Source organism: Winogradskyella sp. (assembly GCF_025210595.1).
Taxonomy (GTDB): domain Bacteria; phylum Bacteroidota; class Bacteroidia; order Flavobacteriales; family Flavobacteriaceae; genus Winogradskyella.
In genome coordinates, this window is the sequence record NZ_JAOARH010000080.1 from 1 (window position 1) to 57671 (window position 57671).

Here is a 57671-nt window from a genome sequence, read left to right on the forward strand (position 1 = left end):
TAATTCTTATAGCATCCATTACGTATATTCTTAATAAATTAATTTGAGTTTATAACTCAAAAACAATGATTGCAAAACTAAAACAATTCTTGCAGCATCAAGCAAGACCTTAAACAAAATTAATATTAGCTCTCTAACTTAATTTTTTGTAACGCATTATTTGTTTACAAACATGTTTTGAGTTATCCATTTTAATTAACATATAATCATCCTAAGTATACCGATTAAGATGCCTTAACAGACATTAAAATATCAAAAAAAGTGACTTTAATCTTAAGCATGCGTCTTATTATCTATGTTAACCGTTTGTTAACATCTAAATTATTTCTGTACCTTTAGTTTTATTATATTTGACTTCCATTTCTTACACAAAACCTCCTACTTTTTTGATAATTTTTTATTTAATCTAAACATGAAGAATTTTTACACGCTTTTGATTGTATTCCTTTTTTCTGCGTTTACATTTGCGCAGACTACAATAGCAATACAAGATTTTGAAACTTCACCTCAGACACCAGTATTGAACTTTTCAAATTCTGGTGGCTCAAACTCGACTGGTAGTGGACCATACCCTACAGGCGATGATAATTTTGTTTCTGGCAGCAGAGGTTGGGAAGCCAACAACACTACATCTACCCTAACATTTAACTCACTAGATGTTAGCGGTTTTTCCAATATTGAACTTAACTTTAGGCTTGCATCTTTCGCAGGATCTAGCGGGAATGGAAATGATGGCTCTGATGAAGTTTTAATAGAAATTAGCACAGATGGAGGGTCTACATTTTCTAATGAGCTTGAAATCGAAGGAAACAGTAATGCAAAATGGTCATTTGACACAGGAACAGGAAATGCAACAACAGCTTATGATGGTGATGACAATCAAACCATTTTTGAACCAGCAGGCGGAGGGTTCAGAACTAGCGATGGATATTCGTTCATTTCAATTACTGGTATACCTAGCACTACACAACTCGTTGTACGCATTACTATGAATAATAATAGTAGCAATGAATATTGGACAATTGATGATGTAACTATTTCTGGAATAGCATCTTCTGGCCCAGACAATCCAGATGCATTTTCTGCTTCTGCAGTTTCTTCAACTCAAATAGATTTAACTTATGACGACAACACCTCAGGTGATAATATTGTTATAGTATTTAATACAGATAACAATTTCACAACACCTACAGGTGCACCAGCAAGTGTTGGTAATGCTTTTGCAGGCGGCACTGTTTTATTTAACAGTAATGGGGCTGGGACATACAACCATACTGGCTTAAGTGAAAACACAACCTATTATTATGAAGCTTATTCTTATGATGGATCTGAATATTCTCTAGGCTTAAATGCAAATGCTAGTACACCATGCGCAACACCAACAGATGTAACTTCCTTTATGATTACTGCTGGCAATACCACGTTAGACTTATCTTGGACTAATGAAAATTGCTTTGATGAAATCTTAATAATTGCTAAGGAAACTTCTTCGGTCACTAACACCCCATCAGGAGATGGCACTTCTTATACAGCTAACACTACTTTTGGCTCTGGTACAGACCTAGGCAGTAATGAATATGTTGTATATAAAGGCACAGGAGAATCTGAAACCATTAATGGATTAACCAACAATACTGTATATCATTTTACTGTATTTGCAAGAAAAAACACTACATGGAGCACTGGTGTTTCAAGCAACGGCACACCTGTATTAAGTTGGTGTTCTCCATCACCATCATCTGTTGACGGAGATGGTATCACAAATGTTTCTTTTGGATCTATTAATAATCCTACAAGTACTGAAACAAACAATTACGGAGACTATTCCGCTCAATCAACCGATGTAGAGCAAGGCGGTATTGTAAATCTAGATATTACTTACGAAACTGGTTACACCTACAATACTAAAATATGGATAGACTATAACAGTGATGGTGATTTTGAAGATTCTGGTGAAGAAGTTTATTCTGGTGAATCTTTAAACGACAATCCTACAACACTTAGTACCAACTTTACTGTTCCAATGAGTGCAACGTTAGGCCAACATCGTTTACGAATTGGAGGTGCAGATTTAGCCACACCTACACCTTGCTACACTGGTACTTTTGCTAGTTACGAAGATTACACCATTAACATCATTCCAGCAAGTACAGATACCGAAGTAGAGTTTACATCAGCTTCAGCATCAGTTTCAGAAGGTGTAACTACAACCGACTTAACGTTTTCGATAATAAATGCTGATGCTACAAATGCTACTTCTTTTGATGTGGTTTTAACCTCTGGAAACAATGCAGATATTGATGGCTACACCACACAAACTGTTACATTTCCTGCAAATTCTTCTACCGATGAAACTTTAACTATTACAGTTACTGATGATATGGTATATGAAGGTGATGAAACTTTAACCTTCACAATTCAGAATATTACTGGTGGCAATAATGCTGCTGTTGGCTCTCAATCTACTTTTGATTTGACCATTACAGAAAATGATCCTAGCCCTGATTTTGCATTTTGGCATGAACCTTTTAATAACAGTAATTTATACACTGTTACCTTAGGTGGTGAAGGTAATGATGGTCCTCAAGACTATTTTCAAATCACTAATGGTTCTAATATAAACGAATCTTATTCTAATACTAATGGCACTTTCTTTGCTGGTCAAGATCTTGATGATGGTGGATGGACAGGTAGTGCAAATCCTAGCCAGTTAACATGGACTGGAATTGGCATTAGTGACTATACCAGTTTATCATTTATAGGTTCTTTTGCATCTAATGGTGGTGGTATTGATTCTTCAGATTTTGTACTTATTGAATACCAAATTGATTCTGGCGGATGGACAAATTTATTAGCTTTTGAAAATAGTGGAGGAACTAACACCTCTTTCCTTGAAGATACTGATTTTAATGGTACTGGAGACGGCACCTCTTTAACAACATCATTTTCTGAATTTTCAAAATCTATAGGCTCAACAGGCTCCTTATTAGATATAAGAATTACAGTTTCTATGAATTCTGGAAATGAAGATTTAGCTTTTGATGATTTTAAAATAAAAGGGATATACAGTGGCCACAGCTATTCTAGTGGCGCTTGGTATCCAAGTAATCCTGATGGTACTACAGGTGCATCAAACGCAATTATTGTTGATGGTGTAGCTGTATTAAGCTCAGATGCTAGCCTTAATAATGTTGTTGTTAATCCTGGAGCAGCATTAGACGTAGAAGCTGGCAATACACTAACTGCTAACAGCGTAACACTTCAATCTACATCAACTTCTTACTCTAGTTTAGTTTTAGATGGATCCATTACAGGCACTGTAACCTATAACCGTTATGTCAACACCAACAATGCTGTTAATGGCAATGATTTAATTAGCGCTCCTTTAACAGGACAAGCTTTTAATACTTTTATTGGAAACAACTCAAATATCCTTTCCAACCAAAGCGGTCCTGAAGTATTATTTGGTGGTTTTGATAATGATAATGGCACCACACCTTACGAACTTTGGAATGACACCGATACTACACCTCTAACCGCTGGTGTTGGCTACCGTACAGGTATTACAGTTGGATCACCTTCTAACCTCGTGTCTTTTGAAGGTACTGTAAATAACAGTTTAGTAGAGGTTGCTATAGACCAAGGTACTGCAAGTATTTTAAATTTAGTTGGTAACCCATTCCCTTCTTATTTAGATGCTCAAGCTTTTTTAACGCAAAATTCTGCATTATTAGACCCTAGTGCTCAAGTTATTTATGGCTATAATGATAGTACAAACGGAACTTCTACTGATGATTACACTATTATTAGCGCATTAGAGAACACTAGTTTAAATATTGCACCAGGTCAAGGTTTCTTTGTAGCCTCTAATGCTAGTGGAGGTAATATTCAATTTACAACTACAACTCCAGATATGCGTATAACCTCAACCGCTGATGATTTTATAGCAGGCAGAACAGCTTCTGAAACCACTAATATAAATCTTAACTTGAGTAATGCTACTGATAGCTTTATTACTAAGGTTTATTTTACAGCTTCTTCTGGGTTAGGCTTAGATCCAGGATATGACGCTAGTTTATTAGGTGGTATTGCACCAGCATTTTCTATCTATTCTCATTTAGTTGCAGACAACAACAATGTTCCGTTTGCAACCCAAGCTATTGGCAAAACAGATTATAATGACATCACCATAGCTTTAGGTGTTAATGCTAATATGGGAGAGCAATTAACATTTAGTATTACAGAGAGTTCTTTGCCTTCTTCAATAGATGTATATCTAGATGATAGCTTAACAGGCTCATCTACATTGATTAGCGCTAGTGATTATATTATAACTCCAACTGAAGATTTAAATGGTGTTGGGCGTTTTTATCTTAGATTTACTAATAGTGCTTTATCGATCTCTGATAACATTTTTGATGGCATTAGCATTTACACCAACCCGATTAATCGTACAATTAACATTGCAGGTGAATTAACAAAAAACACTACTGCTAATGTATATGACATACAGGGACGTTTAGTGATTTCTAAACCACTAAACAATAACTCGAGACTACAAGTATTAAACACTAACTCTTTAAACACAGGAGTCTATATTGTAAAACTTGTAGATGGAAATAACGTTAAAACTGAAAAAATTATCTTAAAATAGATAAAGCTTATTTTATGATGCTTATAAAGTATCTACAGATTGTAAGGCTTTTTAATTTAGCATAAAAGTTGAAAAGCCTTACTTTTAAAATTAGCTTTAAAAAGGGAAGTATTATACCTTTCCTACAGATAAATAAATTATTTTATTATTTTTAAACCAAACTTAGGCAAACGCCATGAAGAAAGACAATAATCTAGAAAAAATCACTCGTAAAGATGCCATTAAAAAAATGGGGAAGTATGCGGCATTAACAGCTGTAGGTACTTTTGTGATTTTAAATCCCCTTAAAGCACAATCATCTTCTCCACCAGATCCAGGTGGAAATCCTTTTGATTAATTTCATAAGTTTTGAATAACAATTTAGCGCCAACATATCAACGCTTGTTTGGTTCTTACTGGGTGCTTTGGTATAAAAACTCTAATGTATATAGCATTGTAGAATTAGATTTTAAAGATCTATTAGACGATTATTTTGAATCTAATTCTATAGATGCTTTTGGCAAAAAACTAGCTTTAGTAGATTCTAATGTTGATTATATCAACATAGCCAAGACCTTGAACTCCTATTTAGAACAATGTCATCTAGAAAAAGATTCTTTTGACAAAAAAACATTGCACTTTGAAAGCGACGACTGTGCTATTTCAAAGCATTATTGTGCAAACGGCAGGTATTTTCAAGTTAATTATGACACCGACTTAGTACAAAAAACTATACATCCTGCAATTGCTCATCTTGAAGTAGAAGCTCTTCATGCCTCTAAAATTGTTTTTGATATTTTCCTTGAAGGAAATCAATTAGTTTTATTAAAAAACAATACAATCATTACCTCTGTACAAAAAAGAAATTACCATCTCTTACAAGGTAAATTTATTATGGAAATGCTCTCGTATATTCATAATAAAAAAGAATCTGATTGGTTAGGCACTTTTCATGGCTCTACTATTACTGATGGTAATAATTCTATTTTATTTATAGGCGAATCTGGCAAAGGCAAAAGCACTTTAAGCGCACTATTAGTTGCTCATGGTTTTGCGTTGTTAGCAGATGATGTTTCTCCTATTTCATCAGAAAACTCACATATTTATTACAATCCATCAGCCATATCAATTAAAAAAGGAGCCTTTAATACTTTACGTCCTTTGATTGATGATTTTGATGATATTCCTAATACTTTCTTCAACAAAACTAAAGGATTACTAAAATATGTTCCGTGTAAAACACCTAAAAAAGACAGCTACCCTTGTAAATCTATTATTATGGTTAACTACAAAAGTAGTGCTGAAACAACCTTAGAGAATGTTTCTATAAAAAAGGCCTTAGAAACTCTTATACCAGACTCTTGGTTATCTCCAAACCCTACGCATGCTAAACAGATACTAGACTGGCTTACACAAGTAAATATTTACGAATTAACCTATAGCAACACCAATAATGCTATTGAAGAAATAACTACTTTGTTTAGAAAAATGAAAAACAATTGATTTATATTTAGCACAACATTTGTAATCCAATGGCTAATCTAGCTATTACATACCAACATATAGCTGATATTCTTAGCTTTAAGACGGCTAACTCAGAATTAGAAAAGGTCTTTAGTAATCCTTTATTTGATTGGGATGGCATTGTTATAACAGGAAGTAAACATCTTGTTTTACCAGCTATTTATTGTCGTTTAAAATCTAGGCAACTTACTCACTTATTGCCTGATGAATTAAATACTTACCTGAAGGAAATTACATTATTAAACAGTACTAGAAACAAATCTATACTTGAGCAGATACATCATATTTCTGAACTATTTAGAACTCACAATATAGACCATGTTTTTTTAAAAGGCTCAGCTTTAATAGCAGCTGGTTTTTACAACGATTTTGCTGAACGTATGCTAGGTGATATTGATATTTTGGTTGCAGAGCACCAACTTGATTTAGCCTTTTCTATTTTAAAAAAAGACTCCTATTATCCCATTAAACAAACTCTAGGCCATGATTTCTTTGAACATAAACACCTTCCTAGATTAAAAACAGATAAATACATTTGCGCTGTAGAATTGCACCGAAAATTATTTGTAAATTATAAAGATAAAGCACTAACTAATTCTAATATCCTATTATTAAAACAAGAAAACAACGGCATCTATATACCTGCATTACAACACTTAACAAAACACAACATCTTAAATTATCAGGTTAATGACAAAGGCCGTTTATATAATAGCATAAGCTTTAGATCTGCTTATGATTGCATTACCTTAATGAGGTATTACAATCATCATTCAGAGTTAAAACAAAACAAAATAATTAAACGCTACTATAACACACTAAATCTTTTTTTTAATGACATATCATTTAACAAGCAAAAAAAAATTAATCTCTACACCTCTTTTTATCTCTTTAAGTTAAAGCATCTTAAATTTTATAAATATTGGAATAGGTTTTTAAAAGTTAGCGATTTCCTATACACCTTAGTGGGTAGAATCCCTCATTTCTTAACTAACAATGCCTACAGAAAAGCACTCATAAATGATAAAAAACGTGTTTTTAGCTATTTTAAACATGTCTTAAAAAACTCATAAATAAGTTTAGTTATACTTTACCCTAAATAATCTTTACGTCTTTATTTGTTTTATACGTCATAAAGTTTAACTTTGATTTTTATAATAAATATTCATTTCATGAGAAAATCACTTTTACTAACAGCACTTATAGCATTTACATTAAGCTCATTTGGCCAATCTTCAAGCTCTAATGAATGGTTTGGAAGTATCGGTTTAAATGCAATCAATAGCCAAGGCTCTCAATCTCCAGTAAACGGTATGGGCGATTGGGCTATTAACCTACCTGTTTCTCTTGCTGTTGAGGTGGGTTGGACTTCAGGATTATCTATAGAACAATCTTTTACACTTAATTCATTTGCTAAAGGTGATGAAATTGATGGCATAGAACTACAAGAAGATTATACGTACTTTTCTTTTGACACTCATGCAAAATATTATTTTGGTAAACATCTACTTCCTTCTGCAGACTGGATAGATTTTTACGGTAATGCTGGTGTTGGATTTTTTAATATTGACGAAACAAATATCTCTTTAAATTTAGGTGGAGGTATTTTATTTTGGCTAAATAGAAGACAAACTATTGGTATTAGAGCACAGGTTATAGGTAAATTTGCTATGGACCATGCTGAAAGCGGTATAGACAACAACCACTACCAAACACATATACAAGCTTTTTTCGCACTTTAGACAAAAGATTGTTAACTTACATAGAACAAAAAAAGTCCTTTTTAAAAAAAGGACTTTTTTTTATAAGCGACTTTGATTAATTATTCTCTGATTACCTTATCAAAGTAATTGATTGTGCTTTTTAAACCTTCTCGCAACTGTATTTTTGGTTCCCAACCTTCTAATTCTAGCTTTGCTAAACTAATATCTGGTTGACGTTGCATAGGATCGTCTTGAGGAAGTGGTAAAAAGGTTATTTTGGATTTTGAATTTGTTAATTCGATAATTTCATTTGCTAATTGTAACATTGTAAACTCTCTTGGGTTACCTATGTTTACAGGACCTGTAAAACCGTCTCTAGAATTCATCATCCTAATTGTTCCTTCTATAAGATCGTCTACATATTGAAAACTTCTAGTCTGTGTACCATCACCAAAAATTGTGATGTCTTCACCTTTTAGTGCTTGAACAATAAAATTAGACACAACCCTACCATCTTCTGGATGCATCCTAGGCCCATACGTATTAAATATTCTTATGATTTTAATTTTTACTTTGTTCTCTTTATGATAATCCATAAACAACGTTTCAGCACAACGTTTCCCTTCATCATAACACGAACGTAAACCTATAGGGTTTACATTTCCCCAATAACTTTCTAACTGAGGATGAACTGTTGGATCTCCATATACTTCGCTCGTCGATGCTTGTAATATCTTAGCTTTAACACGTTTAGCTAAACCTAACATATTAATGGCACCCATTACAGAAGTTTTCACAGTTTTGATTGGGTTATATTGATAATGAACAGGTGATGCTGGACATGCCAAGTTATAAATCTCATCTACTTCTACCATATAAGAATTCGTAATATCATGACGCACCAATTCAAAATAATGATGATCCATTAAATGTTCTATATTACGTTTAGAACCTGTAAAATAATTATCTAAACAAATGACTTCATTTCCTTCGTTTAAAAGTCGTTCGCAGAGGTGAGAACCTACAAATCCTGCCCCTCCAGTTACTAATATTCTTTTCATATACTATATTGTTGTTAACACTTAAAAATGATGTTTATTTCTTTTGCTTTAATAATTAGCAAAATTAAAATTTAACATTTGCTTCATATGCTTATAAAGTTCTGGAAAATTAGATTTAAACTCAATTGGAGTTTCAATAAAATTTTCTAAAAGAACAGCAAAAAACTCAAAATGATTGGTATAAGCGTATGCTCTAAAATATCGGGAGGTTATTAAATCCTCTCTCACTACTTTATGATGTTGTAAATAGTCTGTTAGTTGATTAAACCCACTTTTAAAAATCTCACTACTTATATCGTTATTACTGAATGCATTTAAATGAATGGCGTGACCAAACTCATGTATCCCCAAATTTAAGTTATCATCACCTATATGATAACCTTGTTTAAAATCTTCCCAAGAAAAAACAATAGCTCTTAATTGCGGATTAGTTTCACCCTTATGATATGTTTCATTGATTTTTGAATAATAACTTTCAGGATATATGATGATTTTATCAAATAAATCGAGATGGTAATTTCTAAAACCAAATGTTAGCATTACCGCTGTAGCGGATATGAGAGTTACCATCTTATCATCTACAAAAAGTCCATCTCTTCCAATAAATTCTTTTTGGTTTATAAATGTTGCTAGTCGATGTCTAAATACAGATTGCTCTTTCTCGTTGAGATTATTATAAAAACTAAACTCTTTTTTTAGAATTGATAATTGTTGTCTTGAAAGTTCTTTTTTAAACAGCACAACATTAAGGAAAAAAGGTTTTTTATTCTTTGAGGCATAAAGCTTTTCTATAACAAAATAAACCCTCGTTAAAACTACAGAACCTATTACAACACATAGAACAATTAAGAAAAACACCTTAGGCATTGCATTTATCTCTGGCGGTTGGGTTTCCTGTAGGTAAATCATGCTTAAATATATGGATAAAGCATAAAAGAAGAATGATTATATATACTTTATATTATGTACGAAATCATAATTACAAAGATTACTCACAATTTTGTTTTGATTGATTTGAAAATACTTCAAAAAAAAAAAAAAAGGCAGCAATCTAAAATTACCACCTTTGACTTATTAATTCTGTAACGTTATTAGGACGCTACACATTATTAGTGACCTCGAGAGGATTCGAACCTCCAACCCTCAGAGCCGAAATCTGATATTCTATCCAGTTGAACTACGAGGCCAGAACTACTTGTGAAAGCAGATTCTCTATTAAGACATCAACTTAGCCTTCACGATGCTAGATATCGTCTTTCCGTCTGCTCGCCCAGCTAATTCTTTATTTACAATCCCCATAACTTTGCCCATATCTTTCATACCTTCTGCGCCTATTTCATCTATAGTCATCACTACAATCTTTTCTATTTCTTCCTCACTTAATGCTTCTGGTAAAAATTGACCAATCACTTCAGCTTGTGCTAACTCTGGATCAGCTAAATCTTTACGATCTTGTTCTAAAAAAATGGCAGCACTATCTTTGCGTTGCTTTACCATTTTAGATAAGATTTTCAACTCTTGTTCTTCTGTTAAATCGTCTTCAGAATCTGCTGCTGTTTTAGCGAGCAATATTTCAGATTTCACTGCTCTTAATGCTGCTAAAGCTGTTTGGTCTTTTGCTTTCATGGCTGCCTTCATAGCAGTCATAATATCTTGTTGTAAGCTCATTTTTATCTTAATTGAATTGAATTGCGAAGATACTAAAAAACTTAGCTAAGTTGAGATTTATACAATTAACAAAAAAGCCCAAAATATTGAAAGATATTTCGGGCTTGACATGGTGTAAAAACACTTAACTTAAACTTGCTACTAATCTACGTTATCGTGTAAAAAAGAATTATTACTTCTTAATTGAATATCGTTATTATCATCTGTACCAACAGATAATCTTGAAGCATTGGTTTCTGAAGAATGTTGAGCATCTTCTAGATTAACTCCTTGTCTTTTGTAAGCCGGCTCCTTTTCTATTTCGTCTATCTTAGCTGTATTGAATTTATAATTAAAATCCTTCATGTGTTTTCTTCGCTCATCTGCACGAGCTTTAATAAGTTCAGAAATTGGGCTGTTCATTGGATCTATTTCTTCCTCTGTTAGCTCTTCAGTTTCTTCAACAGGAACAACTTTCTTTTCGAAAACAATTTCTTCTTTTACTTCAGTTTGCTCTGCTTTTGTATTAATAGAAGATTCATAGGTTTCAAAATCATCTAAAGCATAACGTTTCTCACCAGCTTCATTAACCTCGGTCACAGGAATTACTTCAACAGGTTCATTAACCTTAATATCTTTTACCTCTTCATCTAAACTAAAAAACATCATACCTTCATTAGATTCAGGCTCTTCAATAGTTTCTGGTTCTTTTTTAGAAATAGGCAAATCAAAAGTTAAAGTAATTTGTTCATCTTCTGGCTCTATTTTAGTTGTCTCTACTTTATTCTCAATTGGTGTAATGATAAACTCTTCTGGTTCTACATTTAATTCTGCCTTTGAATCTAACACTTCATCATAAACCACATCCATGTTTTTAAGCAAATCTGTAGTTGGAATTAAATCCATACCTTGGTTTGCTTTAGTTTCAACCTCATCTTCATCTAATAGTGTATGACGCACAATTGGATCTTCTTTCTTTTCTTCTAATACAATATCTGGAGTAATAATAGCTGGCTCCTTTTCTTGTGTACTTATTTCCTCTGCAACCTCCTCTAAGGCATGAATTACTTTTTTAGTTTCGGTATTAGAAATTTCATTTTGCTGATCGATATCAAAACCTGTTGCAATTATAGTTACCGCAATAGACTCTTGTAATGATTCATCTTCACCAACACCCATAATAATATTAGCGCCATGACCAGCTTCATTTTGAATATGGTCATTAATTTCGCCAATCTCATCTATAGTTATTTCTTGAGAACCAGAAACAATAAGTAACAATACATTTTTAGCACCTGTAATTTTATTATCATTTAATAATGGTGAGTCTAAGGCTTTCATTATTGCATCTTGCGCTCTGGTTTGACCAGATGCTGTTGCAGACCCCATAATAGCGGTACCGCTGTTACTCAATACCGTTTTAGCATCACGTAAATCGATATTTTGCGTGTAGTGATGTGTAATTACTTCTGCAATACCTCTGGATGCTGTAGATAACACCTCATCCGCTTTAGAGAAACCTGCTTTAAAACCAAGATTTCCGTAAACTTCTCTTAATTTATTATTATTAATTACAATTAATGAATCTACATGCTCTCTTAACTTTTCTATACCGCGTTGCGCTTGCTCATTACGCATTTTCCCTTCAAACTGAAATGGCATAGTTACAATACCTACAGTAAGAATGTCTAATTCTTTAGCCATTTGAGCTATAATTGGTGCAGCACCTGTTCCTGTACCACCACCCATTCCTGCAGTAATAAATACCATTTTTGTATTGGTATCTAACATTCTGCGGATATCTTCTATACTCTCTACAGCTGCTTGCTCACCAACATCTGGATTTGCACCAGCCCCTAAACCTTCGGTTAAGTTAACTCCTAATTGAATTTTATTTGGAACACCACTACTTTGAAGTGCCTGAGCATCGGTATTACATATAACAAAATCGACACCTTTTATACCTTGTTGAAACATGTGATTTATGGCATTACTACCACCACCTCCAACACCAATAACCTTAATGACATTAGATTGGTGTTTAGGCAAATCAAATGAGATGTTTCCAAATTCGTTATTACTACTCATATTTTTTGAGATTATGGGATTTTATATCTTGATTAATTAATTATCTACTCTGCGTTATCTAAAAACTCTTTAACACGCTCTGTCAACTTATCTAAAAAAGAACGACGCTCTTTCTTTGGTTCTTCTACAATTTCTTCTGGTTGCAATTCGTCATCAATTTCATTCTCTGCAACATCAGCATGCATCTCTACTTCAACTCCCTCAGCTTTTTTTCGTTCCTGACGTTTAAGACCATCCATTACCAAACCAACTGCTGTAGCAAACAGAGGGCTAGCAATATCCTCATCGCTATCACCTGCTAAATGCTCATTAGGATATCCTATTCTGGTATCCATGCCTGTAATGTACTCTACAAGTTGCTTTAAATGCTTTAATTGGCTTCCACCTCCTGTTAAAACTATACCTGCAATTAATTTTTTCTTTTGCTCTTCGTGGCCGTAATTCTTTATCTCTACATAAACTTGTTCTATAATTTCTACGACACGAGCGTGAATAATTTTAGACAGGTTTTTTAATGTTATTTCTTTTGGTTCTCTACCTCTTAACCCTGGAATAGATACAATTTCATTATCCTTGTTTTCACCAGGCCAAGCAGATCCGAATTTTATTTTTAGTAGCTCTGCTTGCTTTTCTATAATAGAACACCCTTCTTTTATATCTTCTGTAATAACATTACCACCAAATGGAATCACTGCAGTATGTCTAATAATTCCATCTTTAAAAACTGCTAAGTCCGTTGTTCCTCCACCTATATCAATCAAAGCTACACCAGCTTCTTTTTCTTCTTGACTTAATACTGCGTTTGCAGATGCTAATGGTTCTAGAGTGATGCCTTCTAATTCTAATCCGGCACTTTTAACACATCTACCTATGTTTCTAATCGATGATACTTGACCAACGACTACATGAAAATTGGCTTCTAGTCTTCCACCGTACATTCCTATTGGTTCTTTGATCTCTGCCTGACCATCAACTTTAAATTCTTGTGGTAGTACATGAATAATTTCTTCACCAGGAAGCATCACTAACTTGTGTACCTGATTAATTAGACGATCTATATCCGTTTCATCAATAACTAAATCTGAATTTGCTCTTGTGATATAGTCGCTATGTTGCAAACTACGAATATGCTGACCTGCAATACCTACGGTAACATCTTCTATTTTTTCTGATGCTGCTGCTTCTGCTTCTTGAACAGCTTGCTGAATCGATTGAATAGTTTGCGTAATATTATTTACAACACCACGATGAACTCCTAAGCTTTTAGATTTACCGACACCTAGAATTTCTAATTTACCATACTCGTTTTTACGACCAATCATGGCCACAATCTTTGTGGTTCCTATATCTAAACCTACCGAAATGTTATGATTGTCCATAGCTTATATTTTGGTGCAAATGACTTGTTTGTCGAATTTTAGATTAACTAACTTATACTTGTTTAATATGTTATCTTTTAATGCCTTTTGATAAAAAGCCTTAAAATTATTTATCTTTTTATTTAGCTTTTTTAAAGTTCCTAAATGAACTCTAAAATTGCTTTTTCGAATTTTAAAATCGATAGTTTCATCATCGTTCTGATGAATTTCTATCACATGCTTTTTTAAAAATTCGTCTTCATTGACAGCTTTTGCAAATTGAAAAACTGTCTCTAAATTGTTTTTTTTAATATTACCCGTAACTAAAGGCACTCTTGCTGCAAAATTAGACGACAAAGGCATATATAAACCTTCATCATCTATATAATATGATGCATTTGTATGTACTCTAGCAATAGGTTGTTTTTGTTTTATTTCTACCGAAAGCTCACCATTTACTGACATAAACACTTCTGCTTTCTTAATCATTGGATTAGATTTCAGGGCAGTTTCTAACTCATTCAAATCTATGATATCTTTGGATTGTCCCGCAACATGATCTTGATTTTGTATTAACAATTTACTAACAGCCTCTTCGGTGATAAACAAGGTGTTTTCGCCCAAAAATTGGATATTTGGTTCTGTCACTTTTCTGTAGTCATTTCTATATTTAGAAAAGGCAAACAAAAAACCAACCACAAGCACTAACCCTATGACCTTTATGTAGTTATAATTAATTCGCAATACAAAGTGCTTTTTTTATATGTTTTACTTCTGCTCCAATATCTCCTGCACCAAGCGTTAAAACAACTTGAGCTTTTGAAGTTTTAATTTCATTAATAATTTCTGATTTTGAAATCAGCTTTTTATTAGGATTTTCAATTTTATCTAAAAGCCATTTTGAAGTGACTCCTTCAATAGGCAACTCTCTTGCTGGATAAATATCTAACAATAAGACTTCGTCAAATTTTGAAAGACTATTAGCAAACTCATCTACAAAGTCTCTTGTACGACTAAATAAATGCGGCTGAAATACAGCTAATACTTTTTTATCTGGATACATTTCTCTAACTGCCTGATGTACTGCATTAATTTCCTCTGGATGATGAGCATAATCATCGACAAATACAAAATCATTTGTTTTAATCTGGTAAGTAAATCTACGTTTAACCCCTTTGTAAGATGCTAAACCCTTGGCGAGCTGGTTGTTAGGGCAACCATATATTACAGCCATCGCCAAGGCGATTATTGCATTCGACAAATTATGTCTACCAGGTAGGTTAAATTGAAAACCTTCATACAACTCATTAGGCGTTTGCAAATCAAACACATAAGAACCGTTTTCTATTTTTATATTTTTTGCACAAAAGTCAGAATCATCTTCTATACCATAGGTTATTCCTTTGAGTGGCAAACCATTTTTCACAAACAATCTACCATTTGGCTTTATACATTCTGAAAACTCTTTAAATGTTTTTGTAAGCTCTGAAGCATCTCCATAGATATCTAAATGATCTGCATCCATAGATGTTATGCATGCTAAATCTGGAGATAGAGTTAAAAACGAACGATCAAACTCATCAGCTTCTACAACAGTTACTTCAGTACCATTCAAAATTAGGTTTGAGTTATAGTTTTCACTTATGCCACCTAAAAAAGCCGTTACAGAAACACCACAACTATTAAGTAAATGACCTAAAATACTCGTTGTTGTGGTTTTACCATGTGTACCAGCAACAGCTAAACACGTGGTTTGTTTCGTGATTTCTCCTAAAATTTCAGATCTCTTATAAATATTAAAATCATTATTCTTAAAGTAATTTAGCTCAGAATGATTTTTTGGAATTGCTGGTGTATAAACCACCAAAGTATCCTTATTATTTAAATACTTTGTATCAATTTCAGTAATATCATCATTAAAATGAATAGCAACTCCTAAATTTTGTAAATCATTAGTAATGTCAGTTGGAGTTTTGTCATAACCAGCCACATGGTTTCCATTAGCCACAAAGTAACGCGCCAATGCACTCATGCCAATACCACCTATTCCAACAAAATAAACATTAGAAGCCCATGCCAAACCTTTTCCATTAGGAAAGGCTTTTTCACTAAAACTAATATCTTTACTCTTATCTATCATTAATTCAATAGTTTTTCAACTTCATCTACAATATCTTGCGTAGCATTTATTAAAGCTAAATCTTTAATATTCTTACTTAATTCTTCACGTTTATCTTTATCTAAAATCAATTCTGAAAATTGTTTTTGAAACTCAGATTCTAAATCTTTTTCTCTTATTAATAGTGCAGCATTTTTATCAGAAACCGCTTTTGCGTTTTTAGTCTGATGATCCTCTGCTACATTAGGTGATGGAATAAAAACCGTAGGTTTACCAACTATACACAGCTCCGAAACTGAAATCGCGCCTGCTCTAGAAATAATAACATCTGCAGCAGCATAAGCCATATCCATGTTGTTTAAAAATGCGTGTACCTGAACATTTTTCAGTTTATTATATTGCTTGTATCGATCATAATATAGCTTACCACATTGCCAAATTAATTGCACGTTATTCTCTTCAAAAAAATCTAGGTTAGATTCAATTAATTCGTTTATTCTTCTTGCACCCAAACTACCTCCTAAAACTAATAAAGTATGCTTACTATGAATGAGTTTAAAAATATCTTTAGCTTTAACATTTACTCCTTCTATTTCAAGCAAATTCTTTCTAATTGGGTTTCCTGTAAGCCTTATCTTTTCTTTTGGAAAAAATCTATCTAAACCATCATAAGCCACACAAATTGTATTTACTTTTTTACCTAAAAGCTTATTTGTAATTCCTGGATAAGAATTTTGCTCCTGAATTAAACTTGGTATCTTTTTAGCCGTAGCCATTTGCAATAATGGGCCACTAGCAAAGCCACCAGTACCAATAACAACATCGGGTTTAAATGACTTTATAATTTTTTTTGACCTCAAGAGACTAACCAACAACTTAAATGGGAACATTACATTTTTTAGCGTAAGTTTTCTTTGAATCCCAGAAATCCACAAGCCTTCAATTTTATAACCTGCCTGAGGCACTTTATCCATTTCCATTCTATCAGAAGCACCAACGAATAAAAACTCTGCGTTTGGATAGCGCGTTTTTAACTCATTTGCAATAGCAATTGCAGGATAGATATGACCTCCTGTACCTCCTCCTGAAAGGATAAATTTGTATGTTTTATTATTACTCAAATTTTAAAAATCCCATCCTAAATTGTTTCACTTAATATATCTAAAGGATTATCTCCTTCAATAATTTCATTCTCTTTTATTTCTTGTCTTTTAGCACTAACACTAAGTATAATTCCTATAGCCATACACGTCATCCAAATTGAAGTTCCACCACTACTAATTAAAGGTAATGTTTGCCCTGTTACAGGAAACAACTCAACTGCAACTGCCATATTTATTAATGCCTGAAATACTATTGGCAAACCAACACCAAGCACTAATAACCTTCCAAAAACAGTATCTGATTTTTGAGATACAATAACAATTCTAAACAGCAACCAAGAATACATCACTAACAGAAACAACCCTCCAACTAAACCATACTCCTCTATGATAATTGCAAAAATGAAATCTGAAGATGATTGTGGCAATAGATATTTTGTTGGGCTTTTACCTGGACCAAGCCCAAAAATACCACCTGATGCAATTGCCGTTTTAGATCTTTCTATTTGGTAGTCTGCTTCAGTATCTTCACTATTTGAGAAATTTTCAATTCTACTCATCCAAGTATCAACTCGGTTTGGCATTGCCTCCGGAAATGCTTTTGCAACTAAAACAAAAAGCGTTAAGGACACTAAACCAGTACCAATGATTATTAATAAATATTTAATGGGATAACCTCCTATAAATGTCAACATCATCACCATTGTAAAAATAATTGCAGTTGTTGAAAAATTAGCTGGAAGAATTAAGATTAACACAAAAAACACAGGTACCCAAAGTGGCAAAATGGTATCTTTAAACGAAATGACTTTATCTTTAATCTTAGACAAATAGCGTGCTACATATACCATTAAAACTACAGCAGCTAAAGTTGATGTCTGAAACGACATATTTACCACAGGAATATTAATCCACCGACTTGTATTTGTTCCTTGAGAATTTGTAGAGCCTTGTAAAATTGTAATTAAAAGCAATACCAATACTACAGGAATCAAAATCATAGATAACCCTTTAAAGTACCTATACGGAACTTTATGAACAGCAAACATAATTGCAAATCCAAGTGACAAATGCATAAAATGCTTTACAAAAAAAGAAAAAGTATTAGCGCTCTCACCATAGTCAGCTAAGTTACTTGCAGCACTATACACAGGCAAAAACGAGAAAATAGCCAACAATGTAGCTATCGCCCAAATGGCTCTATCTCCTTTTATTTGTGAAAATATGTTTTGCATCTTTTTTTTGTTATTCCTTCAAAAAACAGGAATCTAATTATTATTCATTTTAATTCTTACGGATTCCACATCAAGTGCGGAATGACAGTTTTGTTATAAATTGCGTATAGCTTTTTTAAATTGACGCCCTCTATCTTCGTAATTATCAAACAAATCAAAACTTGCACAAGCAGGTGACAATAACACATTATCACCAGCATATGCTATTTTATAAGCAACCTTAACCGCTTCATTCATACTCTGTGTCTCAACAACAACATCTACCAAGTTACCAAATGCTTCAATCAGTTTCTTATTATCAACTCCAAGACAGATAATTGCTTTTACTTTTTCATTAACAAACTGAAACAATTCTCTATAATCATTACCTTTATCTACACCACCAACAATCCATACTGTTGGTGCATTCATGCTTTCTAAAGCAAAATAAGTAGCATTTACATTAGTGGCTTTAGAGTCATTAATGTATTGCACTTTATTTATTTTTAGCACATGCTCTAAACGATGCTCTACACCCTGAAAATTCTCTAAACTCTCGCGTATCGTTTGCTTTCTAATTTTAAGTAAATGCGCCACAGTAGAAGCTGCCATTGCATTCTTAATATTATGTTTCCCTTCTAATGTTATGTTCTCTGTTGGCATAATGGTTTGATTATTATCTATTGTTATTATTATTTTTTTGTCTTTATAGTACGCACCTTCTTCTATAACCTGTGTTAATGAAAAAGGCAATTTTTTAGATTGAATTTGATTATTCTGTAACCAAGTTGTAATCACTTCATCATCTGCATCGTAAATGAAATAGTCATCTTTAGTTTGGTTTTCTATAATTCTAAATTTTGAAGCGATATAGTTTTCAAACTTATAATCATAGCGATCTAAATGATCTGGTGTGATATTAGTTAAAATTGCCACTTTAGGCTGAAACTCATAGATATCATCTAACTGAAAACTACTTATCTCTAACACATAATTTCTATAATCTTCTTCAAGGATTTGCTTAGCAAAACTATCTCCTATATTACCAGCCAAACCAACTTCTAACTCTTGCTTAAGCAAATGATGCGTTAATGTTGCCGTGGTTGTTTTACCATTGCTTCCTGTTATTGCGATTAGCGTTGCATCTGTATACTTTGAAGCAAATTCTATTTCTGAAACTATTTTTATCCCAGCTTCACGGATTTGTTTTATTAAAGCTACTTTATCTGGAATTCCAGGACTTTTCATAACAATATCTGCGTTCAAAATCTCAGATACAGTATGCTGTTCATCTTCAAATTCAATCTCATTATTTAAAAGAACGTTTTTATACTTTTTTTTGATTTTTCCTTTATCGGAAACAAATACTTCGTAACCTTTTTCCTTTCCTAAAAGCGCAGTACCTACTCCACTTTCTCCTCCACCAAGAATCACCAATCTTTTCATTACCTAATCTTCAATGTTACGATTGACAGTATTGCCAATAGGATCCCTATAATCCAAAATCGTGTCACAATTTTACTCTCGTGATATCCAGATTTTTGATAATGATGGTGTAATGGTGACATTTTAAAAATTCGCCTACCTTCTCCATATTTCTTCCTCGTATATTTAAAATAACTCACTTGCAGCATTACTGATAAATTTTCAGCCAAGAAAATGCCACATAACAAAGGAATTAACCATTCCTTTCTTACAGCAATGGCAATCACCGCAATGATTCCTCCAATAGTTAAACTTCCTGTATCACCCATAAAAACTTGAGCCGGATAAGCATTGTACCATAAAAAACCTACCAAAGCTCCTACAAATGCTGCTATGTAAATTGTTATTTCTTCTACCTGTGGGATATACATTATATTCAGATACTTTGAGAATATGATATTACCCGAAACCCAAGCAAAAATCCCTAAGGTTAACACCACAATAGCAGATGTACCAGCTGCAAGCCCATCAATACCATCTGTTAGATTAGCTCCGTTAGATACAGCCGTTACTATAACTATAGTCACTAAAACAAAAATGATCCAAGCATACTTTTCTAAATCTGGACTTATCCAGGTAATTAAATCTGAATAATCAAACTCATTATTCTTTACAAAAGGAATTGTTGTTTTAGTAGATTTTTTTGCTACATCAAACAATTGCGCCTCTGTTGTATTAGGATTTTCAGCAAGCAATTCTTGTTGTTGCTTAATTGGCAATTCTTCCTTTATTGTAACATCGTTATGAAAATACAGCGTTAACCCTACAATAAGACCCAATCCTACCTGGCCTAGCACTTTAAATTTCCCTTTAAGCCCTTCTTTATCGTTTTTAAATTTCTTAATATAATCGTCTATAAAACCAATTGCTCCCATCCACAATGTTGTTATGATGAGTAGAATGATATATATGTTTTCGAGCTTTGCTAATAATAAAACCGGAATCAAAGTCGCCAAAATAATAATGATTCCTCCCATAGTTGGTGTGCCTGCTTTTTCAGACTGACCTTTTAAACCTAAATCACGGATAGTTTCCCCAACTTGTTTCTTTTGCAAAAACCTAATTATACGTTTTCCGTATATCGTTGATATTAACAATGACAAAATAATAGCCATGGCTGCCCTAAAGGTTAGGAAACCAAATAATGACGCTCCAGGAAGCTGGAATTGTTGTTCTAAATATTCAAATAAATAATACAGCATCTATTTTTGTAATTGTTTTAAAAATTCTTGAACCGTTTTATAGTCATCAAAATCAAAGCGCTTACCTTTAATTTCCTGATAGGTTTCGTGTCCTTTTCCAGCAATGAGAATAATATCTTTAGAGTAAGCCATTTGACATGCCGTCTTTATAGCTTGCTTTCTATCTGTTATTGATAGCGTCTTTTTATAATTTTGAGGCTCAACTCCTTTCTCCATATCTTCAATGATCACCTCTGGCACTTCACTACGTGGATTATCACTAGTAAAAATCACCTTTGTACTCAAAGCTGAAGCAATGTGTGCCATTTTTGGTCGCTTGGTTTTATCTCTATCACCACCACATCCTACTACAGTAATTAGCTCTTCATTTTTAGTACGAATACTATTAATGGTTTCTAAAACATTTTTCAAAGCATCTGGCGTATGTGCATAATCAACGATGGCAGTAATTTTTTCATCCGAAATAAAATACTGAAAGCGTCCAGATACATTTTCTAACTCACTTATCAGCCTTAAAATCTCATCTTTTTCTAAGCCTAATAATTCCGAAGCTCCATATATTGCCAAAATATTATATGCATTAAAATTTCCTATTAATCGCGTCCAAAGTTCATTATCATTAACTTTAAGCAACAAACCACTAAACTCGTTTTCTAAAATTTGAGCTCTATAGTCTGCATAATTTTTAAGCGCATAAGTCAATTTTCTTGCCTTTGTATTTTGCAGCATCACCAAGCCATTTTTATCATCTAAATTTGACAATGCAAAAGCATCTTTTGGCAATTGATCGAAAAACGTCTTTTTTACATCTCTGTACTCAGCAAATGTTTCGTGATAATCTAAATGATCGTGTGAGAGATTGGTGAAAATTCCACCTGCAAACTTCAACCCTTCTGTTCTTCTTTGATGAATACCGTGAGAACTCACCTCCATAAAACAAAACTCAACACCCTCATCGTTCATTAACTTTAAATACTTATTAATTGTTAAAGAATCTGGCGTGGTATGTGTTGCCTTATAAGTTGTATTATCTACCATAATTTTTACCGTAGACAACAGACCTACTTTGTATCCTGCTTTCTTAAATAGCTGATACAACAAACTTGTTACCGTAGTTTTCCCATTAGTTCCAGTAACACCAACTAATTTTAAGTTTTCTGAAGGATGCTCATAATAATTAGAAGCCATATAAGCCAATGCTTGATTAGAGTTAACAACCTCTATATAAGTTATTCCATCTACCAATATTTCAGGTAGTGTTTCGCACACTATAGATTTTGCACCATCTGTAATAGCTTTTTCAATATACTTATGACCATCAGTTATGGTTCCTGATATTGCAACAAAAACATCATTAGATTCTATTTTCCGCGAATCGAATTCAATCTTATTTACTGCAACACTAGTATCACCAACCACAGCATTGATAGTAACTTTATACAATATGTCTTTTAAATATTTCATGATGCTTCTAAGACAATTGTTTGATTAGGTTTTAATTTCTGATGCTTTTCTACAGACTGCTTTTTCACTGTTCCGCTTCCTTTTAGTTTTACTTTTACATTAACTTGAAGGTTTTCTAACAAAGCAATTGCATCCATAGCTGGCATACCAACAACACGAGGCATTAATTCTTTATACTTGCGTGAATTCTCGAAGTAATTTTCAAAATCGTTGTTAACCAAATTGTTATTAAAATCGAGCGTTTTCACCTCATCAATTATTGGTGTATCTGTGTATATTTTTTGAGCAATACGCTTAAAAACTGGACCAGAAACATCGGCACCATAATAACCTACTTTTGTACTTGGTTTATGGATGACCACAATGCAGGAATACTTAGGGTTATCTACAGGAAAATAACCTGCAAATGAAGAAATGTACTTTTTATCTTTTTTCCATTCTTCAAAATTAGCATAGTCTGTACGCGCAGTCCCAGTTTTACCAGCCATTGAAAATGTTTCAGAATACATTCGCTTGCCTGTACCACGTATAACAATGTTTTTTAAAATATCTTTAATCTCCGCCAATGTTTTGTCTGAACATATTTTATCTAGAATCACCTCCTTTTCAAACACCTCAATATCTTTATCAAAAGATTTTACCGAACGGATAAAACGCGGCTTAATCATTTCTCCATTATTAGCAATAGCATTATAAAAGGTTAATGTTTGCAATGGTGTTATAGCCAAATTATAACCATAAGCTACTGAAGGCAAAGCATTTCTACTCCAATTAGATTTCCCTGGTTCTGGTATATTTGGAATACCTTCCCCTTGAATAGGAATATCTAATGAATCGTTTAATTTCCAATGCTTAATATGATCGATAAACTTTTTTGGATTCTTTGAATAATGATCATCAACAATTGTTGCCAAACCAATATTTGAAGACACCTCTAATGCTTTAGCCGCAGAAATTTTACCATAACCACCACGATGAGAATCACTTATTGTTCTACCATAAAAATATTTCACACCTTTTTTGGTATCTATAACTGTAGACGTATCAATCACCTTATCTTCTAAAGCTGCCATCATTGCCATAACCTTAAATGTAGATCCTGGCTCATGCGATTCGTAAACAGCGTAATTTCTTTTTTCGTAATAAGTCCCTTTTGATGTTTTTGCGAGATTTGCAATTGCTTTAACTTCACCTGTCTTAACATCCATTACCACAACACAACCATGCTCTGCTTCATATTTTTCTAACTGACCTAATAATGAATGATGCGCTATATCTTGAATGTTAACATCTATAGTTGTATAAATATCAAAACCATCTTGCGGCTCTACCTGATCAAAATCTGCGATAGGTTTCCATTTTCCATTACCTATTTTCTGCTTGAGGCGCTTTCCTTTAACACCTCTTAGATATTTTTCACCAAAAGCACCATCAATTCCTGCTCTTGCTGTATCACCATTACTATCTATACGTTCATAACCCACAGATCTTGCAGCAATCTCACCCATAGGATGTTCACGTCTTATATTTTGCTCTACAATTAAACCTCCACCTATAGCACCTTTATTAAGTAATGGAAAATTCCGAACTCTTATATAGTCTGAATAACTTATATTTCTTGCTAGTAGAAAATATCTATTTTTATTTCTACGTGCTTTTCTAATAATATCTTTGTAGTATGATGCCGACTTCCCTTTGTATGCAGAAAGCGAATCTGCTAAAGCTCCTATATGCTCATCAAAAACTTTCTGTTTAGCTTGAACAGCATCTATTCTAATATCGTACTTTGGAATTGAAGTCGCTAAAAGACTCCCATCAGCAGAATAAACATTCCCTCTATTAGGTTCAATATCAAAATCTTGAACCGTTCTCTTTTCAGCAAGCTGCCTGTATTGATCGCCTTGAATAAACTGAATACTACATAACTTAAAAACCACAGCTAACGCAAAGACAAACATACAGCCTGCTACGAAATACAATCTGTTTAATATGTTGGTTTCTAATGTTGCCAAAGTTTAAGTTTTTACTCAATGAGTTAACTCGATAATCGAGATTAATTATGATTTTTTTATTATCTAATTTTATATTATTGGGCGAAATTTTATTCACTTTTCTGAGCCAACGACTTTAATTTTTGTTGGTGGTATTTCAGAAATTTGAATTCCTTTTTCTGCCACTTTATTTATAATGGATGACTCCATTTTTAAACGCATTAATTTTGATCTCCCATCTACAAAAGCAGATCTCAGTTCTTTTACCTCATTTGCCAATTTTGCAATTTCATGCACTTTATTGTCTGCACTATGAGAACTCGCTATCATTATTACTGCTAGAAATGAAATAAAAATGATGATGCGCCAATTTTTAAACGAATCATCACTGATTAGAAATTTTCCGCGCAATATGCTATAAACACTTTTCTTCATTTCATTTCCTACGTAAGCAGGAACCTGTTTTTGATTTATTTTGTTTCTCTATTAAACACTACTGATTCACTTCGACTTCGTTCTGCAATCAACATTCAGATACCTATAACTATATTTTTTCAGCAACACGAAGCTTTGCGCTTCTAGCCCTATTATTAAGTTTTATCTCTTCAACAGACGGAACAATAAGACCTCCTACTTTTTTTAATGGCACTTCAAAATTCCCAAACATATCTCGCTCTGGCTCACCTTCAAACAGCCCATTTCTTATAAATCGTTTCACCAATCTATCTTCTAAAGAGTGATAAGAAATAAAACTCAACCTACCACCAACTTTCAACACTTCAGGCATTTGTAACAACAGTTCTTTTAACACTTCAATCTCTTGATTAACCTCAATCCTAATTGCCTGATAGATTTGCGCCAACACCTTGTTTTCTTTTCTATGATTAAGAAATGACTTTAAAACCAATTTTAATTGCTGACTTGTTTCTATGGGCTTATTTTTTCGTTCCGAAACAATAACTCTTGCCATAGCTGGCGCTTGTCTCAACTCACCATATTGCAACAACACAGACTTTAACTTATCTTCCTCATATTCATTAATCACCTCAAAAGCAGATAGTTTATTTTGCTGATTCATTCTCATATCTAATTTTGCTTCTAATCGTGTTGAAAAACCACGCTCAGCAACATCAAATTGATGAGAAGACACTCCAAAATCTGCCAAAACACCATCTACCGCTTTTACACCATAAAATCTTAAGAACCTTTTTATATATCTAAAATTCTCATTAATGAGAACAAACCGATCATCTTCTATAACATTAGCAAGCGCATCTTTATCCTGATCAAACGCAAACAACTTACCATTTGGACCAAGTCTAGATAAAATCTCCCGGCTATGCCCTCCACCTCCAAAAGTGACATCTACATAAACTCCATCTGGCTTTATAGCTAAACCATCTACCGTTTCTTTTAAAAGAACTGCATTATGATATTCCATCTCCTTCATCTTCTTGTCCCATTACCTCTTCTGCTAAATCTGCAAAATCCGAAGCAGCATCATCAATAGCCTGTTCGTATTTTTCTTTATCCCAGATTTCGACAATATTTACCGCAGAAGCCAACACTACTTCTTTTGAAATACCAGAAAACCCAACTAAATCCTTAGGAATCAATAAACGCCCTGCACTATCAACCTCTACTATTTTCACTCCAGCAGTAAATCGCCTAATAAAATCATTATTCTTTTTCTTAAAACGATTGAGTTTATTGATTTTTGCCATCAGAACATTCCACTCAGACATTGGATATAATTCTAAGCAAGACTGAAATACCGCACGTTTAAGAACAAAACCATCTTGTAAAGCAGCAGACATTTGCTTTTTTAAAGCAGCAGGTATCATCAACCTTCCTTTGGCATCTGCTTTGCATTCGTATGTTCCTATAAATGAATTCAATGTCTTTGCTTTCCCACTTCAACGTTTAAGAATCAAATATATTGAAAAATTTACCACATTTTACCACTGACTCCCACTTTTGTTGATAAGTTTTAATTTTTAAACCCTTCAACACTAAAAAACTCAATAAATTCATCGCGTTAAAACAAAAACCAGAAACAGTGCTTATCAACATGTTATATGCTACTGAATAAAAACTACACACATTGAAAGCATTAATTTTATTTGTTTTAAAAAGGATTTAGTTATATTTGTTTCTAACACTAAGCACTAACTTTATAGATGGCACACCTTTTAAAAAAAGAAAAGGATTATAGATATATTGAAGTAGGAGAAGGCACACCAATTATAGTGCTCCATGGTTTAATGGGTGGACTAAGTAATTTTGATGCTGTTACTGAATTTTTCAGTAACAATGGTTACAAAGTCATTATTCCTGAATTGCCTATTTACACCATGTCGCTTTTAAAAACCAATGTTAAAAGCTTTGCTAATTACCTTAAGAAATTTATTGAATTTAAAGATTTAGACAATGTTATTCTACTAGGCAACTCACTTGGTGGACATATTGGTCTTTACCACACAAAACTATATCCCGAAAAAGTAAAAGGACTAATCATTACAGGAAGTTCTGGCCTATATGAAAGTGCTATGGGAGGCGGCTACACTAAACGTAGTGATTACGAAGTTATTAAGAAAAAAGCACAAGATGTCTTCTATGATCCAGCCGTTGCTACAAAAGAAATTGTTGACGAGGTTTACGAAACTGTAAATGACAGAAATAAGCTTATTAAAACCTTAGCTATAGCAAAAAGTGCCATACGACACAATATGGCTAAAGATTTACCTAAAATGCAAACGCCAACTTGTATTATTTGGGGAAAAAACGATACAGTTACTCCGCCAGAAGTAGCAGAAGAGTTTCATGAACTCTTACCTGATTCCGACTTATTTTGGATTGATAAGTGTGGACATGCAGCTATGATGGAGCATCCAGATGAGTTTAATTCAATTTTGAATACTTGGCTTGAAAAAAGAGCACTCTAAAGTTGAAGTTGAAAAGCGAATTTTTTATATAACTTAATAAGATTTCTGCCTTCGCAGGAAGTACGATGAAAATAAAATCTGCTGAATTTATAATGAGTAATTCTGATGTGGCAAAATGCCCTAAGAATCCTATCCCTGAATATGCTTTTATCGGTAGAAGTAATGTTGGTAAATCATCGCTTATTAATATGCTAACTGACCGAAAAAGTTTAGCAAAAACTTCTGGCCGACCAGGAAAAACTCAACTCATTAATCACTTTTTAATTAACAAAAACTGGTATCTAGTTGATTTACCAGGCTATGGTTACGCTAGAGTTTCAAAAACCTCTAAAAAGAAGTTTCAGAAATTTATCACCAACTATTTTGAACAAAGGCAACAACTGGTTTCTGCATTTGTATTAGTAGATATAAGACATAAACCTCAGCCTATAGATTTAGAGTTTATGCAATACTTAGGAGAAAGCGGCATTCCTTTTGGTATTATTTTCACCAAAGTAGATAAGCTAAAACCTAATGCTATTGAAAAACATGCCAATGATTATTGTAACGTCTTATTAGAAACCTGGGAAGAGTTACCACCTTACTTTATTACTTCTTCTTCAAAAAAAATAGGGCAAGATGCTGTTTTAGATTTTATTGATGCCACTAATGAAGAGATTGAGCAGTTAAGGAATCAATAAAGTTAACCCCTCACATCTAAAGCATCTCGCAAGGCATTACCTACAAGCATAAATGCCATTACCAAAATCATAATACAAACACCTGGTATTAAAGCTAAATAAGGTTTTCCTAAGATAATATAATTATAATGATCTTTTATCATCGCTCCCCAACTTGCCATTGGTGGCTGTGCACCAATACCTAAAAAGCTTAACCCACTTTCTATTAAAATAGCAGCTGCAAAATTTGCTGCTGAAATTACAATTAAAGGCCCAAATACATTAGGTAAAATATGCTTTGTTATAATCCTATAATCATTATAGCCCAATGCTCTTGCAGCAGTAACATACTGCATTTCTTTTGCACTTATAATTTGCCCTCTAACCACCCTAGCCACTTCAACCCACATGGTTAAGCCTACAGCAATAAACACTTGCCAAAAACCTTTCCCTAAAGCTAAAGTTATAGCAATTACTAATAATAATGTGGGTATAGACCATGTAATATTAATAATCCACATAATAAACGCATCTATTTTACCACCATAATAACCTGCAATGCTACCCATTAACAAGCCTACTATAAGCGAAATAAATACTGCAACAAATCCTATGAAAAAGGAGATACGAGAACCAATTAAAACACGACTTAGATAATCTCTTCCGTATTTATCTGTACCAAAAACAAAACGTCTATTTTCTATATAACTTTTATAATCCGAATTAGGAAACTGCTGTAATTCCACCTGCTTTTCAATACCTTGCAAGCCATCAGATGCATATTCAACATAATGAAGTTTTTCACCAACGACTTTGTATGATTGTAAAGGTATTTCAGCATCTGTGTTTTCAGTTCCGAAAAATAGTTTTGATAAAAAACTTTGATCTGATTCAATCCCAGAAGGAATGGTTAACATTTGCACTTTAAATCCAGGTGATTTAGAATGAATGGACAAATGCATTTGATTGGCATTCTCTGAAGCATCGGGTGCAAAAAGATAGGCAAAGATTGAGATTACACCTATACAACCTATAATTCCTAAACTAAAAACGCCCCAAAAGTTTTTTCTAAACTTTTGAAGCGCTAAACTAGTTAATGAGTTATTGTTATTCAATTTTTATTTACAAAGAGATGCTTCAACACTTAACCAAGTTGTCTTAGCAAAATATTAGAACATTTAATTCTTAACATTGGCTACGTTAGCCTTAATAGCATAAGTCATTTTTAAATCATTGAGCACATTTAAAGCCTCTTCTATATAAACATCTTTAGCTAAGCTTTGGTGCCATCGATTACGTTTTTCCTTTAAAACAGAATCTTGTTCCATAAGTTTAATTTCATAAGGCAAAGAGCTAAAGGTTAAATCTGTTTTATATTCTGAAAGTTTTTCAAATCGTTTTGCTTCTTCCTCATTAAGTTCCATCTCTTTTTTATACTCTTCATAATTTAAGGAATATACTTCACGATCTCTTATCTTTTTCACCCATCTGGCATTAGCATCAATTAACTTTAACTGCTCATTAGCTGCCATACGTGCTTTACTTTTTTGAATGGTAGTATCATAATCAAAATAATTACTCCAAAGATCATAATCTACCGCATCTATCTTATCCCAAGGCAATGGATTTTCTTGATCTTTTTCACCTATATCAATGTAACTATAACGGTCTGGAACTATAACATCACTCTTTACTCCTTCTAATTGAGTAGACCCTCCATTAACTCTATAAAACTTTTGAGTTGTGAATTTTAAAGCGCCTAAATCACCATTAGAGTTATTACGCACCAAACGATTTAAATCTAATACATTTTGAACTGTTCCTTTTCCGTAAGTTTGTTTGCTTCCAATAACAATAGCACGCTTATAATCTTGCATTGCAGCCGCTAAAATTTCTGAAGCTGAAGCAGACAATTCATTCACCATAATAACCAAAGGTCCATCCCAAATAATAGATTTGTCTTTATCTTTTAAAACCTCTTTTGGCTGACCTGTTTCTTTCACTTGTACCACAGGACCTTCTTCAATAAACAATCCAGCAATATCTACTACTGTTTGTAATGATCCACCTCCATTATTTCTAAGATCTAAAACCAAACCTTCCACACCTTCTTGCTTAAGGCGTATTATTTCTTGCTTTATATCTGAAGCAGCATTACGCTTATTATAATCTTGAAAATTCACATAAAACTTTGGCAGATTTATTACACCAAATTTCTTGTCGTTTTTAATTACTGTAGAAGACTTTGCGTAAGTTTCTTCTAATTCTACAATATCTCTTGTAATTGATATATCTTCAATAGTGCCATCAACTTTTTTTAAAGTTAAGACTACTGTGGTTCCTTTAGGACCTTTAATAAGTTTAATAGCATCATCTAAACGCATACCAACTATATTAACAGATTCTTCTTCATCAGACTGTCTCACTTTTATAATTTGATCACCTACTTCTAATTCATTTGCTCTCCATGCAGGCCCTCCACTAATAATTTCATTAACCATTATGGCATCCATTTTCTTTTGAAGCCTTGCTCCAATGCCTTCAAAATTACCTGACATGGCTACATCGAAACGATCTTTATCTTCTGGCGCAAAATAGAATGTATGAGGATCAAACTCTTCTACAATAGCATTGATATATACAGAAAACCAATCTTTACGTTGTCTATCATCTATAAAGTCATAAAGCTCATCTAGAGATCGTTTAGTTGTTTCTCTTGCTTCTTTTTCTAGTTCTTTTAAAGATTTAGCCTCCTTTGTTGTAGATTTTTCATTTTGAGCAGAAAACACACTTTCTGGAAGTTCATTTACATCAATATCAGAATCGCGTTGAGAAATAGCATCATCATAATTTGCAATGGTAGAAAACTTAAGTTGTTGTCTCCAACGTTCTTTCATTTCGCGTTTATTCTTTACATAAGTAAGTTTTTCGTAATCTGCTGTATAGGTCTCATTTTTAGAGAAATCAAAAGGTTTTTCTAAAATTTCTGTATAGATTTTCTTAGATTCTGCAATGCGTTTTAATAAACGCTCATGTGTAAGATTAAAAAACGTTACATTATGATTTTTAATCTGATCATCTAATTGATCTTTGTACGCTTCAAAATCTTTTATATCAGATTCATAAAAATAACGCTTAAAAGGATCTAACTGATTTAGATAACCATCAAAAACATGTTCTGAAAAATCATCGTTTAAATCCTGAGGATCAAAATGTCCATTATCTAACACATAAGTTATTAGCTGAATAAGTAACTTATCTTTATCTGGATCATTATCAAATGTTTTGTTTGTAAAACTACACGAAGCAAATGCTATTAGCAATGCTAGAAGTAAAAACTTATAATTCCCTTTCATTTTATCAATTTTATTTTTTTGTAGAAAATGTAATTCGCCAAACAACTAAAATATAAAATTTAGCATTTTATTTGACACATTACTTGCTTTCTTTTTTTGTATTACACAATAAGCAGGTTCAATAATTCACTAAAATAGAAGAAAAAACCATGCCATAAAAAATCATGACACTAATTTTTTGTTAAAGGTATAAATCTCTTAGTTATTAAGCTTTTTAGTATTTTTACACTATCGTAAATTTAATTGCAAATGGCTAAACGTCCTTTAATTTTAGTTACCAATGATGATGGTATTACAGCACCAGGAATACGTACACTAATTAGTGTAATGAATACCATTGGAGATGTTGTTGTTGTTGCACCAGACAGTCCACAAAGCGGAATGGGACATGCTATTACTGTAGATGCCACACTGTATTTAGAAAAAGTAAACATTGATGGTAAACAACCAGAATATAGTTGTTCTGGCACACCTGCTGATTGTGTAAAACTTGCCGTAAGAGAAATTTTAGACCGTACACCAGACATCTGCGTGTCTGGTATAAATCATGGCTCTAACTCTTCTATAAATGTCATATACTCCGGCACAATGAGCGCTGCCTTAGAAGCTGGTATTGAAGGAATTCCAGCTATTGGATTTTCGCTTTTAGATTATAACTGGAATGCTAATTTTGAACATTGTAAAGATTTTGTTGAAACTATTACCAGACAAGTTATAGAACATGGCTTACCTGATGGTGTGGTATTAAATGTAAACTTACCAAACCTAAACAAAAAAGACATAAAAGGCATAAAAGTATGCCGACAAGCTCGTGCCAACTGGGTAGAAGAGTTTGATAAACGCACCAATCCTATGGGTAGAGAATACTATTGGCTGGCTGGCAAATTTGTTAATAAAGATAACGGAGAAGATACAGATGAATGGGCTTTAGCTAATGGATACGTTTCTATTGTTCCTGTTCAATTTGATCTTACAGCGCATCATGCCATTCAGAAATTAAATACCTGGACATTAAATTAAGTATTGCCATAAATGAAATATTACATTATTGCAGGAGAAGCTTCGGGAGATTTGCATGGCTCTAACCTTATGAAAGCTTTATTACAAGAAGATAGTGAAGCTAACATTAGGTTTTGGGGAGGAGATTTAATGCAAGCTGTAGGTGGCAACCTAGTTATGCACTACAAAGAACGTCAGTTTATGGGTTTTGCTGAAGTTATAATGAATCTCAGAAAAATTTCTGGCCACATTAAATTTTGCAAAAAAGATATTGAAACTTTTCAACCCGATGTTATCATTTTTATTGACAACTCTGGATTTAACTTAAGAATTGCTAAATGGGCTAAAGAACTAAATTTTAGAACTCATTATTATATCTCACCTCAAGTTTGGGCATCTAGAGCTGGTCGTGTAGAAAAAATTAAACGCGATATTGACGCTATGTATTGTATTCTTCCTTTTGAAGAAGAATTTTATAAAAAATATAATTACGATGTTCACTTTGTTGGCCATCCTTTGATAGATGCCATTGCAGATCGTCCTCAAATTAACGAAAACAAATTTAGAAAAACCCACCAGCTTAGCACAAAACCTATTATCGCTTTATTACCAGGCAGCCGAAAGCAAGAAATTACCAAAATGCTTGGCGTTATGCTAAGTCTGGTAGATGATTTTAAAGACTATCAATTTGTTATTGCTGGCGCACCAAGTCAAGATTTTGAGTTTTATAAACCGTTTATAAAACAAAACAATGTTAGTTTTATATCTAACAAAACATACGATTTACTTAGCGTTGCTAACGCTGCCTTAGTTACTTCTGGTACTGCAACTTTAGAAACCGCTTTATACAAAGTACCGCAGGTGGTTTGTTATAAAGCTAATGCTATTTCGTATCATATTGCTAAACGCATTATTACTTTAAAATTTATTTCGCTGGTTAATTTAATTATGGATCGTGAGGTAGTTACTGAACTGATACAAGGAGACCTTAATAAAAACCGATTAAAAAAAGAATTAACCTCAATTTTAAATCCTAAAAAACGCGAGCAACTTTTTCTAGATTATTACGAATTAGAACAAAAACTTGGTGGCAAAGGAGCTAGTGAAAAAGCAGCGAAGTTAATTGTGTATAAAATTTCAAATAATTAAAAACTAATTTTCAAAAGCCATTACATTAATGAAAAGAGTTTTACCTATTCTATTTTTAATTTTCTTAGTAGCTAGCTGCAAGTCTAAAAAAAACTACTCAAGTAAAAAAAGGCAAACTCATACTGTAAAGGTTAACACACCTACTAAATCGTCTAAAAAAGCTGAAGCAATTGCTAAGTATGCTAAAAAATTTAATGGTACGCGTTACAAATATGGTGGATCTACAAAACGTGGCATGGATTGTTCTGGCTTAGTGTACACGTCTTTTAAAGACAATAATGTTTCTGTTCCAAGAACCACAAAAGATTTAAAAAGCTTTGGTAAATGGGTAGATTTAAAAAAAGTTAATATTGGTGATTTAGTGTTTTTTGCTACCAAAAAAAATAGCCGAAATGTAAACCATGTTGGTATTGTTACTCATGTACGAACTGGTAATATTGAATTCATTCATGCATCAACCAGTAAAGGAGTAATGATTTCGTCATTAGCAGAAAAGTATTGGTATTTTGCTTTTGTACAGGCAAGACGAATACTATAAAATAGTTTTCCACTAGTATCATCAAAACTTTATACTCCAAATCCCTGTAATTTGATATGATTCTAATTATTAATAATTAAATAACAAAGTTTACATTAGACATACTTTTTCTTAATACTCTATTTGAAATATGTTAATACTATCAAAGTAGTTTTGCCTTATCAAACAATACTACTAAAATGAAAACACTAAAACACATTTCTCTATCTTTAGTTCTTTGCTTATCATTATCATGCAATAATGACGACGACAACAACGGTCAGCATCAAAACTTGGTTGAGTTAAAATCACACTCTCAAAGCCCTGTTTTACTTAAATTAGAACCAGAGTTCTCTAACGTAAATGTCTATAATTTTCTTAGTTCGGAAGATCAGTTAGAAAACACACCAAATTTCATATATGGTTCAATGGCTGACGGTGCTGGTCTTTTAAAAAACATAGACAACACCTACACATTAATCAACAATATTGAGGCTGACTATTCTATTGCTAGAATATCACTAGACGAAACCTTTAAGCCAGTTGCTGGTGAATATATTTTAAATGCTGCTGCTACAGCATCTACAGCACAGTGCTCTGGTTCTTTAATCTCTATGGAAGAGCATGGTTTTGGACCACTATACTTGTCTGGTGGAGAATGGGGAGGAGCTTCTAAAGGAGTTTTTGCTACAGACCCATATAAATCTGCTAACTCTGCTACTTCAGCATTAATGCTACCAGCATTTGGTCAATGGTCTACAGAAAATGCTGTGGTTATTGGTAAAGATGCATACCCTAACAAAACCGTTGCTTTTATTGGTGACGATCATTCAGACAATACAGTTCCTTCGGGTCAGTTAGGTATGTATGTAGGTGATTTTGCTGATTTAAATGGTGGACAACTTTATGGATTACGAGTAACCCAAGCTGGAATTAACTTTGAAGTTGACATGCAACAAGGTATATCTTACCCTATTGATTTTGTTGCTTTAAACGAAACCAATATAGACCTATTAGATGCAGAAGCCAAAACCAAAGGAGTTATGGGCTTCTCTAGGCTTGAAGACATAGATTGGAGAAGAGGCTCAGCAGCTAACAACCGCGAGATCTATTTCTGTGTAACTGGTAGAAAAAAACCAGATTTAGTAGGCAAAGGCACAATTTATGGTCGTATTTACAAAGTAGTTTTAAACGAAAACGACCCAACTGGATCTGGTACTATTACTTGCGTTTTAGATGGAGATTTACCAAGCGGTATTGCTAAAAGCTTTCACAGTCCTGATAACATCTTAGTTACTGAAAACTACGCTTACATTCAAGAAGATCCTAATGGTTATTTTGACTCTGCAGATAAAATACACTACGCACGTTTATACCAATACAACCTTAACACTGGTGCTTTAAAAGTTGTTTTAGAATGCGACCAAGATGCAGCTGCAACTCAAGGATATGGTACAACTAATAGCATATGGGAATTAACCGGAATGATAGATATTTCTAACATTATAGGTATTAACGAATCATTCATCCTTATTACTCAAAATCACGGTTGGGAACCCACAGACGGTTCTGCTTTCACTGACCCTAATGCAAACCCAGCAGCAGAAAGCAGGAAAGAAGGCAGTATGCTATATGTAATTCAAGGTTTAGATAGATAATATGAATATTAAAATTTTAAAAAAGGCATACATCTTAATGGTATGCCTTTTTACATTAAACTTTGGTTGTAAAAACGACGAAAGTTATGTAACCATAAATACTGAAAGTCCACAACCTCTAGTAGTCTTAGAAGACAATTACAAAACAACTTTAAAGTCTTGTATTATTGCATTAGAAGCACTTGAGAATGCAACAAATTTTGAAACTGCTCTTGCTAATTATAAAAAAGCTAGAAATCATTTTAAAAGTATTGAGCCTATTATAGCATTCGTTGACAAGAACAACTATACGGCTTTAAACGCTCCAAATATTTTAAAAATTGAAGAAGAAGATGCTACAGACATAAAAATTAAAAACCCTTTTGGTTTTCAAGTAATAGAAGAAATACTACACGAAGAACCTTTAGATTTAATCTCTATTTCGAAAATTACAAAAAAAACAAAAAATAGGTTAAAACTAATAGAACAAAACACATATATAAAACTTAAAAACTACCACATCATTTGGCTCATAAGAGACCAAGTAGTAAGGATTGCCTTAACTGGCATTACAGGATTTGATTCCCCTATTCTTGAAAACTCTCTAAACGAAGCCCAAATAAGTTATGCTACTATTGAAGATATTTTAAATTTATATTCTACTAACTTTTCAAATAAAGAATTATTAAATCAATGGAAATCTGAAATTAAAGCATCAACTAAAATGCTTAACGGAGACTTTAATACTTTTGATAGATATAATTTTATTAAAAACCATACTCATTCACAATTAAAACTACTTAACAAAACTATAAAAGACTGGGATATTGAATTCCCTTTTGAATTGGCTTTCAATAATAACATATCGTCTTTGTTTTCTAACAAAACTTTTAATATTGATTTTTTTGCAGATTATGTAGAAGTTGACTCCTTAAAAACAAAAAAACAAAAACTCGGAAAAGCACTTTTTAACGACACCAAGCTATCTAATAACAATCGTATGAGTTGTGCTACTTGTCACAAACAAGAATTGGCATTTACAGATGGATTAAAAACATTTCCTAAACAAAAACGAAACACACCAACATTAAGCTACTCTGCGCTTCAGCAAAGCTTTTTTTATGATGGCAGAACAGGAAATCTCGAAGGTCAGATAGTAGATGTAGTTAATAATGTTAACGAATTTCATAGCAATTTAACCAATCTCTCTAAAGTTGTAGAATTAGACACCATATACCATAACAGCTTTAAAAAACTATATCCTCAAGGAGTTACCGATGCTAACATTAGAAATGCTATAGCCGTTTATGTAAGGAGCTTAAACAAATTTAATTCTAAGTTTGACAACAACATTAACAATCTCGAAAACACACTAACAGCATCAGAGATAAATGGTTTTAACCTCTTTATGGGTAAAGCTAAATGTTCTACTTGTCATTTTGCTCCTGTTTTTAATGGTACTGTACCACCAAATTTTACAGAAACAGAATTTGAACTATTAGGTGTACCAAAATCTACAGACTTACCTGCTGTTGCCGATACCGATTTAGGAAGGTATGACGTATTTAAAACACCAGAACGCAAACATTTCTTCAAAACACCAACAATAAGAAACATTTCTAAAACTGCACCTTATATGCATAATGGTATTTACCTTGACTTAGAGTCTTTAATGAATTTTTATAACAACGGAGGCGGCACTGGTCTTGGGTTAGAATTAAAACACCAAACTCTGCCTACTGATTCTTTAAATCTAAAATCTAATGAGATAAAAGATATTATTGCTTTTATGCAAAGTTTAGAAGACAAATAAAACGAAGCAACTTTCTTTAATAGCATTACTTTACTATTAAAAACAACTTATTAACATGTGTTTCACTATATTAGTAACTCATAATCATGAAGTTACTAAATTTTACCATTATAAAATTTACGCTTTGTCTTATCATAGGCATTGTACTTGCTCATTATTTTAATTTAAATTTCCGCATAGCTCTTTATTCCTCTTTAGGGCTAATCGCCATGCTTGGTATTTATTGGTTAGCCATAAGACAAAAAATAAATCGTTCACCATATTTTGCAATACTCACTTATTTATGCATAATTAGCATTGGTATTAATGCTTACAATATTAAAAATGAAAAACTACGCCCTCGTCATTATACTAATTTAGAGACAAGCAGCACTTACAAGAGCATTAGCTTTAAAATTGAACAACGTCTCAAACCTGATGCTTATAACGATAAGTATATTGCATCTCTGATTTCTATAAATGATGAGTCTATTTTTGGAAGGTTACTAGTAAATATAAAGCGAGATTCTACTCAAGATTGCTTACCTGTAGATGCAGTTTTATACACTAAAACTCAGTTTAAAAACATTCAAAAACCATTAAATCCACATCAATTTGATTATAGTAAATATCTAGAATTAAAACAGGTATATCACCAATTATATCTTAAACACAATGAAATACTAATACTATCAAAACAACCAACAACAATTTACGGTTATGCAGATCAGTTAAGGTCAACTATTAACAACAACCTTGTTAAAGCTGGATTTGAAAATGATGTTTTAAGTATTATTAATGCATTGCTTCTAGGACAACGACAAACCATTAATAAGCATATTTATAATAACTATGTAAATTCTGGCACTATACATATTTTAGCTGTTTCTGGTTTGCATGTTGGTATTATATTAATAATGCTCAATTTTATTCTTAGACCGCTACTCTACCTAAAACATGGTCGGATTTTGAGACCACTCATTATTATTAGTTTACTTTGGCTTTTTGCAGTTGTTGCAGGTTTATCTCCTTCTGTTACAAGAGCTGTAACAATGTTTAGCATTATAAGTTTTGCTCAGCATTTAAAACGACCAGCAAATATCTACAATACCTTAGCGATTTCGGCTTTTCTTATTTTACTAATTAAGCCTACGTTTTTATTTAAAGTTGGTTTTCAAATGAGTTACTTAGCTGTTCTTGGTATTGTTAGCATTCAGCCTATATTGTATAAATTATGGCAGCCAAAATATTTAATTTTAGATTATCCTTGGCAAATATTTACAGTAACACTTTCAGCACAAGCTGGTGTCGTACCAATCAGTTTATTTTATTTTCATCAATTTCCTGGGTTATTTTTCATCTCTAATCTTGTTGTTATTCCTTTTTTAGGATTAATTCTTGGTATTGGTTTATTTGTTATTTTATTAGCACTAATAAATATGCTTCCAGATTTTTTAGTAGTACTATACAGCGGAATAATTCACAGCCTAAATACATTTATTGCTTGGGTAGCGGAATTTGAAGATTTCCTCTTTAGAGATATTCCTTTTCCTTTAATTCAGGTTATTTGCGCATATTTTATAATTGCCGCTTCAGTGCAAGTCTACAAACACAAAACCTTTAGGTGGGTGCATTTTGCTTAATAGGTGTGATATGTTTTCAAGGCACATTTTTCTATCTTAATTTCAAAAAACAAAATGATGCTTTTATTGTTTTTAATAAAAGTCGATTTTCAATAATTGGTCAAAAACAAAATGACAGACTTATTATTCATCACAATTTAGACTCTATAAAACAATTCACAGATAATGTTGTTAGAAATTATAAAGTAGGCGAAATGATTGATTTAGTTTCTACAGATAGTTTACAAAATACCTATAAGTATAAAGACAAAACCATCTTGGTTATAGACAGCTTAGGTGTTTACAAAAGTTTAAGTTTTAATACAGATTATGTTTTACTTAGAAATTCACCAAAAATTAACCTCAATCGTGTTATAGACAGTTTAAAACCAAAGGTTTTTATTGCAGATGCCAGTAATTACAAAACTTATATTAAACGTTGGAAAGCGACATGTATTGATAAAAAAATCCCTTTCCATTATACTAATGAAAAGGGAGCATTTATTTTACAGTAATACTTTTACTCTTTAAAAGTTGGCTTAAAGTTTTTATAATACTCATTGAACTTTTCTTGCGTATCCATCTCCTTGTGTTTATCTGTTTTAAACAACTTTAAATACAATTCTATTTGTTTAGGTTTTAGATAGCCAGAAATAGGTGCAATAAAATTAGCTTCTTCATCAAAAAACACCATTGTTGGATATGCTCTTACATTTAAAACTCTAGTAAACTGATGTGCACTATTACGTCTATTTGCTTTACCAGCATCGTAATTTGGGTTGGTATATGTTTTATCCTTATACGTTACAGTATCATTACCTTCACCATTAAATTTCACAGCATAATAATGTTCATTGATATAGTTTACAACATCTTCATTATGAAACGTATTTTTATCTAGCAACTTACATGGACCACACCAATTGGTATATACATCCATAATAATTTTTTTTGGTGCTTTCTTTTGAAGTTCAATAGCTTCTTCTATTGTCACCCAATTAATTTCTTTTTCCGATGTTTCTGCTGCATTTTGAAACGATACTAGTGTTATAAAAGCGACAAACGTTAGTATGAAATGTATTTTTTTCATTTTATGCTGAATTTATTTTTACTGAACTTATTTCAGTAGCATGACAACTCATTGGTTGCAAATGTTGTACCGAACTTACAAAAAATGCTCCTAATTAGGAGCATTTTTTAGTTATTTATAACTTAAAATTAATGAATTCCGTGCATTAATTTTTTTATCTTTTTGTTTAATGCTAATATTACTAATCCAGCAACAAAAGGAATTACGGTAAAAATTAAGAAGAAACCAGATAATCCAGACTCTTCAGCAATTGAATCTGAATACTCAGCTAAAATTCCAGCAGTTTTGTTTGCTAAACCTGTAAATATATACCAAATACCAAACATGAATCCCATCATACGCGCTGGTGCTAATTTACTTACATAAGATAATCCTACAGGTGAAATAGATAACTCACCCATTGTGTGGAATAAATAAGCTAACAGTAACCAAATCATACTTACAGATGCCGTTTTTGCACCTGCTGGAATACTTGATGCTCCAATTACAAGCATTAAAAAACCTAATGCCAATAATGTAAGTCCTCCAAAGAATTTTTGAGGTCCCGAAAAATTAGTACGTTCCCAAAACTTAGAATATAGAGGAGCTAATGAAACAATAAACAGTGGGTTTAAAATCTGAAACCAAGTTACGTCTACTTCTAAATTAGTACTCATAAGCTTATCATAAACTCTAAATATGACTAAAGCCCAAATTATTAAGAAACTGATACTTGTAAATAACACAGTTAATTTATACTTCTTATAAATTGCTTTTGCCAACTTAACAATTACCCAAGTTAATACTAACATTGGTCCAATTGATATAATAAAATCTATGACTTTAAATATTATCGCAGAGGTATCGGACAATGTTCTGCTTGTATAATCTTTTGCAAAAACTGTCATTGTTGATCCTGCTTGCTCAAAACTTGCCCAGAAAAACACCACAAAAAATGCTATTAAAAAGAATGCCTTTAAACGATCTCTTTCAATAGGTTCAAAACGTTTTAATCTAGATAACCCTAAAGTTATCAAAACAACTAATGAGATTAAAAACAATACTAAACCAGACGAGATGTTATAACCCATAAAAGTTTCTGGCAAGAAATGATATCCTCTTGTTACCACAGAAGTAACACCTTCTACAACCCAAACACCAGCTAACACAACTGCAATTATTCCTAAAATCTTATCCTTTTGTGTAAATGGTACTTCTTTAGTCGTTTTCTCTTCATTAACATCAACATTTTTTAAACTTGGTGTAGAAGCCTCTTTTCCAAAGACGTCTCTAGCAAAATAAAACTGAAGTAAGCCAAACAACATAAAAACACCTGCTAAACCAAATCCCCAACTCCAGCTAAAAGTTTCAGCTATCCATCCAACTAAAAGCGTTCCTATAAATGCACCTGCATTTACACCCATATAAAATATTGAATATGCCGAATCCTTTTTTTCTGGTCGCTTGGTGTACATTTTCCCAACTATTGAAGACATGTTTGGTTTAAACAAGCCTGTACCAAGAACAATTAGAAGCAAGCCAACATAAAACAAAAATGTTAAATCAACACCTATTTGCAAATCGGCAATTGCCATAGTGGCATGACCAGATGTTATAACCAAGGAGCCTACGATTACCGTTTTTACGTGTCCCCATTTATGATCGGCTATCCAACCACCAACCATTGGCAAAAAATACACTAACATCACATACCATCCGTAAAGCGCATAGGCTTCTTTACGTTCCCAGCCCCAACCACCATCTGTTACTTTAGTGATTAAGAAAAGGATTAATATTGCTCTCATACCATAATACGAGAAACGCTCCCACATTTCTGTAAAAAACTGAACAAAAAGCCCAACAGGATGTCCTAATATTTCTGTTTCTGCTGTTATATTTTTAGTTTGTTCGCTCATAATTATTCCGTTTCAGTTGCTGCGCCATTTTTTTCTCTCGGCTTTACAACAAGGTTGTCATAAACTATAAGTGCTGAAACTGTAACAACACCTATTCCTGAAATTACCCACCATATTTTATTTGGCGAATAATTGTCCCAAATAACACTTGTCATTTCCCATTTAGACATATCTAAACTTTCGGCAGCAGCTAAAATATAATCGTTCTTAGAAAACTCAGCGCTTAAAGCACCATAATCCTCTATCCCATTTTCTTCGGCATATTCTTTAAGCTCTTTAATTCCTAGGGACCAGTCTTTATTTGCAAAAACATCATTAGATAATAACATCCTTACCTTTTCTACTGAAATAGAAAACGCATTAGCAGATTTTTCTAAAAATTGATTTTCAGTATATCTTGTTCCTACTTCAGTTAATGCTATATCTTTTGTTCCTAAATAATTTTTAACTAACGTTAGTTTATCTGACCAAGCTTGATACAAATTACCAGATACAAATGTGGTTAACAAATTACCCACAAAAATTGGAACAAAATATGTACCTTGATACAATGCCTCTTTACCTTTAGGAGATATTATTGCAATGAATGATGAAAATGTAGGATTTGTAGTCATTTCACCAATAGCAAAAATCACTACACCTAATATTGTAAAAGTTACATCTTTGAAATAGAAAGTTAAAGAAATACCAATAATAGCTATTATAAACCCTCTTATCATTGCAGTAACATGACGCATTTTTATTACAAAAGAAGACACAAGGATTTGTAATAAGATTATCATACCAGCATCTATATTAGTAAACCATTCTGGCTTGATTTGTCCATCGGACGAAATATAATTTCCTATTGCAGGAGAAAAATCTGTTATTGCTTTACTAACGGAACTTGTATCTACCCAATCTTCAATAAATGTAGGCAATGTGTAAAATAATTGATTAAACATTGTCCAGAAACCAATCATAATTAAAAGCAACACTGAAAGCTTAGTATCTTTTAAAGCTTCAACAATATTGTTTAATGACTCTTTTATAGTTTCTAATACTCCTTTGTTTGATTTTACTCTTTCTTGCTCTTTGTAGAAAATAAGGACAATAATCAAATTAATTCCTATTACTATAGCAGCCTGAATGAATACTAATCCCCAACCTTTTTCTCTTAATCCAGAAGAAAAAGCAGGACCTATAAATCCACCTATATTCACCATCATATAGAATATACCAAATCCTAATGTAGAGTTCTTCTTAGTTGTAGATTTTGTTACAATAGCTGAAGCAACTGGCTTAAACATTGCTGCACCAACAGCAACCCATAAAAATATTAAAAAGACAGCCGTGTAAGAGGTTACTTCTCCCATGAAATAATACCCTGTCATCAGCATTATATAAGAAATTACTAAAGACAGTTTATAGCCTATTTTATCTGATATAATGCCTGTAAACAAAGGAAGTAAATAAAGAATTGCTGTAACAATTCCCATTATTTGTCCTTTCTCTGTATGCGTAAATCCTAAACCACCATCATCGGTTGAACCCGTAAGATATAAAGCTAAAACAGCAAATAAACCATACCAAGCCCAACGCTCAAAGAGTTCCATTATACTGGCAACCCAAAACATTGGATCAAAAGATTTAATTAAAGATAGTGTTGATTCGTTTTTTCCTGTACTCATAAAATTATTAGTTAGAATAAAAAAAGCCCAAGCAATAACTTACTTGAGCTTTTTATAATATGTATTTATTGTTTTATCATAAAGTTGAAATGAAATGTGAATATCTATTATTCAACTCCATGCATTAGTTTCTTAAGTGGTTTGCTAAATATTATAATTAAAACAGCAATACCTATTAACACAAATCCTATTGTAGAAAACACGGTTGTATATTTTTCTAATCCTTGGGCTGCATTTAATGCTTCACCACTATCACCATGACCTCCTGTTAATGTAGCAATCTTACCACCAACATAATTTGCAATTGCAAAACTTAAGAACCATGCTCCCATTGCTGTTCCTGCAATATTCTTAGGAGATAATTTTGTTACCATTGACAGTCCAATAGGAGATAAGAACAACTCTCCTGTTGTATGTAATAAGTATAACACTACTAAAGTTAATAATGGCACTTGGTAAGCTTCGTTCACAAACTGTAAACCAATATTTGTAACTAAGAAACCTAATGCTAATTGTAAAATACCAAAAGCAAATTTTAATGGAATACTTGGGTTTTTTCCTTTCTTAGCTAATTTCACCCACATTACTGAGAAAATAGAACCAAATACTATAATAAAGAAAGGATTAAAGAACTGTGTCATTGAAGCTGGCATTTCCCAACCAAAAATACTTCTATCAACGTTTCTGTCTGCAAATAAGGTTAACGAAGTTCCTGCTTGTTCAAAACATGCCCAAAATGCAATATTAATAACCATAAAGATTAACAATGCTATCATTCTGTCTTTCCACATTTTTACTTTTTCAGTAGTATCTGCATCTATTCCTGCTTTTACTAATACAAACGAAATAAATATGAATAAACCTATAAGAATATAATCCATAAATCCATTGTTCTGGATTAAGAAGTAACACACAGGAATTAACACTAATGATAAAATTGAAACCATATGTGCTTTGTTTAATGGTCCAGCAACTTTTTGTTTTCCTTCTTCTGTAAATCCTAAACCTTCAGCAGCAGCGTAGTTATCTCTACCAAAGTAGAAAATGAATAAACCTAATAACATACCAATACCTGCTAATCCAAATCCGTATTTAAAACCATAAGTTTCACCAACATAAGCAATAACTGTTGTTGCTAACAAGGCTCCAATATTAATTCCTATATAAAAAATTGTAAATCCTGAATCTCGTCTTGGATCTCCATCTTCGTATAATTTACCAACAATTGTAGAAATATTAGCTTTAAAATACCCATTACCCACAATTAAAGCTCCCATTCCTATTAATAGAAAATGCTCAGAACCTCCAAGAATTAAAAATTCACCAATTGCCATTAAAACAGCTCCAAGTAACACTGCGTTTCTGTAACCAAGATACTTGTCTGCCATTTTACCTCCCAAAATTGGCGCAGCATATACCAACCCTGTATATGCTCCATAAATTAAGGCAGCGTCTGCATCACCTTTCATTAACGATTTTACTAAATATAGTGTTAGAAGAACACGCATTCCGTAATAACAAACTCTTTCCCACATTTCTGAGAAGAATAAGGTCATCAACCCTCTTGGGTGTCCTTGCTTAACTTGATTGTTTTCCATAGTATATATAAAAGTTAGTTAGTATTATTAATTTATTTTATCGCCTAAATTAACATCGATAAATTTAGTCATTTTCTTGTATAAATGTAATCTGGTATTGCCACCATAAATGCCATGATTTTTATCTGGATAAATCATCCATTCAAATTGCTTATTTGCTTGCACTAAAGCTTCAACCATACGCATGGTATTTTGCAAATGCACATTATCATCTCCAGATCCATGAATTAATAAGAAATCTCCTTTTAATTTATCAACATGATTTATTGGTGAATTTTCATCATAACCACTAGGATTCTCATTTGGTGTTGTCATATAACGCTCAGTATAAATGGAATCATAAAATCTCCAACTCGTTACTGGCGCAACTGCAATAGCCATTTTAAAAACATCATTACCTTTAAATAGTGCATTGCTACTCATAAAGCCTCCATAACTCCATCCCCAAATTCCTATTCGAGATTCATCTATATATGGCAAAGCTCCTAGTTTTTTGGCGGCAGCGATTTGATCTTCAACTTCATATTTACCTAATTCATTCTGTGTTACTTTTTTAAAGTTAGCACCTTTAAATCCTGTTCCTCTACCATCAATACAAACTACTACATAGCCTTTTTGCGCTAACATTTGATACCAATAATCATTTGCACCATTCCAACGATTTGCAACTTGTTGTGAACCTGGCCCAGAATATTGATACATAAATAAAGGATATGCTTTATTTTCATCAAAATTAGCAGGTTTAATCATCCACATGTTTAAATCGTTACCATTGACATTTATGGTACTGAATTCTTTTTTAGATGTTTTATAACCTTCAACTTTCTCAGCAAGCTTATTGTTGTTTTTAATTCCTTTTACAAGTTTCCCTGTTTTAGAACTGTGTAAGGTATATTTTGGTGGTGTTGTTGCGCTAGAATGTGTATTTATAAAATAGGTGAAATCTGCACTAAACGCTGCACTATTGGTTCCATCTATTTTAGTTAAACGTTTTTTAGTCTTTCCGTTTAACTTAATGGAATATACATCTCTATTTATAGAACCATTTTCTACAGATTGGTAATAAATTGTATTCTCTTTTTGATTAAATCCGTAATAATCGGTCACTTCCCAATTTCCATTAGTAACCTGATTGATTAACTTCCCTTCTTCCGAATAATGATAGATATGGTTATAACCATCTTTCTCGCTCGTCCAAATAAAACTACTGTCTTTTAGAAAGGTTAAATTGAAAGTAACATCAACATAGGCTTTGTCCTTTTCTTCTAGAACCAAATCATAATTCATGGTATTAGTATCAATAAACCATAAATCTAGTTCGTTCTGATGGCGATTCATATATTGTGCACTCAGTACGTTATCCTTATTTGTCCATTTAATTCTCGGAATATAAAAATCGTTGTAAGCTTTACTTGGTTTCACTTCTTTGTTAGTACTGGTATTTAAGTCATAAACATGAAGTGATATTTTAGAATTAGCTTCACCTGCTTTAGGATATTTAAACACGTGTTGTGTTTGGTACAAATCAGAACCAAAAACATCCATTGAAAATTCTGGCACTTCAGATTCATCAAAACGGATAAAAGCAATTTTATCACTTGCTTTGTTCCAATCAAAAGCTCTTACAAAACTAAATTCTTCTTCATAAACCCAATCTGTAATTCCGTTGATGATTTTATTCTTTTCACCATCAAAAGTAAGCTGCTGTATTTCACCAGAATTTAAATCTTTCACATAAAGATTATTCTCAAAACCGTAAGCAATTTTAGTACCATCTGGAGAAAGTGTTGGCTCTTGAACCCAATCTTCAGAAACTTTAGTAAGTTTTTTATCTTTTATATCATAAACATAATACTCACCAAGTCTAGAACGTCTATAGACTGGCATTTCCTTAGTGGTTAATATTACTTTAGATTCGTCATTACTAAACTTGTAATCAAAAAAACCTTGAATTTCTGCAATATCAGCAGAAGTCACCAAGGTTTTTACTTTTTCTAAAGTTTTATAATCGTAAATATCTATTGTAGACGCATTAGTTTGTCTATTGAAATTTAAAACAGAATACTGTTTACCGTTTTTCATAGAGTGAAGCGCTTGCATACCTTCTGTTCTAAAGGCACCACTCCAAATCTCTTCGAGTGTAATTTGTTTGTTTTGACAATAAATGGACGAAGTAATTAAAAATCCTATTATCGCAACAAAGGGTCTTAATTTCATATATTTTTAATTTCAATAAAGCAATGCCAAGTTTACTAAAAATTATGCAGAAAACAGCGATTATTAACAGTAAATCGGCAATAATAAAAGATTAAGCACCCATTTTATCCGTTTCCTAAGTATCTTTGCTTTTTAAAAAATGATTAATCTATGCCAAACACTATTTCTGGCTTTTCTAAACTTTCAAAATCTGAAAAAATCGAATGGCTTTTAGATACTTATTTTAAAGATAAGGCATCCGCAAGAACTTTAGTGAAACAGTATTGGAATACTGATAAAAAACTTCAGAAATTACACGATGAGTTTATAGAAAACACAGTAACCAACTTTTATTTACCTCTAGGTGTGGCTCCTAATTTCTATGTAAATCAAAAGCTATACACCATTCCTATGGCTATAGAAGAAAGTTCTGTAGTAGCTGCTGCAAGTAAAGCAGCAAAGTTTTGGCTAGACAGAGGAGGCTTTAAAGCAGAAGTGATTGCTACTGAAAAAATTGGTCAAGTTCATTTTACTTACAGTGGAGACTCAAAGACACTACAATCGTTTTTTAAAACCATTAAATCAAAGTTAATTTCTGAAACTAAAGACATTACCAAAAACATGGAGCGTCGTGGTGGTGGAATTTTAGATATTGAACTCAGAGACATTAGTAGCGAATTAGATAATTACTATCAATTACACGCTACGTTTGAAACATTAGATGCCATGGGTGCTAATTTTATTAACTCTTGTCTTGAGCAATTTGCTAAAACCTTTAAAAACGAAGCTAAGAACCATCTTAAGGGTGAAGTAGATATTGTTATGAGCATTCTTTCTAACTATGTTCCAAATTGCTTAGTTAGAGCAGAAGTGTCTTGCCCTATTGATGATTTAAAAAGCAAAGACATTTCTAACCCACAACTTTTTGCTACAAAATTTAAACAAGCCATTAATATTGCTGAAATAGAACCATACAGAGCCGTTACCCACAATAAGGGTATTATGAATGGTATTGATGCGGTTGTATTGGCTACAGGTAACGATTTTAGAGCCGTTGAAGCTGGCATACATGCTTATGCATCAAGACATGGAAAGTATTCTAGTTTAACACATTGCACCATTGAAGATGATATTTTTAAATTTTGGATTGAAATTCCTTTGGCTTTAGGTACTGTAGGTGGCTTAACCACATTACACCCTTTAGTTAAATTTTCTTTGGAAATGCTCGAAAAACCTTCAGCAAAAGATTTAATGCAAATTGTTGCTGTTGCAGGATTGGCTCAAAATTTTGCTGCTGTAAAATCATTGACTACAACAGGAATTCAAGAAGGACATATGAAAATGCATTTGATGAATATCTTAAATCAGTTTGAAGCTACCACTGAAGAAAAAAAGAAATTAACAGAACATTTTAAAACCAACACAGTAACACACAGTGCTGTGGTTGAAGCTATTAAAAATTTACGATTAACAGATTAACGATTTCATCCCAAAAATTAAACTCCAAAACTCCTTAGACAAAATCTAGATTATACATTTTGAATTTTAAATCTAAAACATACAGAAGCAACGGTAAACTTTTATTATCTGGTGAATATGTGGTATTAGATGGTGCAAAAGCTTTGGCTATACCTACTAAATATGGACAAAGCTTAACTGTTGAAGAAAATGACACTTATTCCATTATCTGGAGAAGCTATGATGATAAAGGCGAACTTTGGTTTAAGGACGAGTTTACTTTAGAAGAGATTGCCACATCTCAAAATATTGAAATTCGCAATGATATTAGCAATAGACTTATTCAAATTATTAAGGCTGCACAAGATTTAAATCCTGAGTTCTTAAATTCTAACCAAGGTTATAATATTGCAACGCATTTAGATTTTAACCGAAAATGGGGTTTAGGAACTTCATCAACTCTAATAAACAATGTAGCTAATTGGGCAAAAATCAATGCTTATCAACTTTTAAACAAAACCTTTGGTGGCAGTGGTTATGATATTGCTTGCGCAGAGCATAATACTCCTATAACTTATCAATTAAAACAACCTGAAAGCCCTTTAATAGAACCTATTACGTTTAACCCTGTATTTAAAAACCAACTGTATTTTGTTTATCTTAATCAGAAACAAAATAGCAGAGACGGTATTAAAGCTTATAAAGCATTAAATAAAGTAAGCCATGCTACTATAGAAAGCATAAATGGCATTACAGACGCTATGATAAATTGCTCTTCTCTAGATTCATTTGAACGCTTAATAACAACACACGAAAGCATTATAGCTGATTTAATTAATCAGCCCACCATTACATCTAAACTATTTAATGATTATCATTTAGGTGAGATTAAAAGCCTTGGTGCTTGGGGAGGCGATTTTGTTTTAGCAACTTCTAAAACAGATCCTTCAGGTTATTTTAAAAGTAAAGGTCTTGATGTCGTTATTCCATATACTGAAATGGTTTTGTAAAAATATAGAATTAAAGTTTATAAACTTCAACAAGCTCAGTCTAACAAAATATTTCACACAAACTAAAAGGCTTTGCATTTCTGCAAAGCCTTTATAACTTTTAAAGCTCATTTACTAATTAGTAAACCGTTTTAGCCCTGTTATCTTCTATATCTGTTGCTTTTTCTAGTGCTTGATATACTTTTCCTTGCACTGAGTTTCTAAGTGTTGTATTTAATCTATTCATAATAGATGTGTAGTTATCTAACTTTGTAGCGTCAGTAACTTTAGTCACTTCTATAACATAAACACCTTTCTCACCATCTATAAGTTTTGATGTCTTACCTTGCTCTAATCCAAAAGCAGCACCAATAACCTTAGGCTCTACTCCTGCACCAGAAAGTGTTGTGTTCTTTAAAGTTAAAGCAGCAGCTGTTCTAGGGCTTTGCCCTTGATTCTTTGCTATTTCATCAACAGTAGTTGCTGTTATTTTTTCGCGAATCATTTTCGCTTTCTTTTCTTTTCTAATTTCAGGTAATGCAGTAATAGAAGCATCTTCTACACTCATCAATCCTTTTTCGTTCTTTTCTACCAACTTAGCAACGATAAATCCAAATCCTGAAATTGGGAAGTTTTTATAATCACCTATTGCTGTTCCTTCTTCAAAAGCCCAACGTACCACTTGTCTCTGACTTCCTAAACCAGGCATGTTTTCATCTAATTCTTTAAACGTAATTGGCTTTACTGCTAACTCACGCTCTTCTGCTAATTTGTTAAAATCACCATCTTTAGCAGCAATTTCAAACTTAGACATGCTGTTGAAAACACCATCTAATGTTTCTTGAGATGGTTCAATTTTTCTTGCTATTGTTCCTACTTTATACGTGTTATTAAAACTCGTTTGCTCTAAAATTTCAATAACGTGGTATCCGAATGAAGTACCTACTACATCAACATCACCTTTTTTATTATCAAAAGAAAAAGCTTTAAACTCTGGTGCCATGCCTGCATTGTAAGCAAACTCAATCTCACCATCTTTTTCATTACTCACTTTATCAGATGATAACTCTAACAAGTCCATAAACTTAGTACCACTTTTAATTTTTGCTAAAATACTATCTGCTGTTTGCTTAGCTTCTTCTGGTGTTTTTGTTACAGAAGCGTCTGCTCTTTGTCCACCTGCAAAAGGAATTAAAATGTGTCTAACTTTTACAGAATCTGCCTTTTCTTCAACAGCAATCATTTTAGAAAGCTTAAAGTATTCTCCATCTTTATAAGGCCCATAATATTCACCAACTTCTAATTTTGCTAAACTATCTTTAGCAACAGCTGGTAATTGTGCTGTTCTTAAAAAAGTATCGTTGTATTTTATATCAGAATTAGAGTTGATAAATTCTGCAACATCTTTTACTGTATCGAAACCAGGAATAGTATCTGTATTCTTACTACTCTCATTATATTCAGCTCTATCACTCTTCAATTTTAACAAATCAGCTTTAATAGCATCCTCGTCTGCTTTAGAAGCTTCTTCTTTAAATTCTACATAAACTACTTCTCTATTAGCTTCTGCTTCAAACTTTTCTTTGTGCGCTTGCATGTAAGCCTTAATATCTGACTTTGACACTTCTACCAAACTATCTGTAATTGTAGTATATGGCACTTGCACATAACGTATATCTACATTTTTAGCATCTGCTAAATAGTCATCCTCTGCTTCAGAAATTGTAGTACTAACACCAGCTTTAATCATATTATAATATGTTTGCTGAAGTGCATTAGAAGCAATAGATTGCTCATTATTTGTCCAAATATCATAATTGATATTAAAAGATTGCCCAGCCGAAGTCAACGGAGCAGAATCTGGACTAATATCCTTAAGGTTGCTTATAAATGCATTAAGACGATTTACATCAAAGTTTCCGTTTTCATCTTGAAACTCTGGATAAGACTGAAAACTATTTTTAAGCAATTCTCGCATTTCATCTTTTTCTACAGACAATCCTAGTGCTTCATATTCATTATCCATAATAATTTTACGAAGTTCTTGATTGTAAATTGCATTCATAGCTTGTGTAGAAGTTATTCTACCACCTGCTCTATCTTGATAGTTTTTTACTTTTTGCTGAAAATCATTTCTATCAATATCTACTCCATTTACCGTTGCCACAACTCCTTGCGAATCTGAAAAAGCATTTGGATTATCAATAACACCTTGAATTACAAAAGCAAATAACGCTAATGCTATTACTAATATTAAGATGAGTGAACGCTGTCTAATTTTATTTAAAATTGCCATAGTTTATAATTATCTATTTAAATTTTTAACACTATTACTGAGTAATCTACAACTAATAATAGACTAGATTAACCATTACATGTTAAACACCCTTTATGGGCTTTAGTGTAAATAAGTGTGCGAAAATAGTATTTTCTAATAAATTATAAAAGGAGATACCTAGTTTTTGTCTGCTATTGAAGTTATTAATCTACTTCAAGTATTCTTAACCTCACAATATCTATTTTTGTTAAGGATACTTCTTCTATAGTAAATTTAAAATTCTCTATCTGAACAGCTTCATTTTCTTCTGGAATACCTTCGGTTTCATTAACTATTAATCCACCTAAGGTTTCATAAGTTTCACTTTCTGGAAGATTTAATTTGTAGGTTTCGTTGATATAGTCTACTTCTAATCTTGCTGACAACCTATAAGTGTTCTCGTCTATTTGCTCTTCAGTGAGGTCTAATGTATCGTGCTCATCTTCAATTTCACCAAACAACTCTTCTACAATATCTTCTACAGACATTATACCCGAAGTACCACCATATTCATCAATTACAACAGCCAAACTTTGGCGTTTTTTTGTTAAAATATTAAGCACATCTTTAATAAGAATGGTCTCTGGCACAAAACTTACAGGTATTACAATAGACTTAATATTTTTTGGTTTTTTAAAAAGCTCAAAGGCATGCACATAACCCAAAATATCATCGATATTGTTTTTATATACAATGATTTTTGTGTGTCCTGTTTCAATAAAAAGCTGACTTAAATTTCCTATTGATTCTGAAATATCAACCGCTGTAATTTCTGTACGAGGTACCATAACCTCTCTAGCCTTTACATCGGAGAATTCGAGCGCATTTTGAAAAATTTGAATTTCACTATCTACTTCTTCATGGTCTTCAACCGATTCCATTTGTTCGCTTATATAATTACCAAGCTCTACCTTGGTCATTGCTAAAACAGCATCCTCTCCTTTAGCTTTAAATACGTTTTTTAAGATGGTATCAGATATCCAAAGCACAAAATCAGAAATCCAACTAAAAATCACATAAAACATATAAGTTGGTAGCGCTAAAACTTTCATTAAAGTGTTGGCATAGATTTGAAAAAACACTTTTGGAAGAAACTCTGCTGTAATTAAAATAACAAAAGTAGAAATTGCGGTTTGCGTTAATAATTGCAAATCTTGAAATAAATACGTTAATATCGTATTCTCTATAGGCAACATAGACTGAAACCACTTAACCAAAACATCGCCCATTTTAAGCCCATAAATTACTAGTGCTATATTGTTTCCAATTAGCATTGTTGCAATGTATTTTGAAGGCTTAGCTGTTAATTTTCTTAATATTCGTCCTAAGAAGTCTTCTTGTTTTTTTTCTAAGGCTATATGTATCTTATTAGAAGACACATAGGCTATTTCCATCCCAGAAAAAAATGCTGAAAGAATAAGTGTTGTAACTATAAGGACAATATCAACAGTCATGGACTATTATTTATTTCTGTCCTGAAACTTATTGGAAAAGCGTTTTCTAAAAAAGAACATGAATATAGCAAGAGCAACAAAAAACAACGACATATACGATCTATTGCGATCTATAGACCAATTATTAATTGCATCCCAAAGAAAGAGCAATGCAAAGATGATATAAGCGTATTGAAATAATTTTAGAATCTGCATTAGTTAGTTAATCTTGAATTATTGAATTACAAAGATAGTTAATTATTGAGTTCAAAATCACCACCATATTCTAACATCTGAAATTTCTTAAAATCTTTATCTGAATCAAAACCAAGACCACGAGACACGCCTTCAACTCTATTGAATACCCAAGGCTCGTTGGTAAACACCCATTCTAACTTTTCATTGTAGAACAATTGTTCAGTGACGAGTTTTTCGTTCTGGTGAGTTGTAATTGTTACATCTCCTCTTAAATCTATAATATTGGTTTCTGTATAAAAAATAGCATAGCGCGATGTTATAGTGGTCATTTTACCTTCCTTATCATACACTTTTAAAAGAATACCATTAGGAAACTCTGAAAAAGCAAAACCTCTATTAGAATAATCTAGCATTTTAGAACTTATAAGGTTTGCTTTTAAACGAACAGTATCCTCAATAAATTCCGTATACTTTAAATCGATATTTTCTGCTTCTCCTATGGGTTGGTTTTGAAGTATACCAACTTTTTGAACATCACTAAAGTCATTTTCACATGAAAAAAACAAAGTCACAACTAATGTTGTGACTAAGCTTTTTATGATATGTAAATATTTGTTTTGCATTAAATACTTGGTACTGTTACAGTACGTCCTATCCAACATCCAATCTTAATTGATTGACCTGCATTACCTTCAGTAAAGATATCTGATTTAGATGGCGCACTTGCTCTGTAACTTGCTGCAGATTTAGTTGCTGCAGATTTTAAACGACCATCTACTCTTCCTGCTTTCTCTGCAGTACTAGCAGCTAACCAAAATACAGCTCTTTTATTAAAGTTAGAATCACCACAGTTATTAGCACTCTTAGCATACATTGCAGCTATTGCTAAATAAGGTGAACCATCTGAAGGATTTAACTTCATAGATTCTGTATAGTATTGTCTTGCTCTACTATAACTTCCTTTAGATTTTAAATCTTGCGCTAACTTCTTATATAACTTCGCCTTTTTTAATGGATCTGATTCTAAAGAAATTGTCTGGTCAAAATACTGCTTTTCTCCTGTCAGTAAGTATAGATAGAATGCTGTATCTGCACTTGGCTCAATACTGTTTTTTTGCTGAACTAATTTTAAAAATAATGGATCTTCTTTACACCCTTTGGCATACATACGATTCATAGCTCTTTGCAACCAAACTCCATCATTCTTATTTTCTTCATAATTCTTTTGGTATAAAGGAATCAGTACGTCGCAATTTGCTCTATCACCTAACTTCTTATCCATACTGCTTAAAATCTGGTTTTCAAAAGCATCAATGTTAGACTCGTAACTAGACTTGTACTTTGCTTCTTTTTTAGACAAAACCTGTCCAGCTTCTTCCTTAGCTGCATACTTATTAAGCTTAGTTGTATAACCAGCTATTAAGCTTTGGATTAACTCATTAACATCATCATATTTATTAAACATGTCTTGAGCTGGTTTCTTTCCAGCATCAAACAAATCTACTGCTAAAGAGAAATAAGTATAAAGCCCTTTTGCACTGGTAAAGTTTTTAGGATCTTTTTTATAGGCTTCATCAAACATATTAAACAATTGCTCTTTAGATTTACCTAACTCTTTCTTATACTTATAAGCTAAGTTAGCTTTGTCTACTATAATTTCACCTTCATCATATTTAGATGCAAAATTCGTTCTACTTTGATCGTACAGTAACATTAAATCATTAATATGTGCTATTTGATCTGCTCCTGTAGAATTCTTTATTTTATGCTTCAATATTTTTTCACCGTGAACATATATTGCTCTATTAAACTTTGGGCATTTGTTTCGTACAATATTCCAAGGTCCATAAGCATCATCGTACTTTTTTGTTTTCACATAACTATCAAAAATTGATAAGTTATTCATGCACTCTTCATCTTGCTGTGCAAAACCACTGCTGACACTCACAAAAAGAGCTGCTAGTAGTATTGTAATTTTCGTCTTCATCTTGTTAATTATTATTGTTAGTTGTACTTCTTTTGTCTAAACCATCTAGAGTTTAAAGATAAACTTACATTAAAGTTTATAAAATTCTCTTGGATTAAGTTATTATTAGTTGTACCTCTTTTTCCTATTTCAAAGCCAAAATTAGCATTAGAAAATAACGTTCGGTTTCCAACTGGTAATCCTAGACCAAAAGATATGCCAAACTCTTTAATCGATTCATTTTTCACAACTAAACCTGTATTAGCATAGTTAAAACCTGCTCTATAAACTACACGTTTAAAATATCCAGAAAATGCATCAAAGTCTGGAATATAAAAACCTCCTACTGATATTTGAGAAGCATTCTCAAAGGTAGAAACATCATTACTATAAAACGGATTAGAAAAATCACTTGTATTTTGAAACGTATATTCTGCTCCTACAAACCAAGATTTTGGTTTACCTAAGCCTGCACCAAATGATAGTCTTGAAGGTAAAGTTAATTTAGTTTCTCTTAGATTTTGAGCATCTAAATCAACTTCAGAAGTATTTAATGTTGCTTCTATATCTGTTTGTGTATTAATTACAATTGTTGAGAAAGTTCTTGCATTATCTGAAGTTAATTTACTTTCTGGCGCATAAGTAGCCGTAGCAGAAAGCTCTAGTTTATCAGAAATTCTTGTTTTGTACGCTAAACCAAAATTTAAATTTAAACCACTTAAATCTGACCTACTATTTTCTCTAGTTTGATATTGCACTAAATTACCATCTGGTGTATATGCAAATTCAATTGCAGTATTTTGAACATTTCCAAAATTATAATTAACATCTACACCAGCATTTAATTTTTTAGAAATCTGATAACCAAACCCAGCAAAAACCCTATTAACACCACCCTCTCCTCTAAAACGATTTACAATATCCCCATCGTTATCGATATTGTCTAGCTTATATCCAACCGATGTATATGGCAATAAACCAAAACCAAAACCAAACTTACCAATAGGTACAGACAAAGCTATATAATCAAACGAAGAGCTGTTAGCATTATCCTCACCAGATTCACCTTTTAGAGTAACTCTAGAAGCTGTACCAGCTACTGCAAATTTTACCGGTCTACTTTCACCATCAAAAGGGTAAGCATCAATATTTTTACCAACATAAGATGCTGGGTTTCTGAGGTTAATATGAATACTATCTAAGTACACACCTATTCCACCCATACTTCGGTTTTCTACAGTCCCTTTAAATTTAAGACTACCTATTCCATAAAATGAGTAAGGTGATGCTGTACCTTGCTGAGCAAAAACACTAGAACTTAGAATTGTAATACAAATTACAATGAGTCGTTTTATCATTATTTTGAATTAAAATCTAGAATAAAATTCAAACCCTCTAATAAGAAATTTGAATTCGCAAATATGCTATTTTTTAATTGGTTTGACAAAAAATTGGCATCTCCTCCTGTTAAAATAACTGTTAAATCTTGATGTTTTTCTCTATATTGATCTATAACACCATCTATTTCTTTAACAACACCCATTACAACACCAGAATGCATAGACGATTCTGTAGAGTCTCCAATAATTGTTT

Annotated in this window: 45 protein-coding genes and 1 tRNA gene (1 of these 46 running past the window's edge); 16 read left to right on the forward strand and 30 right to left on the reverse strand. The window is 32.6% G+C overall.

Going from position 1 to position 57671, the window contains the following annotated elements:
• Positions 1-412 precede the first annotated feature (412 nt).
• From N4A42_RS08465 to N4A42_RS08485, 5 genes are all read left to right on the forward strand, one after another.
• Positions 413-4654, forward strand: coding sequence for a GEVED domain-containing protein (locus N4A42_RS08465; RefSeq protein ID WP_294072760.1), 4242 nt, complete (start codon positions 413-415; stop codon positions 4652-4654).
• A 175-nt stretch (positions 4655-4829) separates the two neighbouring features.
• Complete coding sequence (locus N4A42_RS08470; protein WP_294072763.1) at positions 4830-4991, forward strand: hypothetical protein; 162 nt, start codon at positions 4830-4832, stop codon at positions 4989-4991.
• An 11-nt stretch (positions 4992-5002) separates the two neighbouring features.
• Positions 5003-6136 carry a hypothetical protein gene (locus N4A42_RS08475; RefSeq protein WP_294072766.1) on the forward strand — a complete coding sequence of 378 codons (1134 nt, stop codon included), beginning with the start codon at positions 5003-5005 and terminating at the stop codon, positions 6134-6136.
• A 29-nt stretch (positions 6137-6165) separates the two neighbouring features.
• On the forward strand, positions 6166-7230 hold the full coding sequence (locus N4A42_RS08480) for a nucleotidyltransferase family protein (RefSeq protein WP_294072769.1): 1065 nt from the start codon (positions 6166-6168) through the stop codon (positions 7228-7230).
• 99 nt (positions 7231-7329) lie between these two features.
• Positions 7330-7899, forward strand: a complete 570-nt coding sequence (locus N4A42_RS08485) for a hypothetical protein (protein WP_294072772.1) — start codon at positions 7330-7332, stop codon at positions 7897-7899.
• An 80-nt stretch (positions 7900-7979) separates the two neighbouring features.
• Here the strand turns inward: N4A42_RS08485 and N4A42_RS08490 are convergent, their stop codons facing one another.
• From N4A42_RS08490 to mraZ, 17 genes are all read right to left on the reverse strand, one after another.
• On the reverse strand, positions 7980-8921 hold the full coding sequence (locus N4A42_RS08490) for a UDP-glucuronic acid decarboxylase family protein (RefSeq protein WP_294072775.1): 942 nt from the start codon (positions 8919-8921) through the stop codon (positions 7980-7982).
• A 48-nt stretch (positions 8922-8969) separates the two neighbouring features.
• Complete coding sequence (locus N4A42_RS08495; protein ID WP_294072778.1) at positions 8970-9830, reverse strand: zinc-dependent peptidase; 861 nt, start codon at positions 9828-9830, stop codon at positions 8970-8972.
• A 204-nt stretch (positions 9831-10034) separates the two neighbouring features.
• Positions 10035-10108: transfer RNA gene (locus N4A42_RS08500), tRNA-Arg, on the reverse strand.
• 28 nt (positions 10109-10136) lie between these two features.
• The gene (locus N4A42_RS08505; RefSeq protein WP_294072781.1) at positions 10137-10589 is read right to left on the reverse strand and encodes a GatB/YqeY domain-containing protein; all 453 of its coding nucleotides are present in this window, start codon (positions 10587-10589) and stop codon (positions 10137-10139) included.
• Positions 10590-10730: 141 nt separating this feature from the next.
• Positions 10731-12656 carry a cell division protein FtsZ gene (gene ftsZ, locus N4A42_RS08510; protein ID WP_294072784.1) on the reverse strand — a complete coding sequence of 642 codons (1926 nt, stop codon included), beginning with the start codon at positions 12654-12656 and terminating at the stop codon, positions 10731-10733.
• A 44-nt stretch (positions 12657-12700) separates the two neighbouring features.
• Entirely contained in the window at positions 12701-14035 is a 1335-nt protein-coding gene (gene ftsA / locus N4A42_RS08515; RefSeq protein WP_294072787.1) for a cell division protein FtsA, read from the reverse strand.
• A gap of 3 nt (positions 14036-14038) precedes the next feature.
• Positions 14039-14758 (reverse strand): cell division protein FtsQ/DivIB, encoded by a 720-nt coding sequence (locus N4A42_RS08520; protein WP_294072790.1) that lies wholly within the window; start codon positions 14756-14758, stop codon positions 14039-14041.
• A complete protein-coding gene (gene murC / locus N4A42_RS08525; RefSeq protein WP_294072793.1) occupies positions 14748-16154 on the reverse strand; it encodes a UDP-N-acetylmuramate--L-alanine ligase in 1407 nt (468 codons plus the stop codon). The genes N4A42_RS08520 and murC overlap by 11 nt, the downstream gene beginning before the upstream one ends.
• A complete protein-coding gene (gene murG, locus N4A42_RS08530; protein ID WP_294072796.1) occupies positions 16154-17254 on the reverse strand; it encodes an undecaprenyldiphospho-muramoylpentapeptide beta-N-acetylglucosaminyltransferase in 1101 nt (366 codons plus the stop codon). Before murG ends, murC begins: the two co-directional genes overlap by 1 nt.
• Positions 17255-17271: 17 nt before the next feature.
• Complete coding sequence (locus N4A42_RS08535) at positions 17272-18471, reverse strand: FtsW/RodA/SpoVE family cell cycle protein (RefSeq protein ID WP_294072799.1); 1200 nt, start codon at positions 18469-18471, stop codon at positions 17272-17274.
• A gap of 93 nt (positions 18472-18564) precedes the next feature.
• The gene (murD, locus tag N4A42_RS08540; protein WP_294072802.1) at positions 18565-19896 is read right to left on the reverse strand and encodes a UDP-N-acetylmuramoyl-L-alanine--D-glutamate ligase; all 1332 of its coding nucleotides are present in this window, start codon (positions 19894-19896) and stop codon (positions 18565-18567) included.
• Complete coding sequence (gene mraY, locus N4A42_RS08545) at positions 19896-21137, reverse strand: phospho-N-acetylmuramoyl-pentapeptide-transferase (protein ID WP_294072805.1); 1242 nt, start codon at positions 21135-21137, stop codon at positions 19896-19898. The genes murD and mraY overlap by 1 nt, the downstream gene beginning before the upstream one ends.
• Positions 21138-22601, reverse strand: a complete 1464-nt coding sequence (locus tag N4A42_RS08550; RefSeq protein WP_294072808.1) for a UDP-N-acetylmuramoyl-L-alanyl-D-glutamate--2,6-diaminopimelate ligase — start codon at positions 22599-22601, stop codon at positions 21138-21140.
• Positions 22598-24559: a penicillin-binding protein gene (locus N4A42_RS08555; RefSeq protein WP_294072890.1), complete on the reverse strand. Its 1962-nt coding sequence runs from the start codon at positions 24557-24559 to the stop codon at positions 22598-22600. The genes N4A42_RS08550 and N4A42_RS08555 overlap by 4 nt, the downstream gene beginning before the upstream one ends.
• A 147-nt stretch (positions 24560-24706) precedes the next feature.
• Entirely contained in the window at positions 24707-25027 is a 321-nt protein-coding gene (locus N4A42_RS08560) for an FtsL-like putative cell division protein (protein WP_294072811.1), read from the reverse strand.
• 109 nt (positions 25028-25136) lie between these two features.
• Positions 25137-26033, reverse strand: coding sequence for a 16S rRNA (cytosine(1402)-N(4))-methyltransferase RsmH (rsmH, locus tag N4A42_RS08565; RefSeq protein ID WP_294072813.1), 897 nt, complete (start codon positions 26031-26033; stop codon positions 25137-25139).
• Positions 26020-26490 carry a division/cell wall cluster transcriptional repressor MraZ gene (mraZ, locus tag N4A42_RS08570; RefSeq protein ID WP_294072815.1) on the reverse strand — a complete coding sequence of 157 codons (471 nt, stop codon included), beginning with the start codon at positions 26488-26490 and terminating at the stop codon, positions 26020-26022. Before mraZ ends, rsmH begins: the two co-directional genes overlap by 14 nt.
• A 282-nt stretch (positions 26491-26772) precedes the next feature.
• On the opposite strand from mraZ, the gene N4A42_RS08575 reads away from it, so the two are divergent.
• A complete protein-coding gene (locus N4A42_RS08575) occupies positions 26773-27537 on the forward strand; it encodes an alpha/beta hydrolase (RefSeq protein ID WP_294072818.1) in 765 nt (254 codons plus the stop codon).
• A gap of 65 nt (positions 27538-27602) precedes the next feature.
• The gene (gene yihA, locus N4A42_RS08580) at positions 27603-28217 is read left to right on the forward strand and encodes a ribosome biogenesis GTP-binding protein YihA/YsxC (protein WP_294072821.1); all 615 of its coding nucleotides are present in this window, start codon (positions 27603-27605) and stop codon (positions 28215-28217) included.
• Positions 28218-28219: 2 nt separating this feature from the next.
• Here yihA and N4A42_RS08585 read toward each other — a convergent pair whose 3' ends face one another.
• A complete protein-coding gene (locus tag N4A42_RS08585; RefSeq protein WP_294072824.1) occupies positions 28220-29311 on the reverse strand; it encodes an ABC transporter permease in 1092 nt (363 codons plus the stop codon).
• 63 nt (positions 29312-29374) lie between these two features.
• Positions 29375-31552, reverse strand: coding sequence for a carboxy terminal-processing peptidase (locus N4A42_RS08590; RefSeq protein WP_294072826.1), 2178 nt, complete (start codon positions 31550-31552; stop codon positions 29375-29377).
• Between the two features lie 249 nt (positions 31553-31801).
• Between N4A42_RS08590 and surE the strand changes: the two genes are divergently transcribed.
• The 7 genes from surE (at position 31802) to N4A42_RS08625 (ending at position 39783) form a co-directional block, all read left to right on the forward strand.
• Positions 31802-32572, forward strand: coding sequence for a 5'/3'-nucleotidase SurE (gene surE / locus N4A42_RS08595; protein ID WP_294072829.1), 771 nt, complete (start codon positions 31802-31804; stop codon positions 32570-32572).
• Between the two features lie 12 nt (positions 32573-32584).
• Positions 32585-33700, forward strand: a complete 1116-nt coding sequence (lpxB, locus tag N4A42_RS08600; protein ID WP_294072832.1) for a lipid-A-disaccharide synthase — start codon at positions 32585-32587, stop codon at positions 33698-33700.
• A 28-nt stretch (positions 33701-33728) separates the two neighbouring features.
• Positions 33729-34238: a C40 family peptidase gene (locus N4A42_RS08605; RefSeq protein WP_294072835.1), complete on the forward strand. Its 510-nt coding sequence runs from the start codon at positions 33729-33731 to the stop codon at positions 34236-34238.
• Positions 34239-34417: 179 nt separating this feature from the next.
• Positions 34418-35875: an alkaline phosphatase PhoX gene (locus N4A42_RS08610; RefSeq protein WP_294072838.1), complete on the forward strand. Its 1458-nt coding sequence runs from the start codon at positions 34418-34420 to the stop codon at positions 35873-35875.
• Position 35876: 1 nt separating this feature from the next.
• Positions 35877-37667: a cytochrome c peroxidase gene (locus N4A42_RS08615; protein ID WP_294072841.1), complete on the forward strand. Its 1791-nt coding sequence runs from the start codon at positions 35877-35879 to the stop codon at positions 37665-37667.
• A gap of 209 nt (positions 37668-37876) precedes the next feature.
• Complete coding sequence (locus N4A42_RS08620) at positions 37877-39289, forward strand: ComEC/Rec2 family competence protein (RefSeq protein WP_294072844.1); 1413 nt, start codon at positions 37877-37879, stop codon at positions 39287-39289.
• The gene (locus N4A42_RS08625) at positions 39271-39783 is read left to right on the forward strand and encodes a hypothetical protein (RefSeq protein WP_294072847.1); all 513 of its coding nucleotides are present in this window, start codon (positions 39271-39273) and stop codon (positions 39781-39783) included. Before N4A42_RS08620 ends, N4A42_RS08625 begins: the two co-directional genes overlap by 19 nt.
• Before the next feature lie 5 nt (positions 39784-39788).
• On the opposite strand, the gene N4A42_RS08630 is transcribed toward N4A42_RS08625, so the two are convergent.
• The 5 genes from N4A42_RS08630 to N4A42_RS08650 all read right to left on the reverse strand — a co-directional run bounded on the left by N4A42_RS08630 (position 39789) and on the right by N4A42_RS08650 (position 47738).
• Entirely contained in the window at positions 39789-40358 is a 570-nt protein-coding gene (locus tag N4A42_RS08630) for a thioredoxin fold domain-containing protein (protein WP_294072850.1), read from the reverse strand.
• Positions 40359-40486: 128 nt separating this feature from the next.
• Entirely contained in the window at positions 40487-42253 is a 1767-nt protein-coding gene (locus N4A42_RS08635) for a peptide MFS transporter (RefSeq protein WP_294072853.1), read from the reverse strand.
• Between the two features lie 2 nt (positions 42254-42255).
• Complete coding sequence (locus N4A42_RS08640) at positions 42256-43923, reverse strand: MFS transporter (RefSeq protein ID WP_294072856.1); 1668 nt, start codon at positions 43921-43923, stop codon at positions 42256-42258.
• A 107-nt stretch (positions 43924-44030) separates the two neighbouring features.
• Entirely contained in the window at positions 44031-45521 is a 1491-nt protein-coding gene (locus tag N4A42_RS08645; protein WP_294072859.1) for a peptide MFS transporter, read from the reverse strand.
• A 27-nt stretch (positions 45522-45548) separates the two neighbouring features.
• Positions 45549-47738 (reverse strand): S9 family peptidase, encoded by a 2190-nt coding sequence (locus tag N4A42_RS08650; protein WP_294072862.1) that lies wholly within the window; start codon positions 47736-47738, stop codon positions 45549-45551.
• Between the two features lie 150 nt (positions 47739-47888).
• Here N4A42_RS08650 and N4A42_RS08655 point away from each other — a divergent pair, with 150 nt between their 5' ends.
• Together N4A42_RS08655 and N4A42_RS08660 are read left to right on the forward strand one after the other, a co-directional pair.
• Positions 47889-49196: a hydroxymethylglutaryl-CoA reductase, degradative gene (locus N4A42_RS08655; RefSeq protein WP_294072865.1), complete on the forward strand. Its 1308-nt coding sequence runs from the start codon at positions 47889-47891 to the stop codon at positions 49194-49196.
• A 59-nt stretch (positions 49197-49255) separates the two neighbouring features.
• Positions 49256-50185 carry a GYDIA family GHMP kinase gene (locus tag N4A42_RS08660; RefSeq protein ID WP_294072868.1) on the forward strand — a complete coding sequence of 310 codons (930 nt, stop codon included), beginning with the start codon at positions 49256-49258 and terminating at the stop codon, positions 50183-50185.
• A gap of 118 nt (positions 50186-50303) precedes the next feature.
• Here N4A42_RS08660 and N4A42_RS08665 read toward each other — a convergent pair whose 3' ends face one another.
• The 6 genes from N4A42_RS08665 to N4A42_RS08690 all read right to left on the reverse strand — a co-directional run.
• On the reverse strand, positions 50304-52460 hold the full coding sequence (locus N4A42_RS08665; protein ID WP_294072871.1) for a SurA N-terminal domain-containing protein: 2157 nt from the start codon (positions 52458-52460) through the stop codon (positions 50304-50306).
• Positions 52461-52645: 185 nt separating this feature from the next.
• Positions 52646-53935, reverse strand: a complete 1290-nt coding sequence (locus N4A42_RS08670) for a hemolysin family protein (protein ID WP_294072874.1) — start codon at positions 53933-53935, stop codon at positions 52646-52648.
• A gap of 233 nt (positions 53936-54168) precedes the next feature.
• Entirely contained in the window at positions 54169-54735 is a 567-nt protein-coding gene (gene lptC / locus N4A42_RS08675; RefSeq protein WP_294072878.1) for an LPS export ABC transporter periplasmic protein LptC, read from the reverse strand.
• A complete protein-coding gene (locus N4A42_RS08680; RefSeq protein WP_294072881.1) occupies positions 54735-56099 on the reverse strand; it encodes a hypothetical protein in 1365 nt (454 codons plus the stop codon). Before N4A42_RS08680 ends, lptC begins: the two co-directional genes overlap by 1 nt.
• A gap of 17 nt (positions 56100-56116) precedes the next feature.
• Positions 56117-57436 carry a hypothetical protein gene (locus tag N4A42_RS08685; RefSeq protein WP_294072884.1) on the reverse strand — a complete coding sequence of 440 codons (1320 nt, stop codon included), beginning with the start codon at positions 57434-57436 and terminating at the stop codon, positions 56117-56119.
• A protein-coding gene (locus N4A42_RS08690) for a type III pantothenate kinase (RefSeq protein WP_294072886.1) crosses the window boundary here: on the reverse strand, positions 57436-57671 show its end. It continues 493 nt past the right edge of the window; the window shows 236 of its 729 coding nt (coding positions 494-729); its start codon lies beyond the right edge, outside the window — the gene reads right to left on this strand; it ends in the stop codon at positions 57436-57438. Before N4A42_RS08690 ends, N4A42_RS08685 begins: the two co-directional genes overlap by 1 nt.

What these genes read in the sequence shown, in the direction of transcription:
- N4A42_RS08465 (WP_294072760.1), top strand. Translation starts at nt 413, where the DNA reads ATGAAGAATTTTTACACGCTTTTGATTGTATTCCTTTTTTCTGCGTTT.
- N4A42_RS08470 (WP_294072763.1), top strand. Translation starts at nt 4,830, where the DNA reads ATGAAGAAAGACAATAATCTAGAAAAAATCACTCGTAAAGATGCCATT.
- N4A42_RS08480 (WP_294072769.1), top strand. Translation starts at nt 6,166, where the DNA reads ATGGCTAATCTAGCTATTACATACCAACATATAGCTGATATTCTTAGC.
- N4A42_RS08485 (WP_294072772.1), top strand. Translation starts at nt 7,330, where the DNA reads ATGAGAAAATCACTTTTACTAACAGCACTTATAGCATTTACATTAAGC.
- N4A42_RS08490 (WP_294072775.1), bottom strand. Translation starts at nt 8,921, where the DNA reads ATGAAAAGAATATTAGTAACTGGAGGGGCAGGATTTGTAGGTTCTCAC.
- N4A42_RS08495 (WP_294072778.1), bottom strand. Translation starts at nt 9,830, where the DNA reads ATGATTTACCTACAGGAAACCCAACCGCCAGAGATAAATGCAATGCCT.
- N4A42_RS08505 (WP_294072781.1), bottom strand. Translation starts at nt 10,589, where the DNA reads ATGAGCTTACAACAAGATATTATGACTGCTATGAAGGCAGCCATGAAA.
- ftsZ (WP_294072784.1), bottom strand. Translation starts at nt 12,656, where the DNA reads ATGAGTAGTAATAACGAATTTGGAAACATCTCATTTGATTTGCCTAAA.
- ftsA (WP_294072787.1), bottom strand. Translation starts at nt 14,035, where the DNA reads ATGGACAATCATAACATTTCGGTAGGTTTAGATATAGGAACCACAAAG.
- murC (WP_294072793.1), bottom strand. Translation starts at nt 16,154, where the DNA reads ATGATAGATAAGAGTAAAGATATTAGTTTTAGTGAAAAAGCCTTTCCT.
- N4A42_RS08535 (WP_294072799.1), bottom strand. Translation starts at nt 18,471, where the DNA reads ATGCAAAACATATTTTCACAAATAAAAGGAGATAGAGCCATTTGGGCG.
- murD (WP_294072802.1), bottom strand. Translation starts at nt 19,896, where the DNA reads ATGAAAAGATTGGTGATTCTTGGTGGAGGAGAAAGTGGAGTAGGTACT.
- mraY (WP_294072805.1), bottom strand. Translation starts at nt 21,137, where the DNA reads ATGCTGTATTATTTATTTGAATATTTAGAACAACAATTCCAGCTTCCT.
- N4A42_RS08550 (WP_294072808.1), bottom strand. Translation starts at nt 22,601, where the DNA reads ATGAAATATTTAAAAGACATATTGTATAAAGTTACTATCAATGCTGTG.
- N4A42_RS08555 (WP_294072890.1), bottom strand. Translation starts at nt 24,559, where the DNA reads ATGTTTGTCTTTGCGTTAGCTGTGGTTTTTAAGTTATGTAGTATTCAG.
- N4A42_RS08560 (WP_294072811.1), bottom strand. Translation starts at nt 25,027, where the DNA reads ATGAAGAAAAGTGTTTATAGCATATTGCGCGGAAAATTTCTAATCAGT.
- rsmH (WP_294072813.1), bottom strand. Translation starts at nt 26,033, where the DNA reads ATGGAATATCATAATGCAGTTCTTTTAAAAGAAACGGTAGATGGTTTA.
- N4A42_RS08575 (WP_294072818.1), top strand. Translation starts at nt 26,773, where the DNA reads ATGGCACACCTTTTAAAAAAAGAAAAGGATTATAGATATATTGAAGTA.
- yihA (WP_294072821.1), top strand. Translation starts at nt 27,603, where the DNA reads ATGAAAATAAAATCTGCTGAATTTATAATGAGTAATTCTGATGTGGCA.
- N4A42_RS08590 (WP_294072826.1), bottom strand. Translation starts at nt 31,552, where the DNA reads ATGAAAGGGAATTATAAGTTTTTACTTCTAGCATTGCTAATAGCATTT.
- surE (WP_294072829.1), top strand. Translation starts at nt 31,802, where the DNA reads ATGGCTAAACGTCCTTTAATTTTAGTTACCAATGATGATGGTATTACA.
- lpxB (WP_294072832.1), top strand. Translation starts at nt 32,585, where the DNA reads ATGAAATATTACATTATTGCAGGAGAAGCTTCGGGAGATTTGCATGGC.
- N4A42_RS08605 (WP_294072835.1), top strand. Translation starts at nt 33,729, where the DNA reads ATGAAAAGAGTTTTACCTATTCTATTTTTAATTTTCTTAGTAGCTAGC.
- N4A42_RS08610 (WP_294072838.1), top strand. Translation starts at nt 34,418, where the DNA reads ATGAAAACACTAAAACACATTTCTCTATCTTTAGTTCTTTGCTTATCA.
- N4A42_RS08615 (WP_294072841.1), top strand. Translation starts at nt 35,877, where the DNA reads ATGAATATTAAAATTTTAAAAAAGGCATACATCTTAATGGTATGCCTT.
- N4A42_RS08620 (WP_294072844.1), top strand. Translation starts at nt 37,877, where the DNA reads ATGCTTGGTATTTATTGGTTAGCCATAAGACAAAAAATAAATCGTTCA.
- N4A42_RS08630 (WP_294072850.1), bottom strand. Translation starts at nt 40,358, where the DNA reads ATGAAAAAAATACATTTCATACTAACGTTTGTCGCTTTTATAACACTA.
- N4A42_RS08635 (WP_294072853.1), bottom strand. Translation starts at nt 42,253, where the DNA reads ATGAGCGAACAAACTAAAAATATAACAGCAGAAACAGAAATATTAGGA.
- N4A42_RS08640 (WP_294072856.1), bottom strand. Translation starts at nt 43,923, where the DNA reads ATGAGTACAGGAAAAAACGAATCAACACTATCTTTAATTAAATCTTTT.
- N4A42_RS08645 (WP_294072859.1), bottom strand. Translation starts at nt 45,521, where the DNA reads ATGGAAAACAATCAAGTTAAGCAAGGACACCCAAGAGGGTTGATGACC.
- N4A42_RS08650 (WP_294072862.1), bottom strand. Translation starts at nt 47,738, where the DNA reads ATGAAATTAAGACCCTTTGTTGCGATAATAGGATTTTTAATTACTTCG.
- N4A42_RS08655 (WP_294072865.1), top strand. Translation starts at nt 47,889, where the DNA reads ATGCCAAACACTATTTCTGGCTTTTCTAAACTTTCAAAATCTGAAAAA.
- N4A42_RS08665 (WP_294072871.1), bottom strand. Translation starts at nt 52,460, where the DNA reads ATGGCAATTTTAAATAAAATTAGACAGCGTTCACTCATCTTAATATTA.
- N4A42_RS08670 (WP_294072874.1), bottom strand. Translation starts at nt 53,935, where the DNA reads ATGACTGTTGATATTGTCCTTATAGTTACAACACTTATTCTTTCAGCA.
- lptC (WP_294072878.1), bottom strand. Translation starts at nt 54,735, where the DNA reads ATGCAAAACAAATATTTACATATCATAAAAAGCTTAGTCACAACATTA.
- N4A42_RS08680 (WP_294072881.1), bottom strand. Translation starts at nt 56,099, where the DNA reads ATGAAGACGAAAATTACAATACTACTAGCAGCTCTTTTTGTGAGTGTC.
- N4A42_RS08685 (WP_294072884.1), bottom strand. Translation starts at nt 57,436, where the DNA reads ATGATAAAACGACTCATTGTAATTTGTATTACAATTCTAAGTTCTAGT.